Source organism: Arthrobacter sp. LT660 (assembly GCF_056172845.1).
In genome coordinates this window covers 511,965-567,696 of sequence record NZ_CM149651.1, presented here as the reverse complement: position 1 = coordinate 567,696, position 55,732 = coordinate 511,965, and the positions used below count along the sequence as shown (strand labels likewise).

Below are 55,732 nucleotides of genomic sequence, written 5' to 3'. Positions count from 1 at the left end.
GCCGGGTCTCCGGGACCACGTCTAGGTGCGCGTCCATGGCCTGACTGGCGGCTCCCGACGCGCGGGGCTAATCTTCTAGGGTCATGACCCGGCTACCGCCGGCCCGCCTCGAGGAAGCCCGTGTCCCATTGAGCACCCAGCGCCCGCACGACGCATCGGCCCGGGATAAGCGCTCCGCACCGGGGAACGGCGCCGACGCCGCATTGCGCGTGGCCATGCTCTCGCTGCACACGTCCCCGTTGTCCCAGCCGGGCACGGGCGACGCCGGCGGAATGAACGTCTACGTCCGCCAGCTCTCGGCCGAGCTCTCCACCTATGGGGTACACGTGGATATCTTCACCCGCGCCGTGGACGGCACCGGCACGGTCCACCTAAGCGACGGCGTCACGGTCCACCACATCGCCGCCGGCCCCCGGGGCCCGCTGTCCAAGGAAAAACTTCCCCGCCATCTGCCGGAGATCGTCGCGGCCATCAACGATTGCTGTTCGGGTCGCTTCGATCTGTTGCACAGCCATTACTGGATGTCGGGATTGGCCGGGCTCGAACTGGCGCACGATTGGGGCGTCCCGCTGGTCCACACCATGCACACCATGGGAAAGGTCAAGCGCGAACACCACGCCGACGCGGACGAACCGGACCGGCGCGTCCAGGCGGAATCCCGCTTGGTGCTCGAGTCCAGGCGGTTGACCGCCAACACGCCCGCGGAAAGGGGAGAACTCGTGTCACACTACGGCGCCGAAAGCGCCCGCATCGACATGGTGCCCCCGGGCGTCGACCTCGCCGTCTTCCGCCCGGACGGACCGTCCCGCTGGACCGGATTCGCCACGCCGGCCACCGGTGCGGGAACACCCCCGCTACGGCTGCTGTTTGCCGGCCGGATCCAGAAGCTCAAGGGCCCGCACATCCTGATCCGCGCCCTGGGGCTGTTGGCCCGCAGCCGACCCGACCTCTCCTTCGAACTCACTGTCCTGGGATCCCTTAGCGGCGTTACCGAACTTGATCTCCACCGTCTGGTCGCCGAGGAAGGCGTGCAGGGCAGCGTGCTCCTCCTGCCGCCCGTCCCCGCCGATGAGCTAGCCGCCTGGTTCCGCGGCGCCGACGTCGTCGCCGTCCCGTCGTACAGCGAGTCCTTCGGCCTGGTCGCCATGGAGGCACAAGCCTGCGGAACGCCCGTCCTGGCGCACGACGTCGGCGGCCTGCCGCACACGGTCCGCGACGGCGAAACGGGGCTCCTCGTCCGCGGCCTCGAGCCGCGACGGTGGGCCGATGCCCTGGAGCAGCTGGCGGAGCAGCCCAACCGTCTCGTGTGGTGGGGCGCCGCCGCCGCGCGGCACGCCGCGGGCTTCAGCTGGTCCCGGACCACCGAGGCCGCGCTCGCTTCCTACGCACGGGCGCTCGGAACCGCCTAGCCCCGCCCGCCTTACCCGCTTTCGCCGGCCCCTGCTCCGTGATAGGGCCTGACCGAGCCCGAGAAGTGCCGGCGCGTGGAATCCGCCGTCCAACCCGCGAAACGCTTTTCGGCTCCTCTCGTTTCCACCCGAAGCCGGACGGTCCCAGGAAGGGACACGGGGGATTCGAACGCGACCGACCAGGCGTGCCCGCCGTCGTGCGGCGCCGTGGCGGCCAGCGCCCGCCCCGCCAGGTACATCCCGTGTGCGATGTGGCGCCGCATGCCCAGGGCCCGTGCCGGCGCCAAGCCCAGATGGATGGGGTTGTAGTCCCCCAGGACGCCAGCAAACCGACGTCCGGTGTCCGCTCCGAGCCGCCACACCCCCGTGGCCGGTCCCTCCGCGGCGGGGTCCTCCCGGGCCGGCCGCATCGGACGGGCTCCGTTCCAGATGCCCTTCGCCAAATACGTGGAAACCCCGCGCCACACAAGATCCTCGGAAACGGAAGCTTCGGACACCAGATCGACCATGGTCCCCGCATGGTGCGGACGAAGGTTCTCGGCCCAGACACGGACGGCCAGAGTCTCGTCGGCACCGATGGCCCGCAGGTGCTCGGTCTCGTTGGCGAGATGGATCATGCCCAGCAGGGGTAGCGGAAAGGCACGGTCGGCGAGGACCGTCATCGCCACGGGAAACACCATGCCGTGCACAAAAACACTCGGCAACGCGTCCCGCAACGTGTCCCCCATCATCCTTTGGTAGGCGTGCAGACGCCGCGGATCCGCGCGGACGCCCTGGACACCGTACTCCAGGTCCGGCAACCGCATCGGACCCTGCGCCCGTCCCGGCCGGACAACCGACCCGAGGTGGCTGGCCGCGGCGGAGGCATAGAGCCCGCCCAACCCGGGAACCGAATCCAGCGCTACCGTCCGGCGGCTCATGCGCCCACCAGGCTTTGCCCGCAGACGCGAAGGGTCTGGCCGTTGATGCCGGCCGCGGAGTCGGAGGACAGGAACGCTACGGCTTCGGCGACGTCCACCGGGAGTCCGCCCTGCATCAGGGACGGCATCAGCAGACGTGCGACCGCCCGGGTTGCGACGGGTATCTTCGCCGTCATCTCGGTCTCGATGAATCCGGGTGCGACTGCGTTGATGCCTGCCGTCCCGCCGGTCAGCAACGGAGCCGTGGCGGCCACCATCCCGATGACGCCGGCCTTGGACGCCGCGTAGTTCGTCTGGCCGCGGTTCCCCGCAATCCCGCTGGTGGAGGCCAACGACACGATCCGCAGTCCCGTCAAGCGAGCATCGAGGAAGCCCCGGTTCATGCGCAACTGGGACTCGATGTTCACGGCCAGGACGGATTCCCACTTTCCGCGGTCCATGTTGGCCAGCAGCTTGTCCCGCGTGATGCCCGCGTTGTGCACCACGATGTCCAGGCGCCCGTGTCGTCCGACGGCGTGGGACACGATGACCTCCGCCGCGTCGGACCGGGTGACATCGACCTGCAGTGCGGTGCCCCCCACTTCGTTGGCGACTCCGGCGAGTGCGTCTCCCGCCGCGGGGACATCGACCACGACCACTGTCGCTCCGTCGCGGCGCAGGGTGCGCGCGATGGCGGCGCCGATCCCTCGGGCCGCGCCCGTGACCACGGCGACCTTCCCCGCCAAGGGAACGTCCCACGATGCCGGCAGGGTTCCACGCGTGGAGTCGATGCGAAGGGATTGTCCATCGACGTAGGCGCTGCGCCCCGACAGGAGAAAGCGCAGGGCCGCCACGGCGGACGGAGCATCGGCGCCGAGGCCCTCCGCAAGCTGGATCCCGTTGGCGGTGGCACCGCCGCGCAACTCGCGTCCGAGCGAACGCAGCAGGCCGGTCACGCCCTGCCGGGCCGCAGCCAGTTCCGGGGCATCGCCCACCGCCGGCGGGCGGGAGACGATGACCACCCGCCCGCCGGGCAGCAGGTGGCGCAATGCTCCCCCGGTCTCCAGCGCGGCCTCCGCCAAATCCGCGGGTTCCTCGACGGCGTCCAATGCGAGGACGATGGCTCCGATCCCATCGGACCCCGTGTCGTGGCGGCGGACGTCCAGTCCCCAACCGAGCATGGTTTCCGCGAGATGGAACGCTGCCTTGCCTGCACCGAGGAGCACCACGGGTCCCGGCACCAAGGGGGCGTCCGGCGTGTTGCGGCGAAGTGTGGCGGGACGGGGCAGGCCAAGCGCTTTGGCAAGCTCCTTGCTGAGTCCCGTGTTGACCAATTTCAAGTAGCTGTCCGCCATGGTCAGCGCGCCTCCAGGATTGCGACAACACCTTGGCCGCCGGCTGCGCACACGGAGATCAAACCCCGTCCGCTGCCTTTCTCGTGCAGGAGTTTCGCCAGTGTCGCGACGATCCTGCCGCCGGTCGCGGCGAACGGGTGGCCGGCGGCCAGCGAGGAGCCGTTGACGTTCAGCCGCGAGCGGTCGATGGCCCCCAGCGGCGCATCGAGACCGAGCTTGTTGCGGCAGAAGTCCGGGTCCTCCCATGCGGCCAACGTGGAAAGCACGGTACCGGCGAACGCCTCGTGGATCTCATAGAAGTCGAAGTCCTGGAGCGTCAGTCCGTTGCGCTGAAGGAGCCGCGGTACGGCGTAGGCGGGGGCCATCAGCAACCCTTCCCCGCCGTGCACGAAGTCGACCGCCGCGGATTCGAAGTCCACGAAGTTGGCCAGCATGGGCAGGTCATTCTCCCGCGCGAACTCCTCTGAACCGAGCAAGACGGTGGACGCGCCGTCGGTCAGGGGGGTGGAATTGCCCGCGGTCATGGTGGCGGCCTCCCCCAGGTCCCTGCCGAATGCAGGCTTGAGTGAGGCCAACTTTTCCGGCGTGGTGTCCGCGCGGAGGTTGTTGTCGCGGGCGACTCCCCTGAACGGCGTCACGAGGTCGTCGAAGAAGTGCCTGTCGTAGGCCGCGGCCAGGTTCCGGTGGCTAGCCAGCGCCAACGCGTCCTGTGCCTCGCGGGTGATTCCCCATGCCGCGGTCGTGCGCGACTGGTGATCGCCCATGGACAGGCCCGTCCGCGGCTCGCCTGTGCCCGGCGCGTTGGGCGCAAGGTCCCTCGGGCGTAGTTTCGCGACCGCGGCGAGGCGCCCCTGCAGGGTCTTGGCCCGCGACAGCTCCAGCAAGACCGAGCGCAGTCCCTCGCTGACGGCGATGGGCGCGTCCGAGGTCGTGTCCACCCCGCCGCCGATCGCGGATTCAAGCTGGCCAAGCCGGATCTTATTCGCCAGTGAGCCGATGGCCTCCATGCCGCTGGCGCAGGCCATCTGAACGTCGTAGGCCGGGGTGTGCGGAGACAGTGCGGTACCCATAACCGCTTCACGCACCAGGTTGAAGTCCTTCGAATGCTTGAGGACGGCGCCTGCCGCCACGGCGCCGACGCGCTGCCCCTGTAGTCCGAACCGGGCCACGAGTCCGTCGAGGGCCGCGGTGAGCATGTCCTGGTTCGATGCCAGCGCGTACTTTCCGTTCGATCGGGCAAACGGGATGCGGTTCCCGCCGATCACTACGGCGGGACGGACGGTTCCGGCATTGGCGCCGGGACTGGGGTTCGTTGCCATGGACTACTCCTGGATGTCGTGTGACGTGGGTTACCGATACCAAGCGTACCTGATACGCTCAGTATCGTGAACAATTCGATGCGTCCAATCACAGACCCCGCGACGGCCCCCGGCGACGGCCGTTCCGCGCGCTGGGACGCCCACCGCGAGTCCCGGCGCCTCGAGTTGGTCAGCGTCGCCCGCCGGGCCATCCATCGGCTCGGAGCGGACGCCTCCATGGAGGACGTGGCCGCAGCCGCCGGAACCAGCAAGTCCGTTTTCTACCGGTACTTCGGGGACAAGAACGGCTTGCGCCGCGCCGTCGGCGAGGTGGTCATCAGCCAAATGCAATCGAAGATGATCGATGCCGCCCGCCGCGCCACCAACGAGGAAGAAAGCCTGCGGGCCATGGTCGGCGCCTATCTGCACATGGCGCAGACCTCTCCCAATGTCTACTTCTTTGTGACCTCCTCCACCGATTCACTGGGGGCACCGGAGTCCACCGGAACCGAACCCGGGCCGCTCCACCATTTCTTCGAGGACATCACCACCATGATGGGCGAACGGCTGCACGCCTACGCCGAAGACCGCGGATCCCCTGCCGAAGACAACGCGGCCCTGGATCTATGGCCACGCGCAGCCCTCGGAATGGTGCGGGCCGCAGGCGAGTCGTGGCTCACGTTGCCAGACGGCCCGTTGAAACCATCGCAGGAGGAAATCTCCGAAACCATCACCGGCTGGCTCGTCCGCGGCATCGCACGCCGCACCGAGGACGCGCCGGCCAGCACACCTTCAGTCCACAGCCACGAAAGGCCACCGCAGTGACTCAGGAAACACCAACCTCCACCACCGCCAATCCGGGGGTCGATGTCGCCGCGCTCGGCGAACAGCTCTTGGGCAAGTGGGCCGACATCCGCAGGCAGGCACGCGATCTGGCGGCCCGTCCGGAGTTCCAGCGCGTCGAGGGACTCGGCATGGACCAGCACCGGGAACGGGTTTTGGGCCAGCTGCACCTCCTCGTGGAAGCCAATGCGGTCTCGCGGTCCCTGCCCAAGCGTCTCGGCGGCGAGGACAACCACGGCGGCAACGTCGCCAACTTCGAGGAGATGGTGGTCGCCGATCCCTCGCTGCAGATCAAAGCGGGCGTGCAGTGGGGCCTCTTCGGTTCCGCCGTTGTGCATCTGGGCACCGAGGAGCACCAGGACAAGTGGTTGCCGGGCATCATGTCCATGGATATCCCGGGTGCCTTCGCCATGACCGAGATCGGCCACGGTTCGGACGTCGCCAGCATCGCCACCACGGCCACGTACGACGAGACCGCCGGCGAGTTCGTCATCCACACCCCCTTCCGGGCCGCGTGGAAGGACTACCTCGGCAACGCGGCCCTCCACGGCCGCGCCGCCGTCGTGTTCGCGCAGCTGATCAGCCGCGGCGTCAACCGCGGAGTCCACGCCTTCTACGTTCCCATCCGGGACGACGACGGATTCCTGCCGGGCATCGGCGGGGAAGACGACGGGCTCAAGGGCGGCCTGAATGGCATCGACAACGGCCGGCTGCACTTCACGCACGTCCGCATTCCCCGCACGAACCTGCTCAACCGGTACGGTGACGTGGCGGAGGACGGGACCTACTCCTCCCCCATCGGCAGCCCCGGCCGCCGGTTCTTCACCATGCTGGGAACGCTCGTGCAGGGCCGCGTCTCCCTGGACGGCGCAGCCGTCGCGGCCAGCAAGGTGGCCCTGCAGATCGCCGTCGGGTACGGCAACGAACGCCGCCAGTTCAACGCCTCCTCCACGACCACGGAGGAGGTGCTGATGGACTACCAGCGCCACCAGCGGCGCCTGATCACCCGGATCGCCACGACGTACGCGATGTCGTTCGCACACGAGGAGCTCCTGGAGAAATTCGACGACGTGTTCTCCGGCGCGAGCGACACGGACGCGGACCGCCAGGACCTGGAGACGCTGGCGGCGGCCCTCAAGCCGACGTCGACATGGCACGCCCTGGACATCCTGCAGGAGTGCCGGGAGGCCTGCGGTGGGGCCGGGTTCCTGACGAAGAACCGCTTTACGTCGCTACGCGCCGACCTGGATGTGTATGCCACCTTCGAGGGCGACAACAACGTGCTCCTGCAGTTGGTCGCCAAACGCCTGCTGGCGGACTACGCCCAGGAATTCCGCCACCTCGACGCGGGCGTGCTGGCGCGCTATGTGGTGCGCCGGGCGGAGCACGTGGCACTCAACCGTTCCGGCCTGCGCCAGCTCGCGCAGACCTGGGCGGACACGGGATCCGAGAAGCGCTCGGCCAACTTTCTCAAGGATGCGGACACGCAGCGTGACCTGTTGACCGACCGCGTCCGCACCATGGTCGGGGAAGTCGCGGACCAGATGCGTGGCGCCGCCAAGCTGCCTCCGGAGGCCGCGGCCGCGGTTTTCAACGAACATCAGCACGAGGTGATCGAGGCGGCGAGGTCACACGCGGAGTTGCTGCTCTGGGAGGCCTTCACGCGCGGCGTGGAAAAGGTCGAGGATCCCGGCACGAAGTCCGTGCTGGTGTGGGTTCGGGACCTGTTCGGGCTTGGCCTGATCGAATCCAACCTGTCGTGGTACCTAATGCATGGACGCCTCTCCAACCAACGCGCCCGGACCCTCGGCCCCTACATCAACCGCCTCCTGGCCCGGCTGCGCCCACACGCCCAGGACCTGGTGGACGCGTTCGGATACCGGCCGGAGCACCTCCGGGCCGAGATCGCCACCGGCATCGAGGGCGAGCGCCAGGCCGAGGCCATGGAGCACAAACGCCGCGAACGCGCCTCCTCCGACGCGCCGATGGACGAGAAGGTCATGGTGGCTCGGCAAAAGGCGGAGGGGAAGGCCGCCCGGGCGGCTGCGGGGAACATCGCCGTCGGATAGCCCCGTGCCGGATCGCGCCACCCGCCGGTTCGGTGGCGCGATCCGCCCGTCAGCGGCCCGCTACGGCAGCCCGGTATACCTCGAGGGTCTTCTCCGCGATGGCCTCCCAGCTGAAATGCTCCGCCGCGCGCCCGCGGCCGGCCAGCCCCATGGCGCGCGCCCGCGCGGGATCCTCCAATGCGCGGTTCAACGCCTCCGCGAACGAACGCACGAACCCCTCGGGGTCCAGCGGCGTACCCGTGCCATCGGTGACCTGCTCCAGCGGCACCAGGTAGCCGGTTTCACCGTCGACGACGACCTCCGGAATCCCTCCGGTTGCGCTTGCCACCACGGCGGTCCCGCAGGCCATGGCCTCCAGGTTGACGATGCCGAGCGGTTCGTAGACCGACGGGCACGCGAACACGGTCGCGTGCGCCAGGACCTGGGTCAGTTCGGCGCGGGGCAGCATGCGTTCGATGACCACGACGCCGGTGCGGGTCGCCCTCAGCCCCTCGATCAGTTCGGCGACCTCTGCCGCGAGCTCGGGCGTGTCCGCCGCGCCCGCGCAGAGGACTAGTTGGACTTCCTCCGGCAGGTGCGCCGCGGCGCGCAACAGATAGGGGACGCCCTTTTGCCGCGTGATGCGCCCGACGAACGTCACCGACCGTCGATCGGGATCTATTCCCAGGCCGGCCAGCGCATCGGTTCCGGGGTCCGCGTTCCAGGTCTCGACATCGATCCCGTTGTGCACCACGTGCACACGTGCTGGATCCACCTCCGGGTAGGAACGGAGAATATCTTGGCGCATCCCGTCGGACACCGCGATGATCGCGGCGGCGGAGTGGTAGGCGGTGGATTCGGCCCAGGAGCTCAGTGCGTAGCCGCCACCGAGCTGCTCGGCCTTCCACGGCCGCAGGGGCTCCAGGGAATGCGCGCTGACGACATGCGGCACACCGTGCAACAACGAACCCAGATGGCCGGCCATGTTCGCGTACCAGGTGTGCGAATGCACCACATCGGCGCCGGCGAGGTTCTCGACGATGCCCAGGTCCGTGCCCAGCGTCTGGACGGCCGGGTTGGCGTCGGCCAATTCCGCCGGGGCGGCGTAGCTGGAGACCGTGGCGCCGTGGTAGTCCGCGGGCCGCGGCTCCCCGAACGCGTGGATGCGCAGATCAACCATGGGAGCCAGGACACGGCCGAGTTCGGCTACGTGGACTCCGGCGCCCCCGTAGATGGTCGGGGGGAATTCTTTGGTAATAATGTCGATTCTCACTCTGACAACGTAGTCCCTGCGGCGGCCGTCACATAGTGTGACACTGTAGTGATATCGCGGCCGGGCGGTGTGGCCCGGCAACAAACCCGAGGGAGCCTGCATGCCGACGAAGAAGGTCCTAGCCGTTGTTCTGGCCGGTGGGGAAGGCAAGCGACTGATGCCCCTCACCGCGGACCGAGCCAAGCCCGCCGTTCCGTTCGCCGGAAGCTACCGGCTCATCGATTTCGCCCTGTCGAATGTCGTGAACTCCGGGTACCGCAAGGTCGTGGTGCTGACGCAGTACAAATCGCACAGCCTCGACCGGCACATCTCGGAAACCTGGCGCATGTCCGTGCTGCTCGACAACTACGTTGCTTCCGTCCCCGCCCAGCAGCGGCTCGGCAAGGACTGGTTCCTGGGGTCGGCCAATGCCATCTACCAGTCCCTCAACCTGATCCACGACGCAAAGCCGGACTACGTCGTGGTCGTGGGCGCCGACCACGTCTACCGCATGGACTTCTCCGACATGCTGGAGGCACACATCAAGGCCGGCGTTTCAGCATCCGTGGCCGCTGTCCGCCAGCCCCTGGAGCTCGCCAACCAGTTCGGCGTCATCGAGGTCGACCCCGCGCGTCCGGACCGTATCGGCGCCTTCGTCGAGAAGCCCGCCACCACCCCCGGCCTGCCGGACGACCCGGGCAACTTCTTGGCGTCCATGGGCAACTACATCTTCAACACCGACGCGCTCATCGCGGCTCTCGAGGAAGACCACTCGCGCCAGGACACCAAGCACGACATGGGCGGGGACATCGTTCCGCATTTCGTGGAGCGGGGCGACTGCGGCGTCTACGACTTTTCGGCCAATCCCGTTCCCGGCGAGGACCACGGGGCGGGACGCTACTGGCGCGACGTGGGGACCCTGGACTCCTACTACGACGCGCACATGGATCTCATCGCGCCGATACCTCAGTTCAACCTGTACAACAAGGACTGGCCGCTGTTCACCCGGCAGACCACCTCGCCGCCGGCGAAGCTGGTGCGGGCCGCGGACGGGAGCCACGGCGAAGCCCACGATTCCATCCTCGCCGCGGGTGTCCTGATTTCCGGCGCCCGGGTCGAAAACTCCGTGCTGTCCACGGATGTCCGGCTGGGCAACGGCGCCCACGTCAGCGGCTCCGTGCTCCTGGACAACGTGGTGGTCGGCGAGGGTGCGCGCATCGACCGGGCGATCATCGACAAGAACGTGGTGGTACCGGACGGGGCGGAGATCGGCGTCGATCCGGCCCGCGACCGGGAACGGGGATTCACCGTGACCGAGTCCGGCATCACGGTCCTCAGCAAGGGCCAAGTCGTCATGCCATAGTCCGGCGCGCCTGGCGGTAGAGTTCTCGGGTCATGACTGATGCCCAGAACACCTTCTCCACGGAGGACCTGCAGGCCTGCCTGCGCGTCCTCGCCGCCGTCCATGTCCTGCCGGACGACGACGAGCGTTTCGTCGCCGTCCGGCACGCCACGGGCAAGATGTTCAAGGCGGTGAAGAAGCACCGCCGGACCACGGCACGGCTCGAGGAACTGGAGGCCGACCGTCTGACGATGGAGCGGACCGCCACGGGCGCCGCGGACCGGTTGGACGACGAAACCGAAGGGCTGCCCTTGGCCTCTTCGGCCGAGGGGGCAACGGCCGGCGAATACCGCCAACCGCGCAAGTGCTACGTCTGCAAGCAGGCTTTCACCCGGGTGGACGCGTTCCACCATCTGCTCTGTCCCGACTGCGCCGCGGATGGCCGGCACTGGCGCGAGGCGCGGGCCGATCTGACGGGCCGGACAGCGCTGCTGACCGGGGGCAGGGCAAAGATCGGCATGCACATCGCGCTTCGGCTCCTGCGCGACGGGGCACACACCACCATCACCACCAGGTTCCCCCGGGACGCCGCCCGCAGGTTCGCGGCGCTGCCCGATAGCGGCGACTGGCTGCACCGCCTGCGGATCGTCGGGATCGATCTCCGGGACCCGTCGCAGGTGGTCTCTCTGGCCGAGCGGATGGTCGCGGAGGGGCCGCTCGACATCCTGATCAACAACGCCGCCCAGACCGTCCGGCGCTCGGGCAACGCATACCGGCACCTGATCGAGGCCGAGTCGGTTCCGTTGTCCGAGTCGCTGAACCCCTCGCGTGGCGGACCCCAAGTCTGGGGCGCCGGCCATGCCCCCGAGGCGCATCCCCAGGCGTTGGCCGCCGCCTTCGACCTGGCGTCCGGAACCATGGACACGTCGCGGTCCGTGGATCCGGCGAGGCTCGCCGAACTTGCGATGACGGCCGGCTCGGCCTCGCTGGAGCGTATCGCCGCCGGCACCGCCATCGATGCCGGCGGACTCGTTCCGGACCTCGTGAGTGAAAACAGCTGGACCCAGACACTCGGAGAGGTGGAGGCGCTCGAGCTCCTGGAGGTCCAGCTGTGCAACGTCACGGCCCCCTTCCTGCTGGCCAGTCGACTGAGGCCCGCCCTGGCCGCCGCGCGGTCGCGCCGCAAGTACGTGGTCAACGTGTCCGCCATGGAGGGCCAGTTCTCCCGCCGGTACAAGGGCGCCGGACACCCGCACACCAACATGGCGAAGGCATCCCTGAACATGCTCACGCGGACTTCGGCCGAGGAGCTCTTCCAGACGGACGGCATCCTCATGACGGCCGTGGACACCGGTTGGATCACCGACGAGCGACCGCACGACTCCAAGATCCGGCACGCCGCGGAGGGCTGGCACGCGCCCTTGGATCTCGTCGACGGCGCGGCGCGCGTCTACCAGCCCATCGTCGAGGGCGAGCGCGGGGTGGACCTCTACGGCTGCTTCATCAAGGACTACCGGCCCTCCGAATGGTAGCTAGGCGACCCGCGTGACCAGCACGCTCACGGTCAGGGTGGCGTCGCCCCCGCCGGCCTGGATGCCCTGCAGCGGGCTGACGTCGCGATAGTCCCTGCCGCGCGCCACGGAAACGTGGAGGTCCCCGGCGGGCTTGTGGTTCGTGGGATCCCACGAGCGCCATTCCCCGTCCCACCATTCGATCCACGCGTGCGACTGTCCGGCAATCGTCTCCCCGATCGCGGCATCGGGCCGGGGATGGATGTATCCGGACACGTAGCGGGCCGGGATCCCCAGTGCGCGCAACGCGCCGAGGGCCAGATGCGCCAGGTCCTGGCAAACTCCGCGCCGCTCGCGCCACGCGTCCTCCGCGTTGAAGTGCACGCCGGTGACTCCCGGCACGTATTCCATGGTGCCGCGGATCCAGGCCAACACGGCCTGCGCGGCCTCGTGCGGCGTCCCCAGGTCGCGGAAGCCGGCCACGGCGTCCCGAACCTCGCTGCCGGGCTCGCTGAGCCTGGACTGCGGAAGCCAGTCTGCGTAGTCGTCCATGGCGTCCTGATCGTCGACGACGTCCCACGAGACGATCGCGTCGGGTCCGGAAGGGCGCTCGGTGCGGTGCACCTCGACCGTTGCCTCGGCGTCGACCTGGAGATAGTCGTGGGTGCTGGCCATGTCGAAGGACGTGACGCGCGTTCCCCAGTAGTCCCGGTGGTTCGCGGGAACGGCCACGGACGGCAGGACCGAGACGGTACTCTCCAGCACCACCTGCTGCGCGTCCGTCAGCGGAGACATGCGCGCCTCGTTGTAGGACAGCGCGACCCGACCGGAGTAGTCGTAGCGGGTGCGGTGGTGGATCTTGAGTCGTGTCATGACATCTCTCCTACCCATGCGGTGTCTACGGCCCGCGAAAAGTACTTGCGGCTGATGGCGTCCGAGGTCTGGGCGCAGGCCTTCTGCACGCGTTCCATGTGCTCCGGCAGTTCCAGCAGCAGGTCCTCGGACTGGTGGAACTCGAGGAACGACCGTGCCTGTCCGACAATCCGGCGCGCATCGCTGTGGAACCCCATGCGCTGGCTGGAGGGATCCAGCCGTTTCAGGCACTCCTCGGCCTCGGTCAGGGAGTAGACGATGGAGCGCGGAAACAGGCGGTCCAGAAGGAGGAACTCGGCGGCGGACTTTTCGCCGAAGGCCGCGCGCTCGGTCCGCAGGAACGACTCATAGGCACCCGCGCACCGGAGCATGTTCACCCACGACAGCCCGGAAGCCTGGGCGTCTGCGGTGGAGAGCATCCGCGCGGTCATGTCGGCCTTCTCCAGCGAGCGGCCCAGCATCAGGAAGTTCCACGACTCGTCCTTGCTCATGGTCGTGTCGGCCGAGCCGCGCACCATGGCCGTGCGCTCGAGCACCCAGTGGCAGAACCGGAAGGTCCCGACGACGTCCTTGCGGTGCTGGCCCAGTCCGTACCAGGTGGCGTTCAACGTCTCCCAGAGTGCCGACGAGACGGTCTCTCGCGCGCGGCGCGCGTTTTCCCGCGCCGCGCCAAGGGCGCCGGCGATCGACGCCGCGTTGGCCCGGTCGTAGGCCATGTGGTGGAGCAGGTCGGCCAGGTCGAAGTCCTCGCCGTCGGAGCGCACGCCCATGACCGCAAGCAGTTCCTGCGAGGCGGTGCGCTGCTCGGCGAGCGGCATCTGGTTCAGCCGCTCCAGGTGGACGTCGAGGATGCGCGCGGTTCCGTCTGCGCGCTCTATGTAGCGACCGATCCAGAAGAGTGATTCCGCGATGCGGCTCAGCATGCTGGTCTCCCGTTCATGACGCGGTGGATGGATGTTCCGTACGTGGCCGTCACTGCTGCTCCTGCTGCTCTCCCGGGGCGGCGTCGCGCTTGCCCACCTCGATCGGCCAGACGTTCCTGCGGCGCCGCGAGGCCGCCGCCTCCGGCGACGCCGCCGGTCGCTTTGCGGGCGAGGACTCGTCAACGACCCAAGTATCCTTCGATCCTCCGCCCTGGGACGAGTTGACGATCAGGGAACCCTCCTTGAGCGCCACCCGGGTCAGGCCACCGGGCAGGACCCAGACGTCCTCGCCGTCGTTCACCGCGAAGGGGCGCAGGTCCACGTGCCGGGGGCTGAAGCGGTCGCCCGCCATGGTCGGCACCGTGGACAGCTGCAGCACGGGCTGCGCGATCCAACCCCGCGGATCATTGAGCACCCGCACACGCAGCGCGTCGAGTTCCTCGCGGCTCGCGTCCGGACCGATGACCAGACCCTTGCCGCCGGAGCCGTCCACGGGCTTGACCACCAGTTCCTCCAAGCGGTCCAGAACCTCCTCGCGGGCCTCCTTTTCCTCTAGCCGGAAGGTGTCCACGTTCGGGATGATCGGGTCCTCGTGCAAGTAGTAGCGGATCAGGTCCGGAACGTAGCTGTAGACCAGCTTGTCGTCGGCGACGCCGTTGCCCACCGCGTTCGCGATGGTCACGTTCCCGGCGCGCGCGGCGTTGACGATGCCGGGACAACCGAGCACCGAGTCGGCGCGGAACTGCTGCGGATCCAGGAACTCGTCGTCGATCCGCTTGTAGATGACGTCGACGCGCTGCTCGCCCTCGGTCGTGCGCATGTACACGCGGTTCCCGCGGCACACGAGGTCGCGTCCCTCGACGAGTTCCACTCCCATGAAGCCCGCCAGCAGAGTGTGCTCGAAGTACGCGCTGTTGAAGACACCAGGGGTGAGGACCACCACGTTCGGATCGTCGACGCCGCCGGGCGCGGTCTTGTGCAGCGCGGAGAGGAGGCGCCGCGGATACTCGTCGACGCCGCGGATGTTCTGCTGGCCGAAGGCCTCGGGAAGGCCCTTTGCCATGGCCCGCCGGTTCTCCATGACGTAGGAGACGCCGGAGGGGACGCGGACGTTGTCCTCGAGGACGCGGAAGGTCCCTTCCTGGTCCCGGACGACGTCGATGCCGGAGACGTGGACGCGGACTCCGCCGTCCGGCCGGAAGCCGTGGACCTGGCGGTGGAAGTGGGCGCTGGAGGTGACAAGCCGCCGCGGGATGACCCCGTCGGCCACCACGTTCATCTTGTCGTAGACGTCGTCGAGGAACGCCTCCAGCGCCAGGACGCGTTGCTTCACCCCGCGCTCGAGGATGTCCCAGTCCGCGCCGGAGATCACCCGCGGGACGATGTCCAGCGGAAACGGCCGCTCCTCCCCCGCGAAGTCGAACGTGACACCGCGGTCCAGGAAGGTGCTGGCCATGGAGTCGGCGCGCGCCGCGACGTCGGACGGCGTGAGGCGGCCCAGCGCGGCCGACACCTGCCCGTATACCTCGCGCACACCGTGGTCGCGGCGGAACATCTCGTCGAACGCCGCGGAGCGGCCCTGCGCCGCCGCGTAGTCCTCAAATAGATCTGACATAGGCTCAACCTTGTCATGCCACGGGCACCCGGCGCATCCAAAGACGGTCAATTCGGATGAGGCATTGCGCCTGCCGCCCGCACCACCCACCTCGGAAAGTCCAGAATGCCGTCCACTCCCCGCCCGTCCCGGCCCGGCCGGCGGCCCCTCGCGGCCGTCGCACCCGGCATCTTGGCCGCGGGTGTCGCCGTAACCCTGGCTTTCCTCGCACACGGCGTTTTCCCGTGGATGCCGGCGCTCACGGTGTGCGTCGCGCTGGGGGTGCTGGCCTCGAACGTTCCCCTGCCGGCCGGGGGCCGAGTCCTGCGGCGCGGGCTCGCTCCCGGAATGGGATTCGCCGCGCAGCGGCTGATGCGCGCCGGGATCGTGCTGCTGGGCCTGCAACTGGTGGTGTCTGACGTTGCGGCCCTCGGGTGGGGCGGGGTGGCCGCGGTACTGGGGGTCGTCGTCGCCGCCTTCGCCGGCACCTGGGCGATGGCCCGCCTCTTCCGCCTGCCGGGCGACCAGCCCGTCCTCCTCGCCGCCGGCTTCTCGATCTGCGGCGCCAGCGCGATCGGCGCCATGGCCCACGTGCGGGGGACGCAGCGCGATGCCGCTGTCCCGCTGGCCCTGGTCACCCTCTGCGGCACCCTGGCCATCCCGCTGCTTCCCGCCCTGAACTCGCTCTTGTTGCTCGGCCCGGTGGAGTTCGGCCACTGGGTCGGCGCATCGGTGCACGACGTCGGTCAGGTGGTCGCCACGGCACAGACGGCCGGGTCGGCGGCCCTGGGCGCCGCCGTCGTCGTCAAGCTGGTCCGGGTCCTGGCCCTGGCGCCCGTGACGCTCTGCGGCGGCCTGGCGGCGCGTCGGTCCGGGGAGGTGCCCGGAGGCGAGCGCGTACCGCTGGTGCCGCTGTTCGTGGTGGGCTTCGCGGCCATGGTCGCCCTCCGTTCGACGGGCTGGGCGCCCGAGGGCCTGCTGGATGCGGCGCGCGCGGCGCAGGAGGCCCTGCTCGGCGCCGCCCTCGTCGGGCTCGGCTACGCGATCAACCTCCGGGTCTTGTTCCGCAACGCCGGGCGCGCGACGGCAGCCGCCCTCTCAGCCTGGTTCATCGTCGGGGCCGCAGGCCTGGCGGCCGCTCTACTTCTCGCCGATTGAGGCGGCCCCCGTACCGGATTCCCCCAACTGTGATCTAAAACACTCATTTCATGCTTTAATGGGCGGGTGGAAGACGAACTTGAGGGACATGTCCAAAGCAGCAACCAAAACCTCGGACGCGAGGAGGCCGCCACGCGCGCGCGCATCGTCTCCGTGCTGGCCTACGACGTCGAACTGAACCTCGCCGACGCCCGCGACCCCTCCGTCTTCGGCTACCGTTCCCAGACGACGGTGCGTTTCACTGCGGAGCCCGGCGCCTCCACATTCCTTGACTTCATCCACGACGGCGTCGAAAGCGTGGTCCTGAACGGACGCGAGCTGGCCCCGACCGACGCCGTCGTCGGTTCCCGCGTGCTCCTCGACTCGCTGGCGGCCGAGAACACCGCCGTCGTCCTCGGCACGGCGCTCTACAGCACCAGCGGCGAGGGCATGCACCGCTACGTCGACCCGGCCGACGGGGAGACATACCTCTACACACAGTACGAGCCGGCGGACGCGCGCCGGGTCTTCGCGAACTTCGAACAGCCCGACCTCAAGGCGGAGTTCACGTTCTCGGTGACCGCGCCGGCCGCGTGGCACGTGGCGTCCAACTCGCGGGTGGCGCGGAGGGACGACCACGGCGACGGCACGGCGACGTGGCGATTCGTTCCGACGGAACGCATGTCCACCTACATCACGGCGCTTATGGCCGGACCCTACCATTACGTCTCCGACCACTGGACCGGGCGCACCTCCGACGGAACGGTGGTGGAGGTCCCCCTCGGGTTGGCCTGCCGGGCCTCCCTCGCGCCGCACTTCGATGCCGACGCCCTCTTCGGCACCACCAAACGCGGGTTGGACTTCTTCCACGAGATGTTCGACTACCCGTATCCCTGGGGCAAATACGACCAGGCCTTTGTGCCGGAGTACAACCTGGGCGCCATGGAAAACCCCGGACTGGTCACGTTCACCGAGTCCTACGTCTTCACCTCCCGTGCCACGGAAGCCCAGTTCGAGGCGCGCGCCAACACGCTGATGCACGAGATGGCCCACATGTGGTTCGGCGACCTCGTCACCATGCGCTGGTGGGACGACCTGTGGCTGAAGGAATCCTTCGCGGACTACATGGGCACCCTCGCCGTGGACGAAGCAACGGCCCACGAGACCGCATGGGTGACCTTCGCGAACCGTCGGAAGGCCTGGGCGTACGTGCAGGACCAGCTTCCCACCACGCACCCGATCGTCGCGGACATCCCCGACCTCGAGGCCGCGAGGCAGAACTTCGACGGCATCACGTACGCCAAGGGCGCCTCCGTGCTCAAGCAACTGGTGGCCTACGTGGGCCGCGCGGATTTCACCGCGGCGGTGCGCTCCTACTTCCTCCGGCACGCCTTTGGGAACACGACCCTCGCCGACTTCCTCGACGAGTTGGAAGCCGCGTCCGGCCATGACATGCGGGCCTGGTCCGCGGCCTGGCTGGAGAGCGCGGGAGTGCCCGAACTCGCCGTCGAGCTGGTTCAGGACGACGCCGGGAAGGTCACGTCCGCGTTTCTGACCCAGGCGTCCGAGGACCCGGCCACCGGACGTCAGACGATGCGGCCCCACGTGATGCGGCTCGGGGTTTTCGACCTGCGAGGGGGCGTGCTCCTCCGGACGGAGTCCTTCGACGTGGAGGTCGCCGGCGCCCGCACGGAGCTGCAGCAGCTGGTGGGCGGCCGCCGCCCGGCGCTGGTCCTTCCCAACGACGCGGACCTCACCTACGCCAAGGTTCGCTTCGACGACGTCTCACTCGCCACCCTCCTCGGCCACCTGGACACCCTCGACGAGCCGCTCGCGCGTGCGACGGCATGGGCTTCCCTGTGGAACATGGTCCGCGACGGTGTCCTGCCCGCACCCCGGTTCCTGGACGCCGTCCGGAGAATGGCTCATTCGGTGCGTGAGGCGGGTGTCCTGCAACTGCTGCTGGACCAAATGCGAGCGGCGGTGCTCGACTACTGCGCCCCCGGCCTGCGCGGCCGGGAACACGCGCTCACGGTCGCGCGCATCCAGGAGCTGGTCGTGGCGGCGGAACCGGGCTCGGACGCGCAGGTCGCCTTCGCGCGGTGCCTGGCCGCGCTGGCCCGCGACGGAGGCGCGGATTCCCTGGTGGCCGGCCTGCTTGACGGGTCGCGCACGGTTCACGGACTGGCAGTCGACGAGGAACTGCGCTGGGCCCTGCTGCAGGCCGGCGCGGCCCGCGGGTTCGTGGACGCGGCCACCCTCGACGGCGAATTGACGCAGGGGCCCTCGGCCGTCGCGTCCGTCGGCCATGCCCTGGCCCGCGCGGCCCGGCCCGTTGCCTCCGTGAAGCGAGAGGCCTGGAACACCGCGCTGAGCGGAGTGGGTGCCGACGGGTTCGCCCTGTCCAACGACGCGCTGACCGCTACCGTCCAAGGGTTCCGCATCGGCGGGCACGAACTGCTCGACGGATACTACGCCGGGTATTGGCCGGCCCTGGACGGCATCTGGTCCTCCATGAGCATCGGCCAGGCAACGCGCGTGGTCCAGGGCCTCTTCCCGTCCCATCAGGACCACCTCGGCGGAGACCCGGCGATGCACCCCGTGGTGCTGGAGGCGGACGAGTGGCTGGGAGACCATCCCGGAGCCCCGCGGGCCCTGCGCCGCATCGTGGTGGAACAGCGCGACCACCTGGCGCGCTCCCTGCGCGCCCAGGCGGTGTCGGTGACGGCTACCGCGGACTAGTCCGGCGGCCGCCACCGACCGTCGGCGCGCGTCCAAGCGGGCGGCACGGGGGAATCCCTCCCCTGGGGCCAACATTCGCCCCAACAACAAAGGGACCCCCGAAGGGGTCCCTTTGTGGCATGTGCCTGAAGACTACTTCTTGCCGCCGAAGTTCTTGAAGCGTGCGTTGAAGCGCTCGACGCGGCCGGCGGAGTCCATGATGCGCTGCTTGCCCGTGTAGAACGGGTGCGAGGCGGCGGAGATCTCGACGTCGATGACCGGGTAGGTGTTGCCGTCCTCCCACTCGATCGTCTTCTGGGACGTCGCCGTGGAACGGGTCAGGTACTTCTCGCCGGAAGCCAGATCGTGGAACACGATCGGCGCGTACTTCGGGTGTGTATCAGCCTTCATGCGTAAACCTTTGTTCGAGCCACTGGATTTTGCCAGCCGCCATTCGGAATAAGACGCTCCGTTCGACACGGAAGCGACTTTCCACTATAGCCCACGGAACTGCCGCGTCCCAAGTCGCCGCAGCGGCCACCGCCCTACCGGGCGCGCAATTCCCAGAACGCGACGGCGGAGGCCGCGGCCACGTTCAGGGAGTCGACTCCGGGGCGCATGGGAATCATGACGGTGCGTGCCACCGAACCCAGGACGGCCCCGGAGACGCCGGTCCCCTCGGTGCCCAGAACCAGGGCCAGCCTGTCGATGTCCTCATCGGCGACGGCGTCGATGGTCGAGGCGTCTTCCGCGAGTTCCAGCGCCGCGATCGTGAACCCCGCGTCCGCCAGCAGTTCGAGGCCGCCGGGCCACGACTCGAGCCTGGCCCACGGAACCTGGAAGACGGCTCCCATGCTCACCCGGATGGACCGCCGGTAGAGCGGATCAGCGCACCGCGGGGTGATGAGCACCGCATCGATCCCCAGGGCGGCCGCCGACCTGAAGATGGCCCCCAGGTTGGTGGTGGTTCCAATGTGTTGTAGGCATTTCACGGCGCAAAACATCGCCGGGGCTCGGCACGAACAGTCACACAACGTGAAGAACCTTGATTTGCACCTATTCTTCGTCCGCCTCTGGCAGCTTATCCAGGGCCTTGCCTGTCAGTTTGGCTCCTGCGACGGGTAGGTACGACACCAGCAACCCGCTCGGCTGCAACAGACGCGTCGAATCACCTGAGGGGTACGGAACCGCCTACTCGACTGCGGTCAGTCGAGTAGAGCGACGCCGAACTCAGCGACGACGGCGCGCAGTTCCCTGAGGTAGCGCTGCGCTTGGTCGGTAAGCGGAATCGCGGCGTGGCCGATCCAGCCGATCTCGATGCGTTCGTCAACCTCGAGCGGGATGGCGACGATCTCCGGGTCGAGCTGCCCGCTGATGATGCCCGTCGAGATCGTGTAACCGTGGAGCCCGATCATGAGGTTGAAGATCGTTGCGCGGTCGGAGACCCGGATCTCCTGCTTACTGGACAAGGTGGAGAGAATCTCCTCGGCAAAGTAAAAAGAGTTGTTCGCACCTTGATCGAAGGTCAGCCGCGGCAAGGCGGCAAGATCGTCCAGAGTCGCCCGCTCTTTTGACGCGAGCGGGTTCTTCCGTGAAATGAAAATGTGTGGATCGGCGAGGAACAGCGGAGAGAACGCGAGCCCGGATTCGCGGAGCAGCTTGTCGATGACCTTCCGGTTGAAATCGTTCCGGTAGAGGATGCCTATCTCGCTGCGGAGTGTCCGGACATCCTCGATGATGTCCCAGGTGCGGGACTCGCGGAGCGAGAACTCGTATTCGGCCACCTCAGTGGCCTTGACCATCCGGACGAAGGCGTCCACCGCGAACGAGTAGTGCTGCGTGGACACCCCAAGCAGACGTCGTGTCGGTGGCCTGCCAAGATAGCGCTGCTCGAGGAGGGCGAACTGCTCGACCACCTGTCTCGCGTAGCCGAGGAACTCTACCCCGTCGGCGGTGAGGGTGACCCCGCGGGCGGAGCGAACCAGGAGTGCACGGCCCACCCGTGCCTCAAGGTCCTTCATGGCAGCGGACATGGTCGGCTGCGCGACGTAGAGAAGATCGGCCGCGGCGGAGATCGACCCCTCAGCGGCAACTTCTATGAAGTAGCGGAGCTGCTGCAGGGTCAGTCCGGTCGAAATCTGGGCCATAGGAAGATTCTATATGAATGCATAGTAACGCCTAGTTACTTGATACCCCTTGAAAGGCTGCACCATGGATACATCCCCTTCGGAAAGGCCGTCTCCGGCCCATCAACGATTGGCAGCGCATGGCCGACGATTTCACCTTCAGCATTACCACCACCCGCTTCGACGAGGACTACTCCCCGTCGGAAGGCTCCCGGATCACGACGAACTTCGCCAACCTGGCACGTGGCGAGCACCGCCAGGAGAACCTCCGCAACGCCTTGACCATGATTCGGCGTCGTTTCAACGATCTCGCAGACTGGGACAACCCGGACCGGGACCGCTACACGCTCGAGCTTGAGATCGTTTCCGTGCAGATACAGTTCACCGCGGACGGTACGGATCAGCAGTTCCCGCTGTTCGAGGTTCTCGATATCCAGATCGTCGACCTGCTGAACGGGGTCCGCCACCAAGGGATCGTCGGCAACAACTTCTCCTCCTACGTCCGGGACTTCGACTTCAGCGTCGTACTGCCAGCGGCAGCAGCTGACTCGGGCAAGCCCACCGTACCCGAGGACTTCGGAGACCTTCACGGCAAGCTGTTCCAGCACTTCCTCGATTCCCCGGTATGCCGGGAACGCTTCCCGCAACCGCCAGTGGTCTGCATCAGCGTCTCCACGAGCAAGACGTACCGGCGAACCGGAAACCATCACCCGGTCCTGGGCGTCGAGTACCAGCAGGACGAGTTCTCGCTGACGGACGCGTACTTCGCAAAGATGGGGCTGCGGGTCCGCTACTTCATGCCCCGCGGCAGCGTGGCTCCCCTCGCCTTCTATTTCCGGGGCGACCTGCTCAACGACTACTCCAACCTGCAGCTCATCGGCACGATCAGCACCATGGAGACGTTCCAGAAGATCTACCGCCCGGAGGTCTACAACGCGAACTCCGCCGCCGCCGTCGTCTACCAGCCGAGCCTGGGCGAGCAGGATTTCTCGCGGACCCAGATCGCTTACGACCGCGTCGAGCGCGGTCAGCTCGCGGTCACGCAGGCGAAGTACACGGAGGAACACTTCATCACGCCCCACAAGGATCTGTTGGACCAGTGGACCGCCAACTACCCCGCTCTCGTCAACTGACCCTCGGAGAATCGCCAATCATGAACACACTTTTGCCCACCACCCTTGTCGGAAGCCTGCCGAAACCATCGTGGCTCGCACAGCCGGAGACTCTTTGGTCCCCGTGGAAGCTGGAGGGGGATGCGCTGCTCGAGGGCAAGCAGGACGCGCTGCGCATCGCCATCCACGAGCAGACCCGGCGCGGCATTGACATCGTCAGCGACGGCGAGCAAACCCGCCAGCACTTCGTCACGACGTTCATCGAGCATCTCGTCGGGGTGGACTTTGAACAGCGCAAGACCGTGCGCATCCGTGACCGTTACGACGCGAGCGTGCCAACCGTCGTCGGGCCGGTGCGCCGCGAACGGCCGGTATTCGTCGAAGACGCAAAATTCCTCCGCTCAACTACCGACAAGCCGATCAAATGGACTCTTCCCGGTCCGATGACGATGGTGGATACGCTTTACGATGACCACTACAAGAGCCGCGAGAAGCTGGCCTGGGAGTTCGCCGCGATCCTTAACCAGGAAGCGAAAGAACTCGAGGCGGCCGGCGTGGACATCATCCAGTTCGACGAGCCCGCGTTCAATGTCTTCCTCGATGAGGTCAAGGACTGGGGCGTGGCTGCGCTTGAGAGAGCGGCAGAAGGACTGCGTGCGGAGACCGCCGTGCACATCTGCTACGGCTACGGGATCAAGGCGAATAATGATTGGAAGGCGACGCTCGGCTCACAGTGGCGGCAGTACGAGGAAACGTTCCCGCTGCTCCAGAGCTCCAGCATCGACATCATCTCGCTGGAATCGCAGAACTCCCACGTGCCCATGGACCTCATCGAGCTCCTCCGCGGCAAGAAAGTCATGCTCGGGGCAATCGACGTCGCAAGCGAGACCATCGAGACCCCGGAGGAGGTCGCAGACACCCTCTGCAAGGCCCTGCAGTTCGTTGATGCGGACAAGCTCCTGCCCAGCTCGAACTGCGGCATGGCACCGTTCCCCCGGGATGTCGCACTGGCCAAGCTGAGTGCTCTCAGCGCAGGGACGACCATCGTTCGCGAAGAACTGGCCCGCTCCACCCCCAAGGTGTCATAACGGTGTTTCACGCCTACCCCGCAGACACTTGGCTCGAGGCTCCGCAGCAAAGCTTCCCGTCTTCCCTCTCGGCCGATGAATTCAAAGCACTGTTCCGTGGGCACCCGGGAGGTGTCGCCGTCGTCACGGCCGATGCCGGCGAAGGGCCTGTGGCGCTGACGGTGTCCTCGGTCGTGTCGGTGAGTGCGGACCCTCCGTTGCTGATCTTCTCGGTCTCGGCACTGTCTTCTTCGTCCGAGGTGCTGTCGCGCGCCGAGACCGTCGTCGTGCACCTGCTGGACGCGCACGACGTCGACCTGGCCAAGTTGGGAGCGACCCCCGGTGCCGACCGCTTTGACCAGACGCACCGCTGGTCGGCCCTTGCAACCGGCGAAGCGGTGTATGACGATGTCCGCGCTTGGGTGCGCTGCGCCGTCATCGATCGCATGGAGGTGGGGACTTCCACCATCATCGCCGTTCACGCCCTGGAGTCCCGTGTGATGCGTGACGTCCAAGCGGGCGAACCCGGCGACGCTCTGGTTTACCACAACCGTTCATGGCACCGCCTGGGCGAGCATTCCAAGCTTGAAACCTGAGCGCCGCGCCAACAATGCAAGGCAGGAAGCAGAACGGCTCACGACGGCGGAAGCATAACTCCCGCCGTCCGCGCTTCGTGGTTGGCGGCATGGACGCACAGACGGCCAACGACCACATCCTCGCTGAGGGCCTGATCGACGATGACACCGTTGCCCAGTTTGGCGAGACAACGTTCACGATCCTGAACGGCAAGGGCCGGGACGACCTTGTCGGCCATTCCAAGATTGCACGTCGACGCTACGATGGCGCCCTCGCCACCGGCGCAGATCCCCGGAGCGACGCCATCGCCGTAGTTGCCAGCCAGTCCATCTAAAACCACCAACAAGCATGTCCGAGGGGTGGTCATAGAGACAACCCCTCACGATGAAGGATCCCTTAAACCATGACATCAGCCGTAGCCAGCTCAGGTACCAAAACCGCCTCTACCCCACAAGAAAATGCGTCTCCGGAAAAGTTCCGACTGATCCTCATGATGGCCCTCACGCTCGTTACAGGTGTGGTTGACGCGGTCGGCTACCTTGGACTTGATCACATCTTCACCGGAAACATGACCGGCAACGTGGTGATTCTTGCGATGGCGTTGGCCGGGGCGGCGAACCTGCCAACTTTGGGCCCACTGGTAGCACTTGGCGCCTTTCTCCTCGGCGCGGCGGTTGCCGGATCTACGCTCCAGTCAAGCCCGAAAGGCTGGAACCGCAGGGTCACGCTCCTTCTCACAGCGGGTTGTATCGCGTTGACGGGAACCGCCGCCACCTCTCTCATCGTGGAAGACGTCGGCCGGCAGTCCATTGGTGTCATTGTTGCCGCCGTTATCGCCATGCACATGGGCTCCCAGGCCCTGATTGCGCGGCATTTGGGCGTACGAGACATGACCACAGTGGTCATTACTTCCACCATGACTTCCCTCGCCGGAGAGTCACTTGTGGGCAAGCAACGGCCCAGGTTACTCAACCGACGGCTGGGCGCTGTCCTCGCTATGTTCGCCGGGGCCGCCATCGGAGTACCCCTGCTCCAGATCCATCTCAGCGTCCCGATCGGCCTCGGCATCGCCATCACCGCCGCTGTGACGGTCCTGGGGAGTCGCCGCTGGCATTGATGCGGTACTCCAGCTCTTCAATTGCTCCTGACACCGCGGTCGGGCGGGTGCGTCACGCTCAGCCACTACCTCGTCGCATAGAAGGCAACCGCGGAGGAGGCAGCGACATTGAGGGAGTCGACGCCGTTCATCATCGGAATCGTCACGCGCGCGTCGAGCGCCTGATCGGTCTCAGGCCTCAACCCCTCTCCCTCCGTGCCGAAGACCAGCGCCAGGTTCGGGTGGTCCTGGGCGACCAGCTCATCGAGTGTGATGGCACCTTCGCCGAGCGACATGCCGGCCACGAAGTAGCCTGCTTCCTTGAGTACCTCAAGGTCCCCAGGCCACGACTCGATTCTGGTCCATGGCACTTGGAACACAGTCCCCATCGACACCCGGATGGAGCGTCGGTAGAGCGGGTCCCTACGTGTCAGGCTGGAGCGGTACCAGGGTGACATAGCAAATCAGCTCGATCGCGTAGGGCGAGAATCAGGAAACCGATCAACGTGTCTAATCTAGTTCTGGCCGATGTGGGCCACGATGGATCCATGAGTAGTTCCGGACCGCGTGCCGGTGGACCGACCCCGCGACGGTCGTTCAGCCCCGCGCAGAAGCTCGAGTTTTTGACCCGGTACGAGGACGCCTGCACCCGTCAGGGAGGTGCTGCGTTCCTGCGTGAACAAGGTTTGTATTCCTCCCAGATCGCCGAGTGGCGCAGGCTGCGCGATGCTGGCGTGCTGGCCGGCAAGAAAGCTGGCGAAACCGTGGGGAAGCTCTCTGCGGAGCAGGTGGAGATCGCCAGATTGCGCCGCCAGTTGGGGGTGAGCGAGAGCCGGTTGAAGCAGACCGAGGCAGCCTTGGACGTGATGGGAAAACTCTCGGCGTTCTTCGAGAACGCCATCGCGGAATCGCCGGACGAACCGAAACCCAAGAAGAAATGACCGGGGCCTACCGACTGTTGGTGCAGACGGATATGCCGACGCGGCGGGCCGCGGCTCTGGTCGGGCTCTCGCGCACGACGATCTACCGCAAGCCCGCCGCACCGGTGGACCAGGCCCCGGTGGTGCCGCCGAACAGGCTCAGCGATGCGGAGCGCGCCGAGATTTTGGCGGCGTTGAATTCCCCACGGTTTGTGGACCTGGCACCCCTGCAGGTCTACGCGAAGCTGCTCGAGGAGGACATCTACCTCGGGTCGGTCTCCACGTTCTACCGGGTGCTCCGGGAGAACCGGCAGGTCGCCGAACGCCGCCGGCTGGCCAAGCACCCGGCCCGGGCCATCCCGGAACTGGTCGCCACCGCCCCTGGCCAGGTGCTCAGCTGGGACATCACGAAGCTAGCCGGACCGGTGAAGGGCAAGTACTTCGACTGCTACCTGATGGTGGACATCCATTCGAGGTTCATCGTCGGGGCGCATGTGCACGCCACCGAATCCGGGATCCTCGCGGTGGAGATGATGAAGGAGATCTTCGGTATCCACGGCGTCCCGGAGGTCGTGCATGCGGACCGCGGCACGTCCATGACCTCCAAAACGGTGGCCGCGCTGCTCTCGGACCTGGAGGTCACCCGATCCCACTCCAGGCCCCGGGTGAGCAACGACAACCCTTACTCGGAGTCGATTTTCAAGACCATGAAATACGGGCCGACGTTCCCCGAGCGCTTCGGCTCACTAGGCGATGCCCGGGCGTTCATCAGCGGCTTCGTGGATTGGTACAACCACCACCACCAGCACTCCGGGATCGGGCTCCACACCCCGGCGAACGTGCACTACGGCTTCGCCGACTCGGTCGCCGGGAAGCGTTCGCAGACACTGGCCGCGGCCCGGGCCAAACACCCACACCGATTCAACACCGCCACCGACCCCAAAATCCTAGCCCTGCCCGGGCCAGCATGGATCAACCAACCAACCGAAACCACCGAAAAGCCAGCAGCCTAACTCACCTTGGTACCGCTTGACTTGAAAAATTCCGGGTCGGCGCACTGTGGAGAGACCAGGACAGCGTCGACGCCAATGGCTGCGGCGCTGCGGAAAATCGCCCCAACGTTTGTATGGTCGGTAAGGTTCTCCAGGACCGCGATCCTTGATCGTCCCGGCATACGAGCTCGATCAGACTCTTGTATTTTGCGACCACTGACGTTGGTGAGTGTCGCAATGTGCTCTGCGCGTCCAGTTGCGAGGTAGAGGCCGGTAGTGTTTCTCAAAGAAGCACGGGGCCTGGTCATCCAAGAGCACGAGCAGGGCCGTTGCTGGTGTAGAGCGATCGGGTGCCGATGAGTCTATCGCCCCCCGGGAGTCCAAGCCGGCGGATACTGGCCAGCAAGAACTTTCCCGGTCGATTCCGGCCGCGGTGAACAGCCCGGCGTACGGCGGTCAAGAAGCGAGTTCCGTATTAGAAGATTCTCCCTGCCCTCGCACGGATCGGCAGCAGGCCTCGATAATCCTTGCCACTCGACTCGAATGGCTTTCAGGAGACTCAGCGCCATGTTGACGAGTTGTCGGCCAAGATCGAGACTGCCACTGCGGACGCAACGTGATCCACGGATATGCAACAGTTTGTACGTCCCGCTGTCGCAGCAGCAGACCCCATGGAGCGTTAGGTAAGCCAGATGGTGTGCAGAGTTCTGCTGTGAGACGTACGCCCGGTATCGTTCGGCGTGGGGGTAGAGGCTTTTGTCCGAACTCATGGAGCATTTGCGGACGCAGCGATCGGCGCCGCTTCACTTGGTCTGCACTGAATCTGGAGGGCATCACTTTGGCGTTTAAGTCCAGCAGTCTGGCAGAGGCCGTAATGGAACGGCTCGTCACACTTTTCTCGCCGACAAGAGGTTGGAGCACCCGACTTTGGCGATCGAGTCCTATTGATGCATTACGTCATTGCCTGGACCTTGTCGAAGGAAATGCCCGGGACGGTGCGAAAAATTACGCGTTGAATGAAGCCAGGAGACTGATCAAAGGAGATCTCTTCATTCCTCCCCGTGATCGGGGTGGGGTGCTGAAACAGTTGAGCATTTCATCTGACAAGGTGATCCACGGTACGACGATGCACTTCGCGCTCAAGAGTCTTGTCGATGAACTCGCTCAGAACTATTCCTCCTGGGTGCAGTCCTATCTGGACGACCTTGACGCAGATGTCGATGTCGCATCTAGCCCGGTGAGCGGCGAAAAGCTGGCTTGGCAACTCGCCGCATTCCTCCGATCTGAAGGAATGTCCGACCAGTGGATTGCCAACTTCGCTACCTACCAACTTCGCCACGACAAGGAGGTTGTCACACTCGCCGTGGCGATAAATCGCGCGAGAAACTCGGCCGCTGCTGGCTCTGGCTGGACGTTCTTCGTGCCGCTAACACGAAGAAGGGGCTTTAACGTCATCGCACCGCCGCTGCTGCAGAAAGCCCAGTTCGAGGAACGTTTCGAGGACCTCCTACCGGGCGTCCAGGTGCCGGAGAACCGCGGTGGCGTAGAAATTCGGGTTGAAGCCATCGACAAGTACGCGGCGATCAACGAAGCCCAACTTGCCCTGCGGCGCGTCGTCGAGCGTCACCGAGCATCCCACAGCAAAAGAGTTCTTACGTTCGCCACGGAGGGATGGGTCTCGCCTGGATCCTGGTCGGTGCCCCTATCACTCGAACCCGATCTAGGCATTGGAATTCGCGAGCTGGACAGTGGCGGCGGACGGGACATGTTCGAGCAAGCTTCGGAAGAACTGGAGGCGGCACTGGACCTTCTGACCGCAGCTGATCAGACCTCATCTCGTGCGGCCACAATCGCCGCTTGGGCGACACTTGAAACCCTATTCGCCGGTGAGGGGGATTTTGGAGATTTGGCAAGCGTCGCGGACCGAGCTGCCGATGTCCTGGTGTGCATGTACGTGCGCGACACTTTCACGGCTCTTGCAACCAAGCATGCCCGATCAGGTGACGATGACCTAGCGATCGCGCTGCGGGAAGCCAACAAGACAGAAGCAGCTAGATTGGTCGAGACAGCACTTCCTGCGCACTCGATGTCCGTGGCTTCGGGCGGCGGACTTCTCGCGCGCGAAAGGGCGGTGACGTTAAACGCCAATGAAGTCATTGCCATTCGCGCTCAGCTCGCCGCGGTCTTTCGCCGTTTGTACGACATGCGGAATCAAATTGTCCATGCTGGCCGCATGGCACCATATGGTCTGAATCGAACGTATGCTGAGTCGGCAGTCCTCCTGTCTGCATTGCTCGATGAGCTATTACACCAGCACCGTGAACCAGGGCGAACGGCACGTGAAGTAGCGGGGCGTGCTGCTTGTGTCAGCGATGGTCGAAAAGTGAGCCATTTCGCGGGCTGAAAAGTGAGCCACTTTGACGTTGGTTATTCTGCCGTATTTTCGGGTCTTGTCGAGGGCAGCGAATCGACCTGGGTGTGTTTGAGGCGGTAGCTGGAGCCTTTGAGGGTGATGACTTCGGCGTGGTGGACGATGCGGTCGATCATGGCCGAGGCGACGACCTGATCGCCGAAGACGTCTCCCCAGCGGGCGAAGGGCAGGTTCGAGGTCAGGATCAGCGAGGCGTGCTCGTAGCGTGATGAGACCAGTTGGAAGAACAGGTTCGCGGCGTCCTGTTCGAAGGGGATGTAGCCGACTTCGTCCACGATGATCAGTCCGTAGCGGCGCAGCCTGACCAGTTCCTGGGGCAGCCGTCCGCCTTGGTGGGCTGCTTGGAGCCGGGCGACCCAGTCGATGGCGGTGGCGAACAGGACCCGGTGACCGAGCTGGGTCGCGCGTAAGCCGAGCCCGGTGGCGAGGTGGGTTTTGCCGGTGCCGGGCGGTCCGAGCATGACGATGTTGGACGCTTCGGTGAGGAACGCGCCGGTGGCCAGGTGCGCGATGGTGTCGCGTTTGAGGCCGGGCTGGTGATCGAAGTTGAAGTCTTCGAGTGATTTCCGGGCCGGGAACCCTGCGGCCCGGGCCCTGATCTCGGCGCCGGAAGCTTCCCTGGCTGCGACTTCCCGGGACAGGACAGCGGCGAGGTACTCCTCGTGGGTCCAGCCGCCGTCGCGTGCCTGGTCCGCGAGCCGGGTTGCTGCTTCACGGATCCGCGGTGCTTTCATCGCCCGGGAGTAGTACTCGATCTGGCCGGTGGTTTCCTTAGCGGCCGGCATCAGGCGACCTGCCCGTCATCAAGGACAACACCGAACGCCCGGTCGTAGTCCGCCAGGTCCCTCAGCCCGGTTGTTTCGCCTACCGGGCGCGGGGTTTGGAAGGCCTTCCGCAGTGCCCGTGCCGCCTCGACGTGGTCCGGGTCCGTGATGGTCAGACCGGCGCCCCAGGACCGGGGGTGGGTGTTAGCGGCCATGAAAAACTGCCCATAGGCGGCCACGGAACTGCCCACTGACGGCCATGGAAACTGCCCGTTGGTGGCCGTGAGATCTGCCCACTTCTTTGACGTAGCCCTGCTGCTTAAGCGGCGGGAGCCTCTTCCCGGGGTTTGATAACGGTGTCTAGTCGCACCAAAGTCGCCCGGGAAGAGGCCCTAATGAAGTTTGACGGAGAAATCATGGAAATACTTGCTGCGTATGATCTGACGGGTTCGTTGCGCGCCGCCGCGGAACTCACCGGCTGCTCGCACCACACGGTCGCCCGGCACGTCGCTGCCCGGGACGCCGGTCAGCCGATCGCCGAGCCGGCCTACCGGGGCCGGGTCACTGATGCGTTCCTGCCCAAGATCGAGGAATGGATCGAGGCTTCCAAGGGCAAGATCCGAGCCGATAAAGCCCACGAGAAACTCCGTGCCCTCGGTTACGAGGGTTCGGAACGCTCGACCCGCCGGGCAGTCGCGCAGGTCCGCGCCGCCTGGCGGCTCGGCCACGTCCGGGTGCACCGCCCCTGGGTGACCGAACCTGGTCAGTGGATCCAGTACGATTTCGGCGACGGCCCAGTGATCGAGGGCAAGAAGACCGTGTTGTTCGTGGCATGGCTGGCGTGGTCCCGGTTCCGGGTCGTGATCGTCCTGCGGGACCGGACGGCGCCGAGTGTGTTCGCGGCGCTGGACCGCACGTTCCGTGTCGTGGGCGGCGCCCCAACCTACGTCCTCACCGACAACGAGAAAACGGTCACCGTTTCCCACGTCGCCGGGGTCCCTGTCCGTAACCAGCAGACGGTCGAGTTCGCCCGCCATTACGGCGTGACGGTCCTGACCTGCCAGCCGGCTGATCCCGCGTCCAAGGGCGGCGTGGAGTCCTCGGTGAAACTCGCCAAGGCCGACATCGTGCCCAAGGACACCAACCTGCGCCCCGAATACGCTTCCTTCGCCGAGATCGAGGCGGCGTGCCAGGGCTTCATGGATGAGGTCAACCACCGTGAGCACCGCGCTACCCGCCGAAAACCCGCCGCGATGCTGACCGAGGAAGCGCCACGGTTGCACCGCATCCCGGACACCGCGCACACGGTCGCGTTCGGCCTCTCCCGGTCCGTCCCGGAGAACACGCCGATGGTCACCTTCGAGAACGGTCAGTACTCCGTCCCGGCGTATCTGCTCGGCGCGGGGGTGTTCGTCCGATCCCACGGCGCCGGACCCGATGAACAGGTCATCGTCGTCCACCACGGCAGCCAGGGCCCGGTGGAAGTCGCCCGGCACCGGCGCGCCCGGCCCGGCAGCCCGGCGATCAACGACGCCCACTTCCCGGACCACCGGCCCAGGATCCCTGGCGACTACACAGCGAAGGCCCGGACGGCCGCGGAGGCGGAGTTCCTCGCGATCGGGGACGGCGCCCGGACCTGGCTGCTCGAGGCCGCAGCCGCCGGGACGGCACGGATGAACGTGAAGATGGCCGAAGCCGTCGCCCTGGCCAAGATCGCCGGGCAGTCCGAAGTCGATCACGCGTTGGGAACCGCGGCCATCCATGGCCGCTTCGCGAACAAGGACCTCACCTCGATCCTGAACGCAGCGGGTTCACGCACCACCACCCATGCCGCCAGGGAAACCCAGTCACTCACCCAAGGCACCGCAGGGTGGGCAGCCATCGGCCAGCCACCCGCAACCGCCGAGGCCGCCGCCGTTCTGGAGGAAAGCGCATGAGTCCGGTCCCGGTCACCGCACCGGCCTTGCCGGCGGAGCTGGAGGCGCTGATGCGGCAGCTGAAGATGCCCCACGCGCGGGCTTTGGCGCCGGAGCTGATCGCGACTGCCCGCGCCCAGCGCTGGGAACCGGCCGAGGTCGTCAAGGCCCTGTTCGTCGAGGAAGTCGCCGGTCGATCCCGCTCCATGCTTGCCGCCAGGCGCAAGGCCGCGGGCTTCCCGACCGGGAAAACCTTCGACACCTGGGACCCCGCCGCATCCTCGATCCCCACGCCGACGCAGCAGGCGCTGCGGACGCTGGAATGGATCGGAAGGAAGGAGAACGTCGTGATCTGCGGCCCCTCCGGCACGGGCAAGACATTCTTCCTCGAAGCCCTCGGGCAGCAGGCCGTCGAAGCCGGACTGCGGGTCGCTTGGTTCCGCCTCGAGGACCTCGGCGCTCTCATGCGCGCCCACCGTTCCGATGACAGCGTCACCAAAGTCGTCGCCCGGATCCTGCGCGCAGATCTGGTGGTGGTCGATGACATAGGCCTCTTGCCGGTCGGCGTTGACGCGGCGGAGGGACTCTACCGTCTCGTCGACGCCGCTTATGAGAAACGGTCTATCGCGGTGTCCTCAAACTTGCATCCTGCCGGCTTTGACGAGCTCATGCCTAAAACCCTGGCAACGGCAACCGTGGACCGGCTGCTGCACCACGCCCACGTCTGCCAGACATCAGGAGATTCAATCCGACTCAGCCAGGCCTTGGCCGGAAAAGGAGTCACGCCAATGAACTAAACCCCGACCCCAACATGGCCAACGCCACCGAACATCAGGTGGGCAGATCTGGTGGCCATGAGTGGGCAGTTTTCATGGCCACCAGCGGGCATTTCTGCTGGCCGCCCATGGGCACAAACTATTGGCCATTGACAGGTGGGTCCCGACCGGTCTGCCGTCCAGGCTGATCGTGACGGTTTCGAGGTCCGCGGTGACATCGATGAACCGGCCGATGGCCTGCGGGTGGACGGAGTAGTCGTTAGATCCCATCCGGACGTAGTAGTCCCTCGGCAGCCGGACCCTTGAGGTCAAGCCGGTAACCGGTGGAACCGGTGGCAGCGCCAGCATGGCCGCTTTGTCCGCAGCGAGCAGATCCGTCGGGCGTGAGCCAGTCCGCCTGACCAGCCGGGTGTTGGCCTTCGGCAGCCACTGGCCGAGCTGGGTGTTGAAGTCCTCCGGTGAGGTGAAGACCCGGCCCGGCAGGAAGGAAGTCTCAAGGAACTGGTTGGCCCGCTCCACCACGCCCTTGCTCTCCGGATCGTAGGGTTTGACCTGCACGACCCTGGTCGCCAAGACCCCGGCGAATGCCGCAACTCCGGCGGCGTAGCTGTTCCGCCGGCCGATGCCGGTTTCGTTGTCCCAGATCAACCGCCGCGGAACCGCGCCCAGGGATCCGAGCAGCTCCCACATTCCGGCCAGCAGGTCCCCGGTCATCCGGGACGGGATCATCCTGGCCATGATGAACCGTGAATGCGAGCAGACCATCACCAGGACCGGCAACACCCTGGCCTTGCCGGCACCGACAGGTATCCGGACCTCCGGGAACCACAGATCACACTGCGCCTGATCCCCGGGATCGTAAGAGATCCGGTCAGCAGGATCAGCCGGGGCATACTCGGGCCGGATCCGGGCCACATTCTCCCGGAACCACGCCGCGGACCCCGACCAGCCCACCCGTTCAGCCAACACCGTCGCCGGCATCCGCGGATTCTCCAGCAGCAGCGCACGAATTGCCGGTTCCACAGCCTTGATCCCGGAGTCCTGCGGCGACCGGACATAAGTTGGCGGACCGTCCGCGCTGACTGCCTTCGCAACCGTGTTCCTAGAGATCCCCAACCGCGCCGCTATCGACCTCATCGACTCACCCTCGGCCAGATGCAACCGCCGAATAAGCGCCCAATCCTCCACTGTGATCACCCACCCAATCGTTTGGAACGGGTGGCTCAGTTTTCAACCGTCACTATGGCTTACTTTTCGACCGTCACCGACAGCTTGGCTTCTTGGACGGCTAGCAAGCGAGCGAGCGTCCCCGGCTTCCCTTGCGGAACTCGGTGACGAATAAGTTCTTGTGCCACGGCCCCATGATCGACGAATTCGCCGGACCCCCGCGTTCCCAGCCCAGCGCTGCACCCCTGATTACGAAGAGCCGGCTTGGAACAGAACAATTCCAATATTTGATCGCCACCACTAGAAGGGCCCCGTTCCCCGACAATTTGAGCGGAACAATGGTCCCGTGGGCGACGATGTCGATCTGGGTACCGGAGCAGTTGACTAGCCGCTTGGGTTCATTCGAGCGTCTAGGCGACCTACTCGTGAGTAACTCAGATGTGAGCGTTTGAGGGTGCGCTGATCTGAACGCTCACCTGCTCAACAGAGACTTCTTCGACGTGTGTTGCTGTTGCCAGCTTGGGGTCAAAGAGTGCGATATTGACGCCTTCGTCACTACTGACAGAGCTCCGATACATGACGCCGTGAAAGCCACACGTCTTCACGAACTCGCATAGGTACTGTGTAGGGATGTATTCATAAGGTGCGCCTCGGGGGTGAACCGGGCGGGTGAGTTCGTCACCGAGCCTTTCCAGGAGTGGCAGATCCGCGCGAAGTTTGATCATTTGACTTTCATCGCCGAACAACGGCGAAATCAGACTTCGCGGATCCCTAAGCCTCGATCCACCGATGCGTGGTGAGTGATAGATCGTTTACGTGAACTTTTGAGTTACGTGGTTTTGGGTGTCGTTGATGTCCCGGCCTCGCTGCCGGTGGTGTTCCACGTTGTTTTTCCGGTAGTGCCGCGGTACGGCTGACTGGTCGGTTTTCAGGAAGGTTGTGGTGGTGCGTTCACTGCGGTGAAGAGTCGTTCCCACGCCGATTGCCAGGGCCATGCCTCGGGTAGGCGTAAGCGGATTCTTCGGCCACTGGAGGCGATTCGGGCCGGGACGTTGACGAGCTTGGCCCGGATTGTTGCGGTCCTGGCTTTGGTGAACTTCCCAGCGGCCAGGACGCCCGCGGTCCGGGCGAGGTTGTAGGCCATTACGGCCAGCGCCAGCCAGGCGGAGTTCGCCCCGAAGTGCCCGGATGGAAGGTGTGCCAGGGCACTGTTTTTCAGGTCGGCGTTGACTTGTTCGATGATGGCGTGTTTGCGGTGGGCCGCATCCGCGGCGACTGTGTCCAGAACGTCGTTGGTGACGGTGGTGAAGAACGCGTGGAACCGATGCGCCTGGAACAGGGTCGGCTGGCCGACTCCGGATTGCGGGTTCAGCTCGGGTATGCGGCGCACGACGAGGCGTCCGGTGACTTGTTCGCCCTTCTTGCGGGAGGTGAACGCGGTGAAGGATGTTTCGGCGACTTCCGCGCGGGAAATCCAGGCGCCGGCGTCCTCGTCGAAGACCGCGTCGGTGTATTCGATGGTTGTCCACGCGGAGTCCTCGATGCCGGCGATGGCGCGTTTCACTGCCTGGTCCATGCGCACGGTTACCGAGATATCGGCCCTGGCGGCCAGGGCGGCGGATACCGGCGCGTGGCCGTAGTAGGCCGAATCGAAGCGGCAGAGCACCGGGGCCCCCTCACGGATGCGCCCCAACGTGGACAGGGCATCGGCAACCAGCCGCCTGGCGCCGCGGGCCGAGTTCGCCGCGCCCTTGCGCAACCGTTGGGCCAAAACGATCGGGGCGGCGTCCTTCGTGGAGGCGGTGGCCAGGAGGGCGTTCAGTCCCCGCACCCCGGAGTAGCCGTAGCCCGATCCCTGTTTCTGGTAGCCGTGGACCTCGATGATCGTGTCGTCGACATCGACGAAGACGAAGCCGGGGTCCGAGGGGTTTCCCAGTGGTGCTGCCCTGTCGGCGAGGTTGACCAGGAAGCGGGAGGCAACCGCGTCGATCTGGCGGACGTGTCCGAAGGTAAAGGACCGCAGGAACGAACCCAGAGTCGAGGGAGCATAGGCGGAGCTGAAGATCCGTTTGGTACCGCCGTGGCGCAGCACTGCCATGTCGTCGATGGAATCCGCCCCGGCGGTCATCCCGGCCACCAGCGAGGTGACCTTCAAGCCGGCGTTCGCGCCCTTGTCCGTGGGCACAGTGAGCCGCGCGTCGGCCAGTTCGCGCAAGCCCGCGTCCCTGGCCAATCCGAGGATCGGCACCAGCCCCGCGGCAGACACGAGGTTGGGCTCGTCGAAGGAAACTGACACGGCGGAGGGACTGTGGGAAACTTGCACCTGCGAGATGCCCTTCTGATTCAGGAAACTTGTTCTGTGGTAAGTCCAATTTTCCCTGAAAAGACGGGCATCTCCTCATTAATGACGTCCTACCCCACCCGAGCCCGTCGGTGGATCAAGGCTAAGATCGGCAAGTTTCAGATCGGGCTTCGCTAACTGGAACTCAGCTACACATGCTCGCTCTCCAGTGTGCGGCCTTAGCTCGGCTACCGAAGTGGCTCGAGTCGACCCGAGGTAGAGGTATGGAATGCCGGCGGGATTTGCGCGTCCATGTCCTGCAAGGCGAGGTGGTGGTGCACCCATTTCGTGGACCTCGTAGGGCGCATCGCTACCCAAGAGGCGGGCTCGATACCATTTCAGATCGCTAAGGGTGGATGGCGACGCAATCAGCTGGCTTAGGAGCTCCTTGATTCGATCCATGTCCATCGGTTCGGCAAGGAACCACCGATTCACGTGCATCATCTCATCGCGCAAGTCTTCCCAGCGCTTGAGGTTGCCGCCGTCAAAGTGTTGAAGGGGGACGAATAGCCTGCGAACCAGCTCGCCGTCGTCGAGCACGTCAGCGAGCAAGTCTTTGGCTTCTGCCGGACGAAGTCCTGAGTCCCGGAAAAATCCCCATTCCTCGTCCAGGAGTTGCACGATTGGTTTGCCCTCGTCGACTTCCTCATATGTCGCCATGAGGGTCGAGAACCACTGGCCGAGCCGATCCGGTTCCACGCATGCGACATTCTCTGCGCCGCAATAGTCGCAGGTTTGGTCAATGGGGTCACACTGAGCGATGAGTTCTTCACGAATCAGGCGGTCGCTAAAGCAGATCGCGCAACACCGCCGGCTAGCCATTTGCCTGAAAGTCCGCGAGTGTCTCGAGATGATGCTTGATTGACAATTTCTTTACGAAACCAAGGCCAGGGAAGTGCCTTCGGGCGTGAAGATCGCGGAACTCTTGCACCGCCGATGTGTTAAGAACCTTGGACCCCTCACGGTCCACCTCCCGGATCAGCTTGTCGAGCGCCTGGGCAAATTTACCCGCTGGGTCGACAGGGGTGTCGTTCGAGTCGGAAACGAAATGGTAGACGAACATCGCGTCGTCTTGCTCAGGGTCAATAAAAGTCAGATGGATCGCTACAGCATAAGCTGGGCCGCCGCCTTCGGCGTAATGGTCCCCAATGGTCAGGAAATCTCCGTAGCCATCACCGCCCAGTTCGTCAAAAGTGACGTGAAGGTCCGAAAAGCGGTCGATGGGACCATAATCCGCGTTCTTCTTGCGCTCGAATCCGTCTTCCACGAGAATCCGTCTTCCGCCCTTGAACGGCCGCCTGTAAAGGGTGTTGCGAGCATCAAGGAACACGTGGGTGAAGTCCCCGGGGGGCAGGTTAGCGGCCAGACCCTTTCCGTCCGTAAAGCCTGCATGAACAAAGGTGAGAGACCGGTCTTCGTAGGACGCGATCTTCGCTAACGCCTCCTCCAAGCTCATCGCGCTGGTCAACAGTATGGCCGGCGCGATCGCGTCGTTGTCGCCATAGTTCTCGCGAAGGTCGGCTGCGAGATGATCACCCCCGTTCCTGTGGTCACCGTGTCGCGGATTAATTATGACCGCAGCCGTAGCCCCCTGATCAACTAGTTCCTTGAGCGCTCGTTGGAGGCCGCTGAGTGTCTGACGTACAGGTTCAATGATCGGAGTAAAGCCTGCGTCTGCGATCACCTTCGCCGACTCGCGGATCGCTAGGAGCTCAAACTGCTTGCCACGGAAGAACGGGTAATACATCGGATCCTAACTCCAAGCTAATACGGACGTGAGCGGTTGCCACGTCGCCGTGCTCAGGTTCCGAGTCGCGGCAGGGGATGGGTCTGTCGACAGGACTGCTGCTGCGAGATGAACGGGAAGCAGCTTTACTACCGGCTCGAGTCCGGCGCATGAGCGCGTGGATTTGAGGACGCGAACCACACTCGAATGGACGCTTGTTGCTTCCAGCCCGCCGAAGATTTCACGAAGCATGCCCCATCGTAGGGTGTTAGGAACATCTGGGTACGAGATGCGAAGAAGTGAAAGTACTTGAACTGCCTCGTCGACGCGAAGAGTCTCGAGTAGCGCCACCGGTGATGTGCGTTCCGGTCGGTCAACAGCTTTGCGTACGGTTTGAAGCCGATAGCGCGACGAGAGTGTGAGAACACCGACATCTTTGGGAGCTATCTGCAGGACAGCTTCCACCTGATTTGGACTCGTTACTACGTTGACCGACGCAAAAACAGAACAATAGTCCGCGAGCTGTTGCGGTAATCGTCGAAAAGAGTCGCGTTCGGACTTAATCTCATAAGCCGTGGCGGTGCCATTGAGCACCACGACATCAGCCTTTGAGCGTCCGGCCCTAACCTCATTTAAAACCGTAGCCGTGCGCAGGCTATGCCTGCCCAATACGACCTTCTGTGTGATCGCTGTCCGATACACGTAATCGTCACGGTTGCCCATCCTGCACAGCGTCGCGAATGCCAATTCAAAGGCGTCCGCGAGCGTCGCATCCCAGGGAAGGGCATCTGGCAGCCTTGTTTCCCGCAGCAATCGCGCGAGAAGAGGTGAGGTCCCGGACTTCCCGAGCTCCCGCATCACGGCGGGCGAAAACATCCGAGATAACGCCGATAGCTCCTGCTTAGTGGAGGTTCTCATAGTTCCCTCCCTGCAAGTTGGTCCCCCGTCGAATCAATCATAGTCAGGAGAAGCCGTGACGCGGACATCGACGGACCGCGGTTCACAACAGGCAATAGGCTTCTGTGGTTCGAATGGACTCAGCCCCGGCTTCAGCGCTAGTAGCCACTGACGCTACCGCGTCGCGTAGAAGGCAACCGCGGATGACGCCGCAACATTCAGCGAATCCACCCCGTTCATCATCGGAATTGTGACCCGCGCGTCGAGCACCTGATCAGTCTCTGGTCTCAGCCCCTCCCCTTCGGTGCCGAAGACCAGCGCCAGGTTCTGAGGGTCCTGCGCTACCAGCTCATCAAGCGTGATAGCCCCTTCACCGAGCGACATGCCGGCCAGGAAGTAGCCTGCTTCCTTGAGGACCTCGAGGTCTCCAGGCCACGACTCGATCCGGGTCCAAGGGACCTGGAACACCGTGCCCATCGAAACCCGGATGGAGCGCCGGTACAGCGGGTCGGCGCACTGGGGCGAGACCAGCACAGCATCGACGCCGATGGCGGCGACGCTGCGGAAAATCGCGCCTACGTTCGTATGGTCGGTAAGGTTCTCAAGCACCGCGATCCGTGATCGTCCTCGAACAGGACCACGATTCAAGCCTTGTACTTTGGAACCACTCACATTCGTGTGGTCAGCGATGTCCTCCAACACGGCCACCCGGCGGGCACCCCGCAGGAGGTCCGCGACGCCTAGCGGGGCGGGACGGTTCATGGCAGCCAACGCGCCGCGGTGCAGGTGGAAGCCGGTGATCTCCTCGAGGACGCCGGGGGCGCCAACGAAGGCGGGCACCTCCGGATGGGCGTCGAGGATGTCGGAGAGGCCCTCGACCCATTTCGGCGCCAGGAAAAAGGACCGGGGGACGTGACCGGCGACCAGCGCCCGCCTGAGCACCTTGGAGCTCTCCGCGATGTACAGTCCGCGCTGCGGGTCCGTCCGCTGGCGCAGCGCCGCGTCGCTCAGTCGCACGTAGTCGGCCACCCGGGGGTCCTCGGAGGATTCCAGCTCGACGATCGGCATCAGCCGTTGACCAGCTTCCCGATCATGGTGGCCAGCGCGACGACGCCGAGGACCACGATCACGCCGCGCAGCCAGACCGGCGACAGCCGGCGTCCGATCCGTGCCCCGAGCAGGCCGCCGACCATGGAACCGACGGCGATCAGCAGAACCACCAGCCAGTTGATCCGGCCGAAGGCGAAGAGCAGGTAGGAGCACGCGGCAATCAGGTTAACGGCCAGGGACAAGATGACCTTGATGGCGTTGGACTGCTGCAGGGAGCCGTGGAAGAAGACGCCGAGCACACCCATCAGCAGGACTCCCTGGGCGGCCGTGAAGTAGCCCCCGTAGATGCCGATGAGGAACACCAGCACGAACAGCACCGGTGGCAGTCGCTGCGCGTCGGCGTCGTGCGGGTCCACGTGCTCCAGCGCCTGCCGGCGCTTGGCCCACAGCGACAGCTTGGGCTGGAACACCACCAGCAGCACCGCCACCAGAATGAGGGCCGGCGCCACGTAGCCGAAGACCTCTTCCGGCAGATGGAGCAGGAGGAACGCGCCCGCCAGGCCGCCCACCAGCGAGACCGGCAGGAGCTTGAGCAGGGTGCGCGGAACGCTTGCCGCCTCGCGGCGGTAGCCCCAGGCCCCGGAGAACCCTCCGGCCACGAGACCCATGGCGTTGGAAATGATCGCATTCACCGGCGCGTAGCCCAGCGCCACGAGCACCGGGAAGGTCACCAGGGATCCGGATCCCACAATGGTGTTGATCGTTCCGGCCCACAGGCCGGCCATGAGAATGAGCGCCTCGCGCCAGAACTCCACGGCTGCTACGCGTCAGCCGCGGGGGCGCGCGACGGCGCTGTAGCGTCCACCCTCGGAGGCCACCTTCAGCGGCATGTCGAAGGCGGCGCCGAGGTTTTCCTCGGTGAGCGTCTCGTCGATCGGGCCCGCCGCGACCACGGCTCCCTCGCGCAGCAGCAGCGCGTGCGTGAACCCCGGCGGCACCTCCTCCAAGTGGTGCGTCACCAGGACGATGGCGGGCGCGTCGCCATCCGCCGCGAGTTCACCGAGGCGCGCGACGAGGTCCTCGCGCCCGGCGAGGTCGAGACCGGCCCCAGGCTCGTCCAAAATCAGGAGTTCCGGATCCGTCATCAGGGCGCGGGCGATCTGGACACGCTTGCGCTCGCCTTCGCTTAGGGACGCGAAAGGCCGGTTGATCATGGTGGACATCCCCCAGTCGTGGAGGAGGGAGAAAGCGCGGCGCTCGTCGACCTGCTCGTATTCCTCGCGCCATCGGCCGGTGGTGCCATAGGACGCGGTGACGACGACGTTGAGCACCGTTTCGTGCTCGGGGATGTGGTTGGCCAGGGCCGCGGAGGACAGCCCGATCCGCGGGCGTAGTTCGAAGACATCCACCGCCCCGAGGACCTCCCCCAGGATCCCGGCCAGCCCGGACGTCGGGTGCATCCGCGTCGCCGCGATTTGCATCAGCGTGGTCTTGCCGGCGCCGTTTGGACCGAGGACCACCCAGCGTTCGCCGTCCCTGACCTGCCAGTCGACGTCCCTCAACAGCCTCTTGCGCCCACGGACCACGTTGACGCCGGCGAAACCCAGCACTTCACTCATGGGGAAAACACTAAGCCAGTGGCCGCCGAAACAACCAAACGCCGGGCCGGAGGGGCACTGGTTTCGGCCGTCACGATTCGCGTAGCCGTCCCGGCAGGCGGGAGAATCGCCACATGCACAGATCAGCTTTCGTCGTCCACTACGCCCCCCGGGAAACCCAGGCGGCCCACTCCGGCCCCGACGGCGTGGAACCCGCCGGCCTCGCGGAGGCCATCGCACGCGCCGGATTCACGATCTCCAGCCACGAACCGTTCTCGGACGCCGGCTCCAGTGGCGCCCGCCTCGGCGTCGACGGGGCCGACGTCACGGCCCTGCGGGCCTCCGTCTCCGCCGCGGCCCCGACCTTCCCTATTGGCGCGGGTGCGGCCGTGGTTCCCGCCGCCCTGTCCGGCGCGCCCAAACTCCTGCTGGTCATGGATGTGGACTCGACCCTCATCCAGCAGGAGGTCATCGAACTGCTCGCGGCGCACGCCGGGCGGGAGGCCGAGGTTGCGGCCGTGACGGAGGCGGCCATGCGCGGGGAACTCGACTTCGCGCAGAGCCTGCACGCCCGCGTCGCGACCCTCAAGGGGCTCGACGCCGGGGTGATCGACGCGGTCCGCGCCGCCGTCGTGCTCTCCCCCGGCGCGCGCGAACTCGTGGATGCGTTCCACGCGGCCGGCCACGCCGTGGGGGTCGTCTCCGGCGGCTTCATTCAGGTCCTGGCTCCGATCGCCGAGGACCTGGGCCTCGATTTCGCCACCGCGAACGACCTCGGGGTCCAAGACGGGTGCCTAACGGGCACGGTCCGCGGGGATGTCGTGGATCGCGCGGCGAAGGAGGCCCGGCTCCGCGAGTGGTCCGCCGCGCTGGGGATTCCCCTGGAGCACACCATCGCCGTGGGCGACGGCGCCAACGACCTGGACATGGTCCTGGCGGCCGGGCTCGGCGTCGCCTACAACGCCAAACCCGCATTGCGGGACAGCGCCGGCGCCGCCATCGACTTCCCCCGCCTGGACGTCGTCCGGCACCTCGTCGGGATCTGAATCGCAACGATCCCGCAACGGCCGCGCCGGCACGGGGTTCGCCGCCGCTTTCCGGCGCGCCGGGCGGGCTATTCTTGATGCCGTGGCTTGTGCCTGGCAGGGCACTGGCGTGGACGGAACGGAATGACACAGTGGTGAAGGCGCGGGGAACGAAGCGCGGCGGTCGCGGCACGGGATGGATCGTGGGCGGCTCCGCCGTCGTGCTTCTCGCCGCCGCGTACGCCGGCGGCGCGTGGTTTTTGGGTGGCCAGGTTCCCGCGGGCACCAGCGTCCACGGCGTGGACATCGGCGGCCTGGACGCCGATCGCGCCGCCCAAACGCTGCGGGAGGAACTCGTCCCGATCGCGGAGCGGGACATCGCCGTCACGGCCGGTGGGCGATCGGCCACGATCGACCCGCAGTCGGCAGGCTTGGTCCTCGACATCCCCGCGACCCTCGCGGAACAGACCGGTTTCAGCTTGGATCCCGAGGTGCTATGGCACCGCGTCACCGGCGGCGGACCGCTGGCCCCGGTCCTAACCGTCGACGAATCCGCGCTGCGAACCGCGGTCCAGTCGGCCGCGACGAGACTCGACAGCGACCCGATCGAGGGCGAGATCGCCTTCAAGGGCGCCAAGCCAGAGGTCACGGAGCCCGAACCCGGGTCGACCGTCGAAACCGATGGTGCCGCGGATGCGGTGTCCGCCGCCTGGTTCGATGCCAGCAACCCCATCGCCCTACCGGCCGAAACCACGGAGCCGGCGATCCCTGCGGAGGCATACGCGGCGGTCCTGAAGGACCAGGCACGGCCGCTCGTTGCCGGCCCCGTCACCATCAGGGCCGGCAACCTACGTGCGGCGTTGGCGCCGGCGGACCTGGCGGCCGCCGCGTCCTTCACGGCCGCCGATCGCACTGTCACCATGAAACTGGACAACGCCGAGCTCGCCGACGCCCTGCTCAAGACGAATCCGGACATGAGATCCACGGCGAAGGACGCGCGCATCGTCTTGTCCGGGGGACGGCCTGCGGTGGTGCCTGCGGTTCCGGGGCGGGGGGTCGACACGTCCGACCTCGCCGCCAAGATCCTGACGGCCGCCTCGACCGCCAGCCGCACCGCGAGCTTGGAACTCAGCGTCACCCAACCGGAACTCACCACCGCCGAGGCAAAGGCACTGGGCGTCAAGGACAGCCTTGTCCACTTCACGTCGCCGTATCCGAAGTACGACTCCGTGCGCACGAAGAACCTGCGTGTGGGGTCCGCACGGGTCAACGGGGTGCTGGTCCTGCCCGGAGAGACGTTCTCGCTCTCCGAGACGCTGGGTCCCATCACCACGGCCAACGGCTACTTCAACTCCGGCGTGGTCGTGGACGGGTTCTCCTCCGAGGCGGTCGGCGGCGGCCTTTCCCAGATCTCCACCCAGACTTTCAACGCCGGCTTCCTCGCCGGGATGGACGACGTCGAACACCAGCCGCACAGCCGTTGGTTCGACCGCTACCCGGCGGGCCGGGAGGCGACCATCTGGGAGGGCGTCATCGACATGAAATGGCGCAATAACACGGACCACGCCGTGATGATCCAAGCCTGGGTCGACGACCGTGTCCACACCCGCCTCTGGGGCACCAAGAAGTGGGACGTCAAGACCACGACGTCGGAGCACTACGACCTGAAGAACCCGACGACGGTTTACAACGAAGCCGAGGACTGCGCCGAGGAATCCGGTGGACAGAAGGGCTTCACCGTCACCGTCACGCGCGAACGCACCTCGGCGGCGGCGAGTCTCCCGAAGGAGACCCTGAAGTGGACCTACCAGCCGTGGAACAAGGTGGTCTGCGGCGCTAAGCCGTAGGCACGGCAAAAGCGGCCCCCACGCTATGGGGATCCTTCTGGATCTCCGTAGCCTGGGGGCCGCTGGCGCAAACGCCTACTTCTTGAGGAAGTCGCCGGCGCCGCCGACGTATTCGGTGTGTCCCGTCTCGACATCGGCCGTGGCCATGCGCGCGACTTCGGCGCCGAACTCCTCGACGCTGTACAGCTTGCCGGCCGCCTCCCGTCGCGCCTCGATGGCACCGGGCTCCGCGCGGTCCAACAGGGTCGCGGTGATCGTTCCCTCGATCATGTCCCCGGAGACAACCACCAGGGAGATGCCCTTTTCGGAAAGGGCCGGGATGTGATCACGCAGCGCAACCTCGCCGGCGCGCTTGGAGCGGGCCACCGGCTCGTAGGCGTCCATGGTGGCCACATCGTCGATGAAGTGGGCCTGGTGGCTGGTCACGAAGACCACGCGCGAACCCGCTGGCATCTTCGCGGCCGCCGCCTCGAGCATGTTGACTTGCGCGTCCCGGTTCAGGCGCAGGGCGTAGTCCTCCCCCATGCCGGATTCCATGCCCCCGGAGGCGTTGAGAACCAGGATGTCCAGGCCGCCGAAGTTCTCCGTGGCCGCTTCCACCAGGGCGCCGGCGCCCTCCGCGGTGGTCAAGTCGGCGCCGACGGCCACGGCCCGGCCGCCCGCCTCCACGATGCCCTGTACCACCTTGTTTGCGCGCGGGGCCTTCTGGCGGTAGTTGATGACGACTCCCGCGCCTTGCGCGGCCAGCGTCTTGGCGACCTCCGCGCCGATACCGCGGGAGGAACCTGTTACGACGGCCGATTTGCCGGCGAGCTCTGTCATCAAACACTCCTAAGTGTTGTGCGGCGGGGTACGCCGTAGTGGGGATGCTTCAATTGCGCCCACACGGAACGGACGCCTAGGACCATCTTGCCAGCCCCCGAGGCGGTCGCGGTTGTAGGAATCCTCTAAGGAATTCCGGGTAACCGGAGGGGCTAGTGCCCCATGCCGAGCCCGCCGTCGACCGGAATCACCGCGCCGGAGATGTATGCGGCCTCGTCCGAGGAGATCCAGCGCACGACGTTGGCAACCTCCTCCGGTTCCGCGAATCGACCGGCGGGGATGCCCGCAAGGTAGTTTTTCTGCGTCTCGTCCGGCAGCGCCGCGGTCATGTCCGTGTTGATGAAGCCGGGAGCGACGACATTGGCGGTGATTCCCCGCGATCCCAGCTCGCGCGTCAGCGACCGGGCGATGCCCACCAAGCCTGCCTTGGACGCGGCGTAGTTGATCTGCCCCGGTGACCCGTAGAGGCCGACCACCGAGGAAATCATCACCACGCGGCCCTTGCGCAACCGGATCATGCCCTTCGACGCGCGCTTGATCACGCGGAAGGCACCGGTCAGGTTGGTGTCGATGACGGACGTGAAGTCATCCTCGTTCATGCGCAGCAAAAGCATGTCCCGCGTGACGCCGGCATTGGCGACGACGACCTCCACGGGGCCGTGCTCCTGCTCGACGGCCGTGAACGCGGCATCGATCGATGCCGTATCCGTGACGTCCGCCTTCACTCCGAACAGGCCCTCGGGCACCTCGCCGCTGCGGTAGGTGATGGCCACCTTGTCGCCGTTGGCCAGGAACGCACGGGCGATGGCCAGGCCGATTCCGCGGTTCCCTCCCGTGATCAAGACGCTGCGCGGGGCGGAAGGGGTCTGCGGCATGGGTTTCCTCCGAAAGGGGTATGGCTGGATTCTGAGCCATCCTACCGCCGGGCGCCCTCGGCCGGTTCGTCCCCCGCCGGGCCCGGGTGAGACAATTGGGGCACAAGCCGACGGAAGAGCCATGACCAACCCACCGCACATGCAGCACCGACGCCACGATCCGGACGAGCCCGTGTTCAGCATCACGGACGCCACCGAGTCGCATTCCTCCGAGATGCGCACCCGCTTGGTGAAATACACCATTTCCATGAGCATCCGGCTGGTCTGCTTCATCGCGGCGTTCTTCACGTCTGGGCCCCTGCAGTGGGTTTTCCTCGCCGGAGCCATCTTCCTGCCCTGGTTCGCCGTGGTCGTGGCCAACGGGGGCGCCGACCGGACACGGCAAACCAAGAGCACCTCGCTTCTGGACGCGGCTCCGGCCGCGGCTTTGGACGGCCCGGCCGCCGGGTCCCCGCACCACGCCGACGGGTCGAACGACGGCGGCGCCAACCCAACCGGGTACGCCGAGGACACGCCGGACGACGACACCACTGTGACCCTCGAGGGCGAGTTTGTCGAAGACGATCCGCGCCACCGATCCGAAGGAGACGCCGCATGAGCCTGTTCGACCAGTTGGCGGGAGCGACCGGGCCGGAGACGCCGACCTGCTCGCGGAAGGCCTGCGGGCTGCCGGCCACTCGGCAACTCCTGTGGAACAACCCGCGGATCCACACGCCAGAACGGCGGAAAATCTGGCTGGCCTGCGACGGTCACGCCGAATGGTTGGGCAGCTACCTTTCGGAGCGGGGGCTCTATAGGGAGTCGCTGCCGCTCGATCCGCCCGCCCCAGCCCAGGAGTCCTAGCCCGTGTACCGTTTCCTCGCCAGCACCCGGTGGCTCGGTTGGTTCCTGATGGTCTGCGTTTTTGCGGCGGCCTGCGCGGGACTGGGCAACTGGCAGATGAACCGCCTGGACGAGGCCCGTGCGGACAACGGGCTGGTCGAAGCCAACTACGACGCCGTACCCGTTCCGTTCTCCGACACGGCCGGATCCTTTGAAACGCTCGACGAGGCGGACACGTGGCTTCCCGTCGCGCTGCGCGGCGAATACCTGACCGCGGACACCACGATCGTGCGCAATCGTCCCCTGTCCGGCGCGCCCGGCTACGAGGTGCTGGTCCCCTTCCGCACCGAATCCGGCGCGATCGTGGCCATCAACCGCGGCTGGCTGCCCATCGGAAACGAAACGGCCGGAAGGCCGGACGCCGTCCCCGCTCCCCCGCGGGGCACGGTGGACGTCGTCGCGCGCCTTAAGGCCGGGGAGCCGGACGTCCAGCGGACGGCCCCCGAGGGCCAATTGGCTTCGATCGAACTGACCGAGCTCGAGCGGGTCCTGGGCTACGACATCGCCAAGGGCGCGTTCGGCGTGCTCGCCGCGGAGGAACCGGCACCGGCCGATGCCCCGACGGCCCTTCCCCGGCCCGAGGTGGACGAGGGAAACCACCTGTCCTACTCCCTGCAGTGGTTCGCGTTCGCCGTCCTGGGCTTCATCGGCCTCGGGTACGCGGCGAAGCAGCAGGCACGGATCAACCGCGAGGACCGCGAGGCGGAAGCCGAGGCGGCCGCCGCCGGTCTCGAGGTCCTGCATTCGGCCTACCGGGCACCCCGCCGCCGGCAGACCAGGCGCCGCGACGGCCAGCCCACGGACGAGGAGCTCGAGGACGCCTACGTGGACGCCCTCGAGAGCGGACGCGAGCGGTAGCCTCCCGCACTCGGGCAGGAGGCCGCTCCAGTCGCGTTGCTAGGCCAGGGTAACGAGGTCGAGGTAGCTGTCGTTCCAGAGGTCCTCGTCGCCGTCGGGAAGCAGCACGACGCGTTCGGGGTTCAGCGCCGCCACCGCGCCCTCGTCGTGGCTAACCATGACGACGGCGCCCGGGTAGTTGCTAAGCGCATTGAGGATCTCCGCACGGCTCGCCGGGTCGAGGTTGTTGGTGGGCTCGTCCAACAGCAGGATATTCGCGCTGGATGCCACGATGGTGGCCAGCGCGAGGCGCGTCTTCTCGCCGCCGGACAGCACGCCGGCGGGCTTGTTGACGTCGTCGCCGCTGAACATGAACGAACCGAGGATGCCACGCACCTCCGCGTCGCCCAACGACGGCGGGGCAGCCGAACGCATGTTCTCCAACACGCTCCGCTCCGTGTCCAGCGTCTCGTGCTCCTGCGCGTAGTAGCCGACCTTGAGGCCGTGACCCGGGATGATCCGTCCCGTGTCCGGTTCGGCCACCCCGGCGAGCATGCGCAACAAGGTGGTCTTGCCGGCGCCGTTGAGGCCCAGGATGACCACCTTGGAGCCGCGGTCGATGGCCAGGTCCACGTTGGTGAAAATCTCCAGGGATCCGTAGGACTTGCTCAACCCCTCGGCCATCATGGGGGTCTTGCCGCACGGTGCCGGATCCGGGAAGCGGAGCGCTGCCACGCGGTCCTGCGCACGGACCTCTTCGAGCCCACCCATCAGGCGGTCCACTCGCTTGAGCATGCTCTGCGCCGCGGAGGCGCCCGAGGCGCGTGCCTTCATCTTATTGGCCTGGGCCAGGAGCGTGCCGGCTTTCTTTTCGGTGTTGGCGCGCTCGCGCTTGCGGGCCCGCTCGTCGGTTTCACGCTGTTCGAGGTAGCGCTTCCACCCGAGGTTGTAGATGTCGATCGTCGCGCGGTTGGCGTCCAGGTGCAGGACCTTGTTCACCGTCGCCTCCAGCAAGTCGGTGTCGTGCGAAATCACGATCAGGCCGCCCTGGTGCGCCCTCAGGAACTCGCGCAGCCACGCGATGGAGTCCGCGTCGAGGTGGTTGGTCGGTTCGTCGAGTAGGAGCGTCTCCGCGTCCGCGTACAGGATGCGCGCGAGCTCGACGCGCCGGCGCTGTCCACCGGACAGCGTGCGCAGCGGCTGGTTCAACAGTCGCTCCGGAAGCGACAGGTTGTTGGAGATCGCCGCGGCCTCGGACTCCGCCGCGTAGCCGCCGTTCGCCATGAACTCGGCCTCGATCCGGTCGTACCGGTTCATGGCCTTGTCGCGGATCTGCGGATCGTCGCTGCCCATCTCGTCCTGGCACTTCTTGAGCTTGCCGACGACGACGTCCAGCCCGCGCGCGGAGAGGATGCGGTCGCGCGCCAGCTGTTCCATGTCGGGGGTGCGGGGATCCTGCGGGAGGTAGCCGACGCTCCCGGTCGAGGTGACCGTGCCCCCGGCGGGAAGGCTTTCCCCCGCCAACACGCGCGTCATCGTTGTCTTGCCGGCCCCGTTGCGGCCCACCAGCCCGATCTTGTCGCCCTTGTCGATCCGGAAGGACACGCCGTCCATCAGGAGGCGGGCTCCGGCGCGGAGCTCCAGGTCGGCAACGGAAATCACGGGGAACCTTTCGGGTGGGGGTGCAGCGCGTACAACGCAACTACCCATTGTACGCGCGCGGACCGCCTACCCGCTCCAGTGACCCCAATCACGGTCCCGGGAGTAGTCTCTTGCCATGAGTTTCAACGACGACGCGCGTCTGGATTCCTCCCGTGTCCGCGACTCCCGCGGCCGGGGCGGGAAGATCGCCGTGGGCGGTGGCGGGATCCTGGTTCTGCTCATCGCCAGCTTTCTGGGGATCAATCCCGCCGTTCTCGAGGAACTCGGCCTCGGCGGCGGGCAGACGCAGGAACAACCCACCGGGCCGGCCGCCATCGACGAGTGCAAGACGGGTGCCGACGCGAATGCGCGCATCGACTGCCGCATCCTGGCGACCACCGCCAGCCTGGACGCGTTTTGGGTGCCCTACCTCCAGCAATACGACGAGGAGGTGGAACAGCCCGGCGTGGAACTGTTCTCCGAAAGCGTCTCGACGGGATGCGGCACGGCGACGAGCGCCGTCGGGCCGTTCTATTGCCCGGCCGACCGCTCGGCCTACTTCGACACCGGGTTCTTCGACGATCTCGAAACGCGGTTCGGTGCCGACGGCGGATTCCTGGCCGAGGAGTACGTCGTGGCGCACGAGTACGGGCACCACATCCAGAACCACATCGGCACGCTGGCCGCCTCGCAGCAGGGCGGCACGGGACCGACGTCCGGAGCCGTCCGCGTGGAGTTGCAGGCGGACTGCTTCGCCGGGCTCTGGGCGGCCCACGCGGCGGAAACGACAGATGCAGCAGGCCAGCCGCTGATGGACCCCTTCACGCAGGAGGACCTGCGATCCGCGCTGTCGGCGGCGGAGGCCGTGGGCGACGACCGCATCCAGGAGTCCGCCACGGGCCAGGTCAACCCCGAGAGCTGGACCCACGGCTCCAGCGCCCAGCGTCAGACGTGGTTCATGCACGGCTACCGCACGGGGGACATCAACGAATGCAACACCCTCGAGTCCAACGACCTGGACCAGCCCTAGCGAGGGCCCCGGGAGCCGACGCAAGCAGCCGGCCCACGGGGTGGACCGGCTGCTTGCGTCGTTTGGATTTTCCGCAGGTGGCGTTAGATGTTGAAGCCGAGCGCCCGCATCTGGTCGCGGCCGTCGTCGGTGATCCGTTCCGGACCCCACGGCGGCATCCAGACCCAGTTCAGGCGGTATTCGTCCACGACACCGCTGACCGACTGGCTGACCTGCTCCTCGATGACGTCCGTCAGGGGGCACGCCGCCGTCGTTAGCGTCATATCGATGAGCAGCGCACCGTCCTCGGCGTACTTGAGACCGTAGAGCAGGCCAAGGTCGACCACGTTGACCCCGAGCTCGGGGTCGATGACGTCCTTGAGCGCCTCTTCGACATCCTCGAGCGGCGCCTGGGCGGCGCCCTGTGCAACGTTGTTCTCCGCGGTCATGGCTAGGCCTTCACAGCCATGAAGCGGTCGTAGCCCTCGTCCTCGAGACGGTCGGCAAGCTCCGGGCCGCCCTGCTCGGCGATGGCGCCGTCGACGAAAACGTGCACGAAGTCCGGCTTGATGTAGCGCAGGATGCGGGTGTAGTGCGTGATGAGCAGCGTGCCCATCTCGTTGTTCTCCGCGGCGCGGTTGACACCCTCGGAAACGACCTTCAGTGCGTCGACGTCGAGACCGGAATCCGTCTCGTCGAGGATGGCGAACCGCGGCTTGAAGAGTTCCAGCTGGAGGATCTCCACGCGCTTCTTCTCGCCGCCGGAGAAGCCCTCGTTGACGTTGCGGCTGGCGAAGTCCGCGTCGATCTTCAGGTCGGCCATGGCAGCCTTGACGTCCTTGGTCCAGTGGCGCAGGCTCGGTGCTGTGCCGTCGATCGCCGTCTTCGCGGTGCGCAGGAAGTTCGTCATGGTCACGCCCGGCACCTCGACCGGGTACTGCATGGCCAAGAACAACCCCGCGCGGGCACGCTCGTCGACGCTCATCGAGAGCACGTCCTCGCCGTCGAGCAGGATCTCGCCGGAGGTGACCTTGTATCGCGGGTGGCCCGCGATGGTGGAGGCCAGCGTGGACTTGCCGGACCCGTTGGGGCCCATGATGGCGTGCGTTTCGCCGGTCTTGATCGTCAAGGTGACGCCCTTGAGGATCTCCTTGGTGCCCTGCTCCGTGTCGATCGAGACGTGCAGGTCCTTGATTTCCAGAGTAGACATTGGTGTCCGTTCTCTCCTGTGCCGGCCGCGCCGGCGTGGTGGGATGGGGGGTGCGGCGCGGGGCCTAGTGTTCGGTGGCGGCGAGCTCGCGCTCGACCGTTTCGTTGATGCGTTCCTCGAGCTCGGGGACGCCGATCTGCTGGATGATCTCGTTCAGGAAGCCCCGAACCACCAGGCGGCGTGCCGTCTTCTCGTCGATGCCGCGGGACATCAGGTAGAAGAGGTGGGCGTCGTCGAAGCGGCCGGTGGTGCTGGCGTGGCCGGCACCCTTGATGAGTCCGGTCTCGATCTCCAGGTTCGGCACCGAGTCGGCCCGGGCGCCGTCCGTCAGGACCAGGTTGCGGTTGGCCTCGTACGAGTCCGTTTCCTCGGCCGCCTTGCGGATGAGAACGTCGCCCACCCAAACGGTGTGCGCGTCCTTGCCCTGCAGCGCTCCCTTGTACAGCACGTTCGACGTGCAGCGCGGGACCGCGTGGTCCACGAAGAGCCGGTGCTCAAGGTGCTGGCCGGCGTCGGCGAAGTACAGTCCGAACATCTCCGCCGTGGCGCCGGGAGCGGCAAACCGAACGGACGGCGTCACCCGAACGACGTTTCCGCCGAAGGAGACGACAACGTGCTTGAGCGACGCGCCCTTGCCGATCTTGGCCTGCTGCGAGCTGGCGTGAACCGAATCATCGTCCCAGGCCTGCAGGGAGACGACTGTCAGCCGGGCACCCTCGCGGACATCGATTTCGATGTTCTCCGCGACGACCGCGCTCCCGACGTGGTCCAGGACCACGACGGCGCTGGAGTTGGGCTCCGCGACCAGCACGATGTGCTGGGCGGAGGCAGCGGCACCGTTGCCGGTGAGCGTCAACGTCGCCCGGGCTTCTTCGGTGTTCGCGGGGACCGTCAGCACCGTCGCCTCGGAGACGGCGTTCCAGGCGTTGGCCGAGACCCGGTCGTCCGGGATGCCGACCGAACCGACGCGAGAATCGTCGGCGGAAACGGTCTCTACGCGGATCGCTTCGCCGGCCTCGACCGAGATGGACGGCGCGACCCCGTCGAGCGTGTTCTTGTGCAGGCCACCGAGGCGCTTCAACGGCGTGAAGCGCCAATCCTCCTCGCGGCCGGTCAGGGCGGCGAAGTCCTCGAGGTTGTAGCTCGTCAGCCGTCCGGCGCGGGAGGAGTCGGGCACGCCGGCGCCCTGCCCGTGGCTGTGGGCCTTGCTGCTGTCGCCGCCGAGCGGGGAGATGGCCTCGTTGACGGGAGACAGGTTCTCGCCCTCCTCGGTGAAGCCGGAAATCGACGGGGCGCCGATGCGCGCCTTTTCGTCCGTGAGTGCGGTTGCGGTATCAGTCATGACTAACCGACGGATCCTTCCATCTGAAGTTCAATGAGGCGGTTCAGCTCGAGCGCGTACTCCATGGGAAGTTCGCGCGCGATGGGCTCGATGAAGCCGCGCACAATCATCGCCATGGCCTCGTCCTCTGCCAGGCCGCGGGACATCAGGTAGAACAGCTGTTCCTCGCTGACGCGCGACACGGTCGCCTCGTGGCCCATGGTCACGTCGTCCTCGCGGACGTCGATGTACGGGTACGTGTCCGAGCGGGAGATGGTATCCACCAGCAGGGCGTCGCAGACCACGGAGTTGCGCGATCCCTTGGCACCCTCGCGGACCTGCACGAGGCCGCGGTAGGCCGAGCGACCACCGTTGCGGGCCACCGACTTAGCCACGATGGAGCTGGACGTGTTCGGAGCGATGTGGACCATCTTGGACCCGGTGTCCTGGTGCTGTCCCTCGCCGGCGAAGGCGATGGAAAGCGTCTCTCCCTTGGCGTGCTCGCCAACCAGGTAGACGGCGGGGTACTTCATGGTGACCTTGGAGCCGATGTTTCCGTCGACCCACTCCATGGTGGCGCCCTCTTCGCAGACCGCGCGCTTGGTGACCAGGTTGTAGACGTTGTTCGACCAGTTCTGGATGGTCGTGTAGCGGACGCGGGCGCCCTTCTTCACGATGATTTCCACGACGGCCGAGTGCAGCGAGTCCGACTGGTAGATCGGGGCCGTGCAGCCCTCGATGTAGTGGACGTAGGAGTCCTCGTCGGCAATGATCAGGGTCCGCTCGAACTGCCCCATGTTCTCGGTGTTGATGCGGAAGTACGCCTGCAGCGGGATGTCGACGTGCACGCCCTTGGGGACGTAGACGAAGGAACCGCCGGACCACACCGAGGTGTTCAACGAGGCGAACTTGTTGTCTCCCACGGGAATGACGGAGCCGAAGTACTCCTTGAAGATGTCCTCGTGTTCCTTCAGCCCGGTGTCGGTGTCCAGGAAGATGACGCCCTGGGCCTCCAGATCCTCGCGGAGCTGGTGGTAGACGACCTCGGACTCGTACTGCGCGGCCACGCCGGAGACGAGGCGCTGCTTCTCGGCCTCCGGGATGCCCAGCTTGTCGTACGTGTTCTTGATGTCTTCGGGCAGGTCCTCCCAACTGGTGGCCTGCTTCTCCGTGGAGCGCACGAAGTACTTGATGTTGTCGAAGTCGATCCCGCTGAGGTCGGCGCCCCAGGTCGGCATCGGCTTGCGGTCGAAGTACTTCAACCCCTTCAGGCGCAGGTCGAGCATCCACTCGGGCTCGTCCTTCTTGGCCGAGATGTCCCGGACGACATCGTCGTTGATCCCGCGGCGCGCGTTGGCACCGGCGTCGTTCTTGTCCGACCAGCCGTATTCGTAGGTGCCGATTCCTTGGAGCTCGGGATTTCTCTCCAGGATGTCGGAAATCACGCCTGGGTCAGCGGTCTCCTGTGCAATCTGATCCGTCATCGCGGCCTCTCCTGCCTTGTGATCTTGACTCGAGTTCTCTTCTCAGTGTGCTGAGGAGTTTGTTGGCGACCCACCGGTATGTGGGTCGTGCAGACATGGCCGCCTCCGGCCAACGTCGATAGGCGCCGTACGTCGACGCCCAGCAAGCGGGAAAACGCCTTGGTTTCCTCGTCGCAGAAGACGGGAAACTCGCGCGCCAGGTCTTGGATAGGGCAGTGCCCTTGGCAAAGCTGGACGCTCACCATGGTAGCCGTGGGCTGGTTCAGTCCGACATCGCGGGTCGAACCGACGAAACCGTCGGCAGTGAGCGCCTCGGACAGCGCCGCAGCGCGGCCGGACAGCGAGTCCCCGGCGGCCTCGACGGCGGGCCGATAGCGGTCCTCGAGGGCGGCGAAACGCTTGGCGGCGAAGGCGTTGACGGCCTCTGGCCCGGCCGCGCGCCCCAACTCGGCCAGGGCGTCCGCGGCGATGTCCAGGTAGTCGTTGCCGAGTTTCCGCTGTCCGCGGTGGCTGAGCACGTAGCGGCGGGCGGGCCGTCCCGCACCGGCAGCCTGGTTGGCCACCAGCTTGACCTCGACAAGCCCCTGCTTGCTGAGGGAGTCCAGATGCCGCCGGACGGCCGCGGGCGTGAATCCCAGCTGCTCGCCGAGTTCGGCGGCGCTGACCGGCCCCTGTTGGAGCACCGCGTGGAGCACGCGGTCCCGAGTGCGCTCCTCGGTTTCCGGCGCGCCGGTGGCGGAACGCGTCGCGGGGACCGTTTCCTGCTCAATGGACTGGGAAGAATACACAACACAATCATGACCTAATGAGTCGACTCCCGCCAGCAAGGCAGTCCTTAGTTAACTCCGCGGACCAGCGGGGACCGGACTCTACGTGGCGTAGAATGATCCGGTGCCAGAACCCGAACCCCGCCTCGTCGTCGACAGCCTACGCAAGGACTTCGGTCCCGTTGCCGCCCTTGACGGCCGCATGGTCCGGGTCCTGAACGGCATCAGCCTCACCGCCCGCGCGGGTTCGGT

The 55,732-nt window shown here is 66.1% G+C and carries 51 protein-coding genes and 3 pseudogenes (1 of these 54 running past the window's edge); 23 read left to right on the top strand and 31 right to left on the bottom strand.

The genetic code is table 11. From position 1 onward, the window contains the following. The first annotated feature begins 128 nt into the window (after nt 1-128). Nucleotides 129-1,409, top strand: coding sequence for a glycosyltransferase (locus AC0QSG_RS02615; RefSeq protein ID WP_475376555.1), 1,281 nt, complete (start codon nt 129-131; stop codon nt 1,407-1,409). Nucleotides 1,410-1,420: 11 nt separating this feature from the next. Here the strand turns inward: AC0QSG_RS02615 and AC0QSG_RS02610 are convergent, their stop codons facing one another. The 3 genes from AC0QSG_RS02610 to AC0QSG_RS02600 are packed head-to-tail and all read right to left on the bottom strand — an operon-like array spanning nt 1,421 to nt 4,982. Beyond that, entirely contained in the window at nt 1,421-2,329 is a 909-nt protein-coding gene (locus AC0QSG_RS02610; RefSeq protein WP_475376554.1) for a MaoC family dehydratase, read from the bottom strand. Next, nucleotides 2,326-3,663, bottom strand: a complete 1,338-nt coding sequence (locus AC0QSG_RS02605; RefSeq protein WP_435726106.1) for a 3-oxoacyl-ACP reductase — start codon at nt 3,661-3,663, stop codon at nt 2,326-2,328. Before AC0QSG_RS02605 ends, AC0QSG_RS02610 begins: the two co-directional genes overlap by 4 nt. A 2-nt stretch (nt 3,664-3,665) precedes the next feature. Beyond that, nucleotides 3,666-4,982, bottom strand: a complete 1,317-nt coding sequence (locus AC0QSG_RS02600) for an acetyl-CoA C-acetyltransferase (RefSeq protein ID WP_475376553.1) — start codon at nt 4,980-4,982, stop codon at nt 3,666-3,668. Between the two features lie 78 nt (nt 4,983-5,060). Between AC0QSG_RS02600 and AC0QSG_RS02595 the strand changes: the two genes are divergently transcribed. Further along, entirely contained in the window at nt 5,061-5,786 is a 726-nt protein-coding gene (locus AC0QSG_RS02595) for a TetR/AcrR family transcriptional regulator (protein ID WP_475376552.1), read from the top strand. Continuing rightward, nucleotides 5,783-7,873, top strand: coding sequence for an acyl-CoA dehydrogenase family protein (locus AC0QSG_RS02590; RefSeq protein WP_475376551.1), 2,091 nt, complete (start codon nt 5,783-5,785; stop codon nt 7,871-7,873). The genes AC0QSG_RS02595 and AC0QSG_RS02590 overlap by 4 nt, the downstream gene beginning before the upstream one ends. A 49-nt stretch (nt 7,874-7,922) precedes the next feature. Here the strand turns inward: AC0QSG_RS02590 and glgA are convergent, their stop codons facing one another. Then, a complete protein-coding gene (gene glgA, locus AC0QSG_RS02585; RefSeq protein ID WP_475376550.1) occupies nt 7,923-9,125 on the bottom strand; it encodes a glycogen synthase in 1,203 nt (400 codons plus the stop codon). Nucleotides 9,126-9,225: 100 nt separating this feature from the next. Between glgA and glgC the strand changes: the two genes are divergently transcribed. Together glgC and AC0QSG_RS02575 are read left to right on the top strand one after the other, a co-directional pair. Next, entirely contained in the window at nt 9,226-10,467 is a 1,242-nt protein-coding gene (glgC, locus tag AC0QSG_RS02580) for a glucose-1-phosphate adenylyltransferase (protein WP_475376549.1), read from the top strand. 32 nt (nt 10,468-10,499) lie between these two features. Next, entirely contained in the window at nt 10,500-11,978 is a 1,479-nt protein-coding gene (locus AC0QSG_RS02575; protein ID WP_435726100.1) for an SDR family NAD(P)-dependent oxidoreductase, read from the top strand. Here AC0QSG_RS02575 and AC0QSG_RS02570 read toward each other — a convergent pair whose 3' ends face one another. Genes AC0QSG_RS02570 through AC0QSG_RS02560 form a run of 3 tightly spaced genes read right to left on the bottom strand, consistent with a single transcriptional unit; the run spans nt 11,979 to nt 15,368 of the window. Continuing rightward, nucleotides 11,979-12,830 carry a transglutaminase family protein gene (locus AC0QSG_RS02570; protein WP_475376548.1) on the bottom strand — a complete coding sequence of 284 codons (852 nt, stop codon included), beginning with the start codon at nt 12,828-12,830 and terminating at the stop codon, nt 11,979-11,981. After that, nucleotides 12,827-13,753, bottom strand: a complete 927-nt coding sequence (locus tag AC0QSG_RS02565; RefSeq protein WP_435726098.1) for an alpha-E domain-containing protein — start codon at nt 13,751-13,753, stop codon at nt 12,827-12,829. The genes AC0QSG_RS02570 and AC0QSG_RS02565 overlap by 4 nt, the downstream gene beginning before the upstream one ends. Before the next feature lie 49 nt (nt 13,754-13,802). After that, nucleotides 13,803-15,368 (bottom strand): circularly permuted type 2 ATP-grasp protein, encoded by a 1,566-nt coding sequence (locus AC0QSG_RS02560; RefSeq protein ID WP_435726097.1) that lies wholly within the window; start codon nt 15,366-15,368, stop codon nt 13,803-13,805. Between the two features lie 105 nt (nt 15,369-15,473). Here AC0QSG_RS02560 and AC0QSG_RS02555 point away from each other — a divergent pair, with 105 nt between their 5' ends. Next, complete coding sequence (locus AC0QSG_RS02555; RefSeq protein WP_475376547.1) at nt 15,474-16,505, top strand: YeiH family protein; 1,032 nt, start codon at nt 15,474-15,476, stop codon at nt 16,503-16,505. 66 nt (nt 16,506-16,571) lie between these two features. Continuing rightward, a complete protein-coding gene (pepN, locus tag AC0QSG_RS02550) occupies nt 16,572-19,226 on the top strand; it encodes an aminopeptidase N (RefSeq protein WP_475376546.1) in 2,655 nt (884 codons plus the stop codon). Nucleotides 19,227-19,358: 132 nt separating this feature from the next. Here the strand turns inward: pepN and AC0QSG_RS02545 are convergent, their stop codons facing one another. The 3 genes and pseudogenes from AC0QSG_RS02545 to AC0QSG_RS02535 all read right to left on the bottom strand — a co-directional run bounded on the left by AC0QSG_RS02545 (nt 19,359) and on the right by AC0QSG_RS02535 (nt 21,352). After that, on the bottom strand, nt 19,359-19,616 hold the full coding sequence (locus tag AC0QSG_RS02545) for a type B 50S ribosomal protein L31 (RefSeq protein ID WP_435726094.1): 258 nt from the start codon (nt 19,614-19,616) through the stop codon (nt 19,359-19,361). 134 nt (nt 19,617-19,750) lie between these two features. After that, a pseudogene (locus tag AC0QSG_RS02540) lies at nt 19,751-20,197 on the bottom strand (TrmH family RNA methyltransferase); the annotation flags it as partial. A 213-nt stretch (nt 20,198-20,410) separates the two neighbouring features. Then, entirely contained in the window at nt 20,411-21,352 is a 942-nt protein-coding gene (locus AC0QSG_RS02535) for a LysR family transcriptional regulator (protein WP_159632123.1), read from the bottom strand. A 119-nt stretch (nt 21,353-21,471) separates the two neighbouring features. Here AC0QSG_RS02535 and AC0QSG_RS02530 point away from each other — a divergent pair, with 119 nt between their 5' ends. The 5 genes from AC0QSG_RS02530 (at nt 21,472) to AC0QSG_RS02510 (ending at nt 25,203) form a co-directional block, all read left to right on the top strand. Then, nucleotides 21,472-22,464 (top strand): DUF1852 domain-containing protein, encoded by a 993-nt coding sequence (locus AC0QSG_RS02530; RefSeq protein WP_159632124.1) that lies wholly within the window; start codon nt 21,472-21,474, stop codon nt 22,462-22,464. 20 nt (nt 22,465-22,484) lie between these two features. Next, the gene (locus AC0QSG_RS02525; protein WP_159632125.1) at nt 22,485-23,531 is read left to right on the top strand and encodes a methionine synthase; all 1,047 of its coding nucleotides are present in this window, start codon (nt 22,485-22,487) and stop codon (nt 23,529-23,531) included. A gap of 2 nt (nt 23,532-23,533) precedes the next feature. Beyond that, complete coding sequence (locus AC0QSG_RS02520) at nt 23,534-24,106, top strand: flavin reductase family protein (protein WP_330192736.1); 573 nt, start codon at nt 23,534-23,536, stop codon at nt 24,104-24,106. Between the two features lie 89 nt (nt 24,107-24,195). After that, complete coding sequence (locus tag AC0QSG_RS02515; protein ID WP_330192735.1) at nt 24,196-24,420, top strand: hypothetical protein; 225 nt, start codon at nt 24,196-24,198, stop codon at nt 24,418-24,420. Nucleotides 24,421-24,489: 69 nt separating this feature from the next. Continuing rightward, nucleotides 24,490-25,203: a YoaK family protein gene (locus AC0QSG_RS02510; RefSeq protein WP_330192734.1), complete on the top strand. Its 714-nt coding sequence runs from the start codon at nt 24,490-24,492 to the stop codon at nt 25,201-25,203. 65 nt (nt 25,204-25,268) lie between these two features. Here AC0QSG_RS02510 and AC0QSG_RS02505 read toward each other — a convergent pair. Next, nucleotides 25,269-25,604, bottom strand: a pseudogene (locus AC0QSG_RS02505) (TrmH family RNA methyltransferase); the annotation flags it as partial. A gap of 126 nt (nt 25,605-25,730) precedes the next feature. On the opposite strand from AC0QSG_RS02505, the gene AC0QSG_RS02500 reads away from it, so the two are divergent. Continuing rightward, a protein-coding gene (locus AC0QSG_RS02500; RefSeq protein ID WP_475375028.1) for an IS3 family transposase occupies nt 25,731-27,115 on the top strand; the annotation gives its coding sequence in 2 pieces (ribosomal slippage) (nt 25,731-26,049 and nt 26,049-27,115; 1,386 coding nt in all). Here AC0QSG_RS02500 and AC0QSG_RS02495 read toward each other — a convergent pair. Next, nucleotides 27,112-27,276, bottom strand: a complete 165-nt coding sequence (locus AC0QSG_RS02495; protein ID WP_475376545.1) for a TrmH family RNA methyltransferase — start codon at nt 27,274-27,276, stop codon at nt 27,112-27,114. The two genes, AC0QSG_RS02500 and AC0QSG_RS02495, sit on opposite strands and share 4 nt — an antisense overlap. Nucleotides 27,277-27,968: 692 nt before the next feature. Between AC0QSG_RS02495 and AC0QSG_RS02490 the strand changes: the two genes are divergently transcribed. Further along, nucleotides 27,969-29,498 (top strand): hypothetical protein, encoded by a 1,530-nt coding sequence (locus AC0QSG_RS02490; RefSeq protein ID WP_475376544.1) that lies wholly within the window; start codon nt 27,969-27,971, stop codon nt 29,496-29,498. A 23-nt stretch (nt 29,499-29,521) separates the two neighbouring features. Here AC0QSG_RS02490 and istB (AC0QSG_RS02485) read toward each other — a convergent pair whose 3' ends face one another. Then, complete coding sequence (istB, locus tag AC0QSG_RS02485; RefSeq protein ID WP_475376543.1) at nt 29,522-30,310, bottom strand: IS21-like element helper ATPase IstB; 789 nt, start codon at nt 30,308-30,310, stop codon at nt 29,522-29,524. After that, entirely contained in the window at nt 30,310-30,504 is a 195-nt protein-coding gene (locus AC0QSG_RS02480) for a hypothetical protein (RefSeq protein ID WP_475376542.1), read from the bottom strand. The genes istB (AC0QSG_RS02485) and AC0QSG_RS02480 overlap by 1 nt, the downstream gene beginning before the upstream one ends. A 180-nt stretch (nt 30,505-30,684) precedes the next feature. Here AC0QSG_RS02480 and istA (AC0QSG_RS02475) point away from each other — a divergent pair, with 180 nt between their 5' ends. Both istA (AC0QSG_RS02475) and istB (AC0QSG_RS02470) read left to right on the top strand, forming a co-directional pair. After that, a complete protein-coding gene (gene istA, locus AC0QSG_RS02475) occupies nt 30,685-32,226 on the top strand; it encodes an IS21 family transposase (protein WP_475375124.1) in 1,542 nt (513 codons plus the stop codon). Beyond that, a complete protein-coding gene (istB, locus tag AC0QSG_RS02470; RefSeq protein ID WP_435728490.1) occupies nt 32,223-33,002 on the top strand; it encodes an IS21-like element helper ATPase IstB in 780 nt (259 codons plus the stop codon). The genes istA (AC0QSG_RS02475) and istB (AC0QSG_RS02470) overlap by 4 nt, the downstream gene beginning before the upstream one ends. A 135-nt stretch (nt 33,003-33,137) precedes the next feature. Here istB (AC0QSG_RS02470) and istA (AC0QSG_RS02465) read toward each other — a convergent pair. The 9 genes and pseudogenes from istA (AC0QSG_RS02465) to AC0QSG_RS02425 form a co-directional block, all read right to left on the bottom strand. Continuing rightward, nucleotides 33,138-34,169: pseudogene (gene istA / locus AC0QSG_RS02465) on the bottom strand (IS21 family transposase); the annotation flags it as partial. A 413-nt stretch (nt 34,170-34,582) separates the two neighbouring features. Then, entirely contained in the window at nt 34,583-34,873 is a 291-nt protein-coding gene (locus tag AC0QSG_RS02460; protein WP_475376541.1) for an RES family NAD+ phosphorylase, read from the bottom strand. Between the two features lie 203 nt (nt 34,874-35,076). Further along, nucleotides 35,077-36,471, bottom strand: coding sequence for an IS1380 family transposase (locus tag AC0QSG_RS02455; RefSeq protein ID WP_475375142.1), 1,395 nt, complete (start codon nt 36,469-36,471; stop codon nt 35,077-35,079). Between the two features lie 78 nt (nt 36,472-36,549). Further along, nucleotides 36,550-37,188 carry an RES family NAD+ phosphorylase gene (locus AC0QSG_RS02450; protein WP_475376540.1) on the bottom strand — a complete coding sequence of 213 codons (639 nt, stop codon included), beginning with the start codon at nt 37,186-37,188 and terminating at the stop codon, nt 36,550-36,552. 115 nt (nt 37,189-37,303) lie between these two features. Beyond that, nucleotides 37,304-38,236 (bottom strand): sce7725 family protein, encoded by a 933-nt coding sequence (locus AC0QSG_RS02445; RefSeq protein WP_475376539.1) that lies wholly within the window; start codon nt 38,234-38,236, stop codon nt 37,304-37,306. 6 nt (nt 38,237-38,242) lie between these two features. After that, nucleotides 38,243-39,133, bottom strand: a complete 891-nt coding sequence (locus AC0QSG_RS02440; RefSeq protein ID WP_475376537.1) for a sce7726 family protein — start codon at nt 39,131-39,133, stop codon at nt 38,243-38,245. Nucleotides 39,134-39,286: 153 nt separating this feature from the next. After that, on the bottom strand, nt 39,287-40,180 hold the full coding sequence (locus tag AC0QSG_RS02435; protein ID WP_475376536.1) for a TrmH family RNA methyltransferase: 894 nt from the start codon (nt 40,178-40,180) through the stop codon (nt 39,287-39,289). Next, nucleotides 40,180-40,947, bottom strand: coding sequence for a sulfite exporter TauE/SafE family protein (locus tag AC0QSG_RS02430; RefSeq protein WP_475377262.1), 768 nt, complete (start codon nt 40,945-40,947; stop codon nt 40,180-40,182). Before AC0QSG_RS02430 ends, AC0QSG_RS02435 begins: the two co-directional genes overlap by 1 nt. A gap of 42 nt (nt 40,948-40,989) precedes the next feature. Next, nucleotides 40,990-41,781, bottom strand: a complete 792-nt coding sequence (locus AC0QSG_RS02425; protein ID WP_475376535.1) for an ABC transporter ATP-binding protein — start codon at nt 41,779-41,781, stop codon at nt 40,990-40,992. 113 nt (nt 41,782-41,894) lie between these two features. On the opposite strand from AC0QSG_RS02425, the gene serB reads away from it, so the two are divergent. Both serB and AC0QSG_RS02415 read left to right on the top strand, forming a co-directional pair. After that, nucleotides 41,895-42,806 carry a phosphoserine phosphatase SerB gene (gene serB, locus AC0QSG_RS02420; protein WP_475376534.1) on the top strand — a complete coding sequence of 304 codons (912 nt, stop codon included), beginning with the start codon at nt 41,895-41,897 and terminating at the stop codon, nt 42,804-42,806. Nucleotides 42,807-42,937: 131 nt separating this feature from the next. Then, on the top strand, nt 42,938-44,632 hold the full coding sequence (locus tag AC0QSG_RS02415) for a VanW family protein (RefSeq protein WP_475376533.1): 1,695 nt from the start codon (nt 42,938-42,940) through the stop codon (nt 44,630-44,632). Between the two features lie 75 nt (nt 44,633-44,707). Here the strand turns inward: AC0QSG_RS02415 and AC0QSG_RS02410 are convergent, their stop codons facing one another. Further along, nucleotides 44,708-45,454: an SDR family oxidoreductase gene (locus tag AC0QSG_RS02410; protein WP_475376532.1), complete on the bottom strand. Its 747-nt coding sequence runs from the start codon at nt 45,452-45,454 to the stop codon at nt 44,708-44,710. A 152-nt stretch (nt 45,455-45,606) separates the two neighbouring features. Continuing rightward, nucleotides 45,607-46,329, bottom strand: a complete 723-nt coding sequence (locus AC0QSG_RS02405) for a beta-ketoacyl-ACP reductase (RefSeq protein WP_475376531.1) — start codon at nt 46,327-46,329, stop codon at nt 45,607-45,609. Nucleotides 46,330-46,450: 121 nt separating this feature from the next. On the opposite strand from AC0QSG_RS02405, the gene AC0QSG_RS02400 reads away from it, so the two are divergent. The 3 genes from AC0QSG_RS02400 to AC0QSG_RS02390 are packed head-to-tail and all read left to right on the top strand — an operon-like array spanning nt 46,451 to nt 48,069. Beyond that, entirely contained in the window at nt 46,451-46,927 is a 477-nt protein-coding gene (locus tag AC0QSG_RS02400) for a DUF3099 domain-containing protein (protein ID WP_475376530.1), read from the top strand. After that, nucleotides 46,924-47,172 carry a hypothetical protein gene (locus AC0QSG_RS02395; protein WP_475376529.1) on the top strand — a complete coding sequence of 83 codons (249 nt, stop codon included), beginning with the start codon at nt 46,924-46,926 and terminating at the stop codon, nt 47,170-47,172. Before AC0QSG_RS02400 ends, AC0QSG_RS02395 begins: the two co-directional genes overlap by 4 nt. A gap of 3 nt (nt 47,173-47,175) precedes the next feature. Then, nucleotides 47,176-48,069, top strand: coding sequence for an SURF1 family cytochrome oxidase biogenesis protein (locus AC0QSG_RS02390; RefSeq protein ID WP_475376528.1), 894 nt, complete (start codon nt 47,176-47,178; stop codon nt 48,067-48,069). Nucleotides 48,070-48,108: 39 nt separating this feature from the next. Here the strand turns inward: AC0QSG_RS02390 and AC0QSG_RS02385 are convergent, their stop codons facing one another. Then, complete coding sequence (locus AC0QSG_RS02385) at nt 48,109-49,710, bottom strand: ABC-F family ATP-binding cassette domain-containing protein (protein WP_435726084.1); 1,602 nt, start codon at nt 49,708-49,710, stop codon at nt 48,109-48,111. A gap of 115 nt (nt 49,711-49,825) precedes the next feature. Here AC0QSG_RS02385 and ypfJ point away from each other — a divergent pair, with 115 nt between their 5' ends. Continuing rightward, nucleotides 49,826-50,719: a KPN_02809 family neutral zinc metallopeptidase gene (ypfJ, locus tag AC0QSG_RS02380; protein ID WP_475376527.1), complete on the top strand. Its 894-nt coding sequence runs from the start codon at nt 49,826-49,828 to the stop codon at nt 50,717-50,719. Nucleotides 50,720-50,802: 83 nt separating this feature from the next. Here ypfJ and AC0QSG_RS02375 read toward each other — a convergent pair whose 3' ends face one another. The 5 genes from AC0QSG_RS02375 to AC0QSG_RS02355 all read right to left on the bottom strand — a co-directional run bounded on the left by AC0QSG_RS02375 (nt 50,803) and on the right by AC0QSG_RS02355 (nt 55,501). Next, complete coding sequence (locus AC0QSG_RS02375; protein ID WP_435726082.1) at nt 50,803-51,147, bottom strand: metal-sulfur cluster assembly factor; 345 nt, start codon at nt 51,145-51,147, stop codon at nt 50,803-50,805. A 2-nt stretch (nt 51,148-51,149) separates the two neighbouring features. Beyond that, nucleotides 51,150-51,908 (bottom strand): Fe-S cluster assembly ATPase SufC, encoded by a 759-nt coding sequence (gene sufC, locus AC0QSG_RS02370; RefSeq protein WP_435726081.1) that lies wholly within the window; start codon nt 51,906-51,908, stop codon nt 51,150-51,152. Nucleotides 51,909-51,972: 64 nt separating this feature from the next. Continuing rightward, nucleotides 51,973-53,250, bottom strand: a complete 1,278-nt coding sequence (sufD, locus tag AC0QSG_RS02365) for a Fe-S cluster assembly protein SufD (protein ID WP_435726080.1) — start codon at nt 53,248-53,250, stop codon at nt 51,973-51,975. A gap of 2 nt (nt 53,251-53,252) precedes the next feature. Next, nucleotides 53,253-54,713, bottom strand: coding sequence for a Fe-S cluster assembly protein SufB (sufB, locus tag AC0QSG_RS02360; RefSeq protein ID WP_435726079.1), 1,461 nt, complete (start codon nt 54,711-54,713; stop codon nt 53,253-53,255). Beyond that, nucleotides 54,710-55,501 (bottom strand): helix-turn-helix transcriptional regulator, encoded by a 792-nt coding sequence (locus AC0QSG_RS02355; RefSeq protein WP_475376526.1) that lies wholly within the window; start codon nt 55,499-55,501, stop codon nt 54,710-54,712. Before AC0QSG_RS02355 ends, sufB begins: the two co-directional genes overlap by 4 nt. Before the next feature lie 103 nt (nt 55,502-55,604). Between AC0QSG_RS02355 and AC0QSG_RS02350 the strand changes: the two genes are divergently transcribed. Continuing rightward, on the top strand, nt 55,605-55,732 hold the 5' portion of the coding sequence (locus tag AC0QSG_RS02350; protein ID WP_475376525.1) for an ABC transporter ATP-binding protein. It continues 838 nt past the right edge of the window; the window shows 128 of its 966 coding nt (coding positions 1-128); it begins with the start codon at nt 55,605-55,607; its stop codon lies beyond the right edge, outside the window.

What these genes read in the sequence shown, in the direction of transcription:
- AC0QSG_RS02600 (WP_475376553.1), bottom strand. Translation starts at nt 4,982, where the DNA reads ATGGCAACGAACCCCAGTCCCGGCGCCAATGCCGGAACCGTCCGTCCC.
- AC0QSG_RS02495 (WP_475376545.1), bottom strand. Translation starts at nt 27,276, where the DNA reads ATGCCGGGACGATCAAGGATCGCGGTCCTGGAGAACCTTACCGACCAT.
- istA (WP_475375124.1), top strand. Translation starts at nt 30,685, where the DNA reads ATGAAGTTTGACGGAGAAATCATGGAAATACTTGCTGCGTATGATCTG.
- sufC (WP_435726081.1), bottom strand. Translation starts at nt 51,908, where the DNA reads ATGTCTACTCTGGAAATCAAGGACCTGCACGTCTCGATCGACACGGAG.
- AC0QSG_RS02445 (WP_475376539.1), bottom strand. Translation starts at nt 38,236, where the DNA reads ATGTATTACCCGTTCTTCCGTGGCAAGCAGTTTGAGCTCCTAGCGATC.
- AC0QSG_RS02545 (WP_435726094.1), bottom strand. Translation starts at nt 19,616, where the DNA reads ATGAAGGCTGATACACACCCGAAGTACGCGCCGATCGTGTTCCACGAT.
- glgC (WP_475376549.1), top strand. Translation starts at nt 9,226, where the DNA reads ATGCCGACGAAGAAGGTCCTAGCCGTTGTTCTGGCCGGTGGGGAAGGC.
- AC0QSG_RS02410 (WP_475376532.1), bottom strand. Translation starts at nt 45,454, where the DNA reads ATGACAGAGCTCGCCGGCAAATCGGCCGTCGTAACAGGTTCCTCCCGC.
- AC0QSG_RS02605 (WP_435726106.1), bottom strand. Translation starts at nt 3,663, where the DNA reads ATGGCGGACAGCTACTTGAAATTGGTCAACACGGGACTCAGCAAGGAG.
- ypfJ (WP_475376527.1), top strand. Translation starts at nt 49,826, where the DNA reads ATGAGTTTCAACGACGACGCGCGTCTGGATTCCTCCCGTGTCCGCGAC.
- AC0QSG_RS02440 (WP_475376537.1), bottom strand. Translation starts at nt 39,133, where the DNA reads ATGAGAACCTCCACTAAGCAGGAGCTATCGGCGTTATCTCGGATGTTT.
- AC0QSG_RS02435 (WP_475376536.1), bottom strand. Translation starts at nt 40,180, where the DNA reads ATGCCGATCGTCGAGCTGGAATCCTCCGAGGACCCCCGGGTGGCCGAC.
- AC0QSG_RS02555 (WP_475376547.1), top strand. Translation starts at nt 15,474, where the DNA reads ATGCCGTCCACTCCCCGCCCGTCCCGGCCCGGCCGGCGGCCCCTCGCG.
- AC0QSG_RS02395 (WP_475376529.1), top strand. Translation starts at nt 46,924, where the DNA reads ATGAGCCTGTTCGACCAGTTGGCGGGAGCGACCGGGCCGGAGACGCCG.
- AC0QSG_RS02525 (WP_159632125.1), top strand. Translation starts at nt 22,485, where the DNA reads ATGAACACACTTTTGCCCACCACCCTTGTCGGAAGCCTGCCGAAACCA.
- AC0QSG_RS02570 (WP_475376548.1), bottom strand. Translation starts at nt 12,830, where the DNA reads ATGACACGACTCAAGATCCACCACCGCACCCGCTACGACTACTCCGGT.
- AC0QSG_RS02375 (WP_435726082.1), bottom strand. Translation starts at nt 51,147, where the DNA reads ATGACCGCGGAGAACAACGTTGCACAGGGCGCCGCCCAGGCGCCGCTC.
- AC0QSG_RS02510 (WP_330192734.1), top strand. Translation starts at nt 24,490, where the DNA reads ATGACATCAGCCGTAGCCAGCTCAGGTACCAAAACCGCCTCTACCCCA.
- sufB (WP_435726079.1), bottom strand. Translation starts at nt 54,713, where the DNA reads ATGACGGATCAGATTGCACAGGAGACCGCTGACCCAGGCGTGATTTCC.
- sufD (WP_435726080.1), bottom strand. Translation starts at nt 53,250, where the DNA reads ATGACTGATACCGCAACCGCACTCACGGACGAAAAGGCGCGCATCGGC.
- AC0QSG_RS02400 (WP_475376530.1), top strand. Translation starts at nt 46,451, where the DNA reads ATGACCAACCCACCGCACATGCAGCACCGACGCCACGATCCGGACGAG.
- AC0QSG_RS02405 (WP_475376531.1), bottom strand. Translation starts at nt 46,329, where the DNA reads ATGCCGCAGACCCCTTCCGCCCCGCGCAGCGTCTTGATCACGGGAGGG.
- istB (WP_435728490.1), top strand. Translation starts at nt 32,223, where the DNA reads ATGAGTCCGGTCCCGGTCACCGCACCGGCCTTGCCGGCGGAGCTGGAG.
- AC0QSG_RS02425 (WP_475376535.1), bottom strand. Translation starts at nt 41,781, where the DNA reads ATGAGTGAAGTGCTGGGTTTCGCCGGCGTCAACGTGGTCCGTGGGCGC.
- AC0QSG_RS02535 (WP_159632123.1), bottom strand. Translation starts at nt 21,352, where the DNA reads ATGGCCCAGATTTCGACCGGACTGACCCTGCAGCAGCTCCGCTACTTC.
- AC0QSG_RS02430 (WP_475377262.1), bottom strand. Translation starts at nt 40,947, where the DNA reads ATGGCCGGCCTGTGGGCCGGAACGATCAACACCATTGTGGGATCCGGA.
- AC0QSG_RS02480 (WP_475376542.1), bottom strand. Translation starts at nt 30,504, where the DNA reads ATGGCCGCTAACACCCACCCCCGGTCCTGGGGCGCCGGTCTGACCATC.
- serB (WP_475376534.1), top strand. Translation starts at nt 41,895, where the DNA reads ATGCACAGATCAGCTTTCGTCGTCCACTACGCCCCCCGGGAAACCCAG.
- AC0QSG_RS02460 (WP_475376541.1), bottom strand. Translation starts at nt 34,873, where the DNA reads ATGATCAAACTTCGCGCGGATCTGCCACTCCTGGAAAGGCTCGGTGAC.
- AC0QSG_RS02560 (WP_435726097.1), bottom strand. Translation starts at nt 15,368, where the DNA reads ATGTCAGATCTATTTGAGGACTACGCGGCGGCGCAGGGCCGCTCCGCG.
- AC0QSG_RS02595 (WP_475376552.1), top strand. Translation starts at nt 5,061, where the DNA reads ATGCGTCCAATCACAGACCCCGCGACGGCCCCCGGCGACGGCCGTTCC.
- istB (WP_475376543.1), bottom strand. Translation starts at nt 30,310, where the DNA reads ATGCCGGCCGCTAAGGAAACCACCGGCCAGATCGAGTACTACTCCCGG.
- AC0QSG_RS02565 (WP_435726098.1), bottom strand. Translation starts at nt 13,753, where the DNA reads ATGCTGAGCCGCATCGCGGAATCACTCTTCTGGATCGGTCGCTACATA.
- AC0QSG_RS02515 (WP_330192735.1), top strand. Translation starts at nt 24,196, where the DNA reads ATGGACGCACAGACGGCCAACGACCACATCCTCGCTGAGGGCCTGATC.
- AC0QSG_RS02530 (WP_159632124.1), top strand. Translation starts at nt 21,472, where the DNA reads ATGGCCGACGATTTCACCTTCAGCATTACCACCACCCGCTTCGACGAG.
- AC0QSG_RS02490 (WP_475376544.1), top strand. Translation starts at nt 27,969, where the DNA reads ATGGAACGGCTCGTCACACTTTTCTCGCCGACAAGAGGTTGGAGCACC.
- AC0QSG_RS02575 (WP_435726100.1), top strand. Translation starts at nt 10,500, where the DNA reads ATGACTGATGCCCAGAACACCTTCTCCACGGAGGACCTGCAGGCCTGC.
- AC0QSG_RS02610 (WP_475376554.1), bottom strand. Translation starts at nt 2,329, where the DNA reads ATGAGCCGCCGGACGGTAGCGCTGGATTCGGTTCCCGGGTTGGGCGGG.